Here is a 57,671-nt window from a genome sequence, read left to right on the forward strand (position 1 = left end):
CTGGCCCGCAGTGGACTCAACATCGGCAACGGGGCCATGCGCTGGGGCCGCTACGACGAGGCCAGGCAACTGCTGACGACCGCACTGGCCAGAGCCGAACAACACCGATACCAACGGCTCCACGACATGATCCTGGTGACGCTGGTGCACCTGGACTGGTTCACCGGTGCCTGGGACGGACTGGCCGAGCGAGCCGCCGCCCTGGCAGCGGTGGACGCGGAACCCCTGCTCCAACTGGACGCCCTGCTGATCATGGCTCTGCTTGAGGGGACGGCCGGCGGCGCAGCGGACCCCGGCCCCGAGGCGATGACCGGCGGCGGGGCGGGAACCGTCGAGGAGCGTCTGCGCCAGGTGCTCGACGCGGGGCTGCGGCGCGGCATCGTGGATCTGCCGTTGGAGCCCGCAGCCGCCCTGGCGCGGATCCGGCTCGCCGAGGGGTCGGCCGCCGAGGCGCTGGAGCTGACGGAAGGTCCGGCCGACGTCGTGGCCCGCAAGAACATCTGGCTGTGGGCCACCGAGTTCGCACCGGTACGGACCGGAGCGCTACTCGCGGTCGAACGGCCGGACCAGGCAAGGAAGTTCGTCGCGGACCTCACAGAAGGGCTCGCCGGCAAGAACCTGCCGGTGGCGGACGCGGCTCTGGAGACGTGTCGCGGAATCCTGGCAGAGGGCGAGGGCCGCGGCGTCGAAGCAGCCGCCGCGTTCGGCCGGGCCACCGCCGCCTGGAAGCGCCTGCCCCGACCGTACGAGGCGCTGCTCGCCGCCGAACGCCGGGCTGGCTGCCTGCTGGCAGTGGGGGAGAGGGATACCGGACTGGCCGAACTCGCCCGCGCGCAGGCCGGATTCACGGCTCTGGGAGCCCGGACGGACGCCGACCGGGTGCACGTCGCGCTCCGTGCGGCCGGGGCGCCGGTACGACCGGTGTGGCGCGGTGGGCGGCGCGGCTACGGCGACCAACTCTCTCCGCGCGAGCTGGAAGTGGTCCGGCTGCTGCTCACCGGTCTGACCAACCCGGCCATCGCACGCGCACTTTCCCGTTCCCCGAAGACCGTTGCCGCGCAGCTGAACTCCGCCATGCGCAAATACGGAGTGACCTCGCGCACCGCGCTCGCGGTCAGTGTGACGCAGGCCGGGATCACCCCGTCGGAAGGGCACACGGCCGGCGCGGGCTCCGATCTTTAGGTCATCCGCCCCATCGCGAAGCCATACGGCAACCGTCGATACTCAGTGCGCGCAGGATCCGAGAGCCCGCCTTCACCCGGACATGGCCGGAGAGGCATCCATCCGTCGGACAAGCAGCACACCCCCGAACGTACGCCCGCTGCACCGGGCGTACCCGCCGACGACACGACGGCAGACCCCGCCTGTGCGGACGACTCGTACAGCAATGACGAACCCCTCTGATCTCGGCCCGATCGAGTCCTGAACATGACGAATAGGGTGCCCCCTTGCTGTCCTTCTCGCTGTCCTCAAGACGTGCGCGCGTGCGCGCTCCCCTCTCCTTGCTCATAGCCGGCTGTCTCGGCGCCGGAGTTCTCGCCGCGGTACAGCCGGCCGCCGCCGCGGCCACCCCCAGTTCCCCGGCGTCCTCGTCGGACGCCGACTCCTCCAAGGCCTCCGACCTGCTCAACGCCGTGCCGCAGGACAACGTCCCGCAGAACTACGTCCCGGCCGCCTGCAACAACCCGAGCCTCAAGGCCGGCGTGGCCCAGTGCTTCGCCGATGTGCGCACCGACTCCGACCACATCGTCCGGCCGCAGGCGAGCGCGCCCCCGTCCGCGGCGCTGGGCCCGGCCGACATCCAGGCGGCCTACAGTCTTCCCGCCGGAGGCGAGGGCCGGACGGTGGCGATCGTCGACGCGTACGGCAACTCCCACGCCGAGGCCGACCTGGCCGCGTACCGCACGCACTACGGGCTGCCCGAGTGCACCACCGCCAACGGCTGCTTCCGCAAGGTCGATCAGAGCGGCGGCACGGACTACCCAGCCGACGACGCGGGCTGGGCACTGGAGACCGCGCTGGATCTCGACGCCGTCTCCGCCGCCTGTCCGGCGTGCAACATCCTTCTCGTGCAAGGTGATTCGGCAAGCCTGGACGACCTGGGCACCGCGGTGGACACTGCCGTACGCCTGGGCGCCAAGTACGTCTCAAATTCCTACGGTCTGCCCGGCGAGAGCGCCTCCGAGACCGCGTACGACCACCACTACGACCATCCCGGGGTGGCCGTGGTCGCGTCCACCGGCGACACCGGCCATGTCCAGAACTGGCCCGCCACCAACCCCGACGTGGTGGCCGCCGGCGGCACCCGGCTGACCCGCACGCCGGACACCGGGCGCGGCTGGACGGAGTCCGCCTGGACCTCCGGCGGATCGGGCTGCTCGCTGTACGAGGCCCAGCCCGCCTATCAGAGGGGGCTGTCCACCGGCTGCGACACCCGCGCGACGGCCGACGTCTCCGCGGTCGCCGACCCCGCGACCGGTCTGGCCGTCTACGACACGGTGAGCAAGGACGGCTGGCTGCAGGTCGGCGGCACCAGCCTCTCCGCGCCGCTGATCACGGCGATGTACGCACTGGCGGGCACCCCCGTCGAGGGCACCTACCCGGTGACCTACCCGTACATCAACGCCTCCGGGCTGAGCGATGTCACCGAAGGGTCCAACGACGACTGCGGCACGGTGGTGTGCACCGCCGGCGCCGGCTGGGACGGTCCGACCGGTCTCGGCACGCCGGTCGGTGTGTCCGCGCTGGCCTTCGGCGTCCATGGAACGCTGTCCGGCCACATCACCGACAGCGCGTCCGGCGCCCCGCTCGCCGGTGCGGCACTGGACATCTCCGAAGAGGCGGCAGACGGCCGGGAGTACCACGTCACCACCGACACCGAAGGCGCCTACGACCTTCCGGTCGCGGTGGGCGTCTACCGGATCACCGCCACGGACTTCGGCTACCGGGCGAACACCCGCTCCGCGGTGAGTGTCGCCGAGAACCAGAGCAGCACCGCCGACCTGGCCCTGGTGAAAGTGCCTACCCGCACGCTGTCCGGCACGGTGAAGGACGGCAGCGGGCACGGCTGGCCCCTGTACTCGAAGATCACCATCGACGGCTATCCGCACGGCGCCGTCTACACCGACCCCTACACCGGCAAGTACCGCGTGGAGCTTCCGGAGAACGCCACCTACGACGTCCACGTGGCCCCGGTCTACCCCGGCTACCGGAGCACGGACCTGAGTGTCCCGGTGGGCACGGCCGACGTACGTACCGACGTCGCGCCGGACGTGGACCTGACGGCCTGCGTCGCACCCGGCCACACATACCCGGGCGCGGCCGACTTCGAAGGCTGGACCGGCACCACGCCGGAGCACGGCTGGACGGTCGTCGACAACGGAACGAGCGTCGCCACCTGGGACTTCGCCGACAGCCTGCTGGCCAACTACACGGGCGGAACCGGGAACTGGGCCACCGCCGACCCCTGGGGCCGGGGCGGTGTCCACGAGGACACCGAACTCGTCTCGCCCACCTTCAGCCTGGCAGGCCAGAACTCACCCGTTCTCGGCTTCTACGCCCTCTACGCCGCCAGCAAGGACTCGGTGGCCGACGTCGACCTCAGCCTCGACTCGGGCACGACGTGGACCACGGTGTGGCACCGGGACACGGCCGAGTACCTGGGCCACGTCACGGTTTCCCTGCCCCAGGCGGCGGGCGCGAAGCATGTGAAGGTGCGCTTCCACTACTCCGGCAGCGGCCTGTCGATCTGGCAGCTCGACACCGTCACCGTCGGCTCCTGCGCTGCCGTGAGCGGAGGAATCGTGGCCGGAAAGGTCGTCGACGGCAACACGGGCGGTGCCATCACGCCCGCCACCGTCACCGACACCGCCGACAGCTACACGACGGCGACCACTGTGGCGACCCCCGACGACCTGGCGTTGGCCGACGGCTACTACTGGCTGTTCAGCGCCCCCGCCGGCCGGCACACCTACCGGACGACCGCCGCCCGCTACACCACCTCGGCCGGCACCCTCACCACGCGGCCGGACAAGGTCAACCGGTTCGACCGCACACTCAAGGCGGGCCGCCTGGCGGTGAGTTCGGGCAACCTCTCCGTCAGTGAGACGCTGGGCGGATCAGGCAGCAGGAAGGTCACCTTCACCAACAAGGGACAGGCGCCGCTGCACGTCAACCTCGGTGAGCAGAGCACCGGTTACACCTCACCCGACGGCATCTCCACGACCACGTCGGACTCGTCGGCAGGCGCCCCGACGCTGCGCGTCAAGGGCAACTACTCACCCGGGCCGATGAGTTCCACCTCCTCGGCCGCCAAGAGCACGTCGAGCGACCCGCCTGCCACGGCATCCGCAGTGGCTTCGACCGGGTCCTGGACCGGCATCGCCGACTACCCCGAGCCCGTCATGGACAACGCCGTGGGCACCTACCAGGGCAAGGTCTACTCCGTCGCCGGAGTCTCGGGTCTCTTCGGCGGGGAGTACCTCGACCGCGGCTATGTGCACGACCCGTCCACCGACGCCTGGACACCCATCGCGGACCTCCCCGAGGCCCTCGAGTCGCCCGGCGGGGCGTTCGTCGACGGAACCATGTACGTCGCGGGAGGCTGGACCGCGGACGGTGCCCGCGCCACGCTCTACGCCTATCACCCCACCACCGACACCTGGACCCGCCTCGCCGATCTGCCCCAGGCGGTCGGCATGCCGAACGTGACCACCCTCGACGGCAGCCTGTATGTCATCGGAGGCTGCACCGGAGCCGGCTGCGGAGACAGCGTCAGCACCGTCTACCGCTACACCCCGGCAACCGACACCTGGACCCGCCGCGCCGACTACCCGCTCACCATGGAACGCGGCGCCTGCACCGGTATCACCGGCGAACTGGTCTGTGCCGGCGGCATCATGGTCGTCGGTGGCGGGGTCGCCACCCCCAAGGGGCAGACCTTCCGCTACAGCCCGTCCGCCGACACCTGGACCCGTGCGGCCGACATGCCCTACGCGAGCTGGGGCGCCACCGCCAGCGGGAACGACGGCAAACTCCAGGTCGTCGGCGGCATCGTCGGAACGGTCGCGGTCAACACCGTCACCGAATACGACCCGGTGTCCAACACCTGGTCCAGCCTGCCCAACACCGGATCCGCCCTCCTCAGGGCCGGCGGCGGCTGCGGGATCTACCGCATCGGCGGCATGACCGCGACCCTGGGCACCGCCTCCTCGGCCGAGGTACTGCCCGGCCACGACCAGTGCGACGGCGACGACGTCCCCTGGCTGTCGGCGGACAAGACCTCGTTCGACCTCGCCCCCGGCCGGTCCACCACGGTCACCGTCCGCGCGGACGCCTCCGCCGTGGCCACGGCCGGCACCTACAGCGCCCGACTCACCTACAGCACCGACTCGCCCTACGCCGGAGCATCGGTCAAGTTCAGCCTCAAGGTCACGATCCCGCGGACCTGGAGTCATCTCTCAGGAACGGTCACCGACAAGCACACGGGGGCACCACTCGTCGGAGCCACTGTCCTGGTCTGCCCGCCGGCGCACGCCGGAACCACCGGCTGCGACCACCTCGCGCACACCATACGCACGGACTCCGCGGGCCACTACGACCTGTGGCTGGACGCCCGCCCGGGCCCGCTGCGGATCACTGCCTCCGCGGCCGGCCATCGCCCGGCATCCAAGGAGGTGACCCTGCTGCCGGGCGGCGCCACTACGGCCGACCTGTCGCTGACCGCGACCTGACCTTGATGTGACCGCCGGTACCCAGCGCGAGGTGTGAGGAAGCGATGCCGGAGCGGTGGTGGGTGACCACGGCGTTCGCGAGCTGGGCCGGCTTGGTGGAGAAGTCGGCGAATACGGTTTCCATGCGTGTCCGTGCGTCGTTCTGGGCGAACCGGGGTTACTGGTCGAGGTGTGCGTGGCGCGGCCTTGCGGCCCGCGGCACCTGCAAAACGTACCGGTAGCCACTGACAACGGAACTGGTGTGCCCACGAGTTGAACCGCAGCGAGCACCAACAGGGAGGTGAGGCAAGGTGCTTGGCGAGTTGCAACGGGTGTCGATCTCCGGGCACGGTCTCACCCTCCCTGCTTTCGTACTGGTCAAGTGCCCCCGTGGTCAGAGGACATGGGCAGGCGCAGGCTGCCCGGGCGCTGGGTGAACAGTGCAGCCTTCGGTTCTGGGTGCGTACGTCCCAGTACGGCGGCTGCGCTCAGCGCGGAGGGCGCGACCATTCCGCAACTCGCCCGCGCCTTCGTGGTGTTCGCCTCACCGTTTCGACGAGGCGGGGCGAACATCGTGAGGTCTGTTCCGCATCACAGCTCGTACGTCGTCTCAGCGACGGCAACTTGTTACCGGGGCGTAGCGAGTGGACATCTGCCCCCTCTAGGCTGTGCGCGACCACGGGGCAGTGCACGAAAGGATCTGGCATGGGCATGATCCATCGAAGACTGACGGGTGCGCTCCTGTCCGTCCCGGCCCCCTTGCCCGGTGCGGTGGCGGTGCCCGCCGCGCACGCCTTCGACGTCAACGGGCGGGCACCGGCGGGCGTGTCCGGGACCGGCATCCACCGCACGTACGACGACAAGTCCACGTGCACCTACCTGGCCAACGCCGTGGACACGGGTACCTCTCCGGTCGAACTCGACTCCTGGCACAACGTGTTCAACGGGAAGTGGGACGTGAGCCACAGCAACCCACTGGGTAGCGACAACAACTGCGTCCAGGCGGGCACGTGCGCCGACCTCTGCACCGGCAACCGCAACCAGAACCTCGACAGCTGCCAGAACGGCTTCTACGACACCCTCGGCATGAGTCCGACCGAGTTCGACGGCCACGTCAAGACGCACCTCGGCAGCGTCCTCTACCCGCCTGCCGAGCTGCTCACCAAAAGCGACGGCACGCGGTACCCGGACCCCGATACCGCCGCCAAGTCCAACAACTGGGCGAACTACGGCTCGCTCGCGGGCCGGGCGATGATGGAGATCATCCCCGGCACCTTCGAGCAGGCGGTCGGCCCGGCCTCCTCGTGGTCGGACGTCGTCTACGCCCAGCACCCCAAGGACTTCGCCGTCGCGGGGAACATCAGCCGGGCGGCGGCCTTCCCCGGCGTCCTCGGCGCTCAGTCCGTCGACCCGCGCACCCGCTACAGCGACACCACGCTGCGTCCCTGGTTCGTGGTGTTCGACGCGGAAGCGACGGCCTGGGTCGGTGACGGCGACACCGAGTGGTACCACACCAACCACTGTCTGACGGTCGTCACCGACGCGTACGACGTCCCACCCGCGCTCAGTTCCTCCGCCCCGTCGCCGGCCGATGCCCAGGCGCGGGTCGCCCAACTCGCCGCGGACGGAGCCTCGTACATCTCAAGCGACTGGATCACCGCCCCGGCCGACGGTGTGCTCGGCGAGGTGCTTACCCGTGGCTGACGCCCTGCGCCCTCGCGCGCTGCTGAGGGTCCTGGCCGTCGGGGCCGTGACGCTGGCGCTCGCCGTGTCCGGCCACCTGGCCGGCACGGCACGGGCGGCAGCCGGGACCGATCCCGTGTCGCAGGTCAACCCCTACATCGGCACCGGTGGCAACGGCGACTTCAGCGCAGGGAACACCTTCCCCGGCGCCGACGTGCCGCACGGCATGCTCCAGTGGTCTCCCGACACCACGTCACGTCCGAAGGGCGGCGGCTACAACTACTCCGACTCGGCCGTCTCGGGCTTCAGCCTCACCCATGTCTCCGGCGTCGGCTGTGACGCGGCCGGGGACCTGCCGATCCTGCCCGTGGTCGGCTCGCTCGGCTCGGACCCGGCATCCACGACGGAGTCGTTCTCGCACTCCGACGAGACTGCCTCGCCAGGCTCCTACGCCGTCAGCCTGGGCAACAGCACCAGCGTCGCGCTGACCACCAGCACGCACGCCGGCATCGGCCAGTTCACCTTCCCGTCCTCCACCCGGGCGAGCCTGCTCCTCAAGGTCCAGGACACCCAGACGCCGTACGCCTCCTCCACGCTCGTCCTGAGCGGCGGCAACACCGTGACAGGGTCGATCACCAGCACCGGTTTCTGCGAGGACACCACCCCGATCACGCTCCACTACGCGATCACCTTCGACCACACCTTCACCGCCAGCGGCGCCTTCACCGGCGGCGAGTACCTGACCTTCGACACCACGAGCAGCAGAACCGTGGAGGCCCGGGTCGGCATCTCCTACACCTCGGTGACGGAGGCCGCGGCCAACCGGGACGCCGAAGTGACCGGAAGGACCTTCGCGGCCGTCAAGTCGGCGGCATCCTCGGCATGGAGCGCCGAGTTGTCGAAGATCGCCGTCACCGGCGGAACGTCCGATCAGCAGGACGTCTTCTACACCGCGCTCTACCATGCCTCGCTCTTCCCCGCCGTCATCAGCGACGCCGACGGCTCCTACCGCGGCTTCGACCAAGCGGTGCACACAGTGGGCAGCGGGCACTCGGCGAAGTACGCCGACTTCTCCACCTGGGACACCTACCGCTCGCAGGCCCAACTCACCGCGCTGCTCGACCCGTCGGCCGCCTCCGACATGGCGCAGTCGGTCGTCGACGACTACCAGCAGGGCGGCACGCTCACCAAGTGGGGCATGGAGACCGGCGAGACGCACATCATGGTGGGCGACTCCGCCGTACCGCTGCTCGCCGGCTACTACGCCTTCGGCGCCCGCGACTTCGACACGTCGACAGCCCTGTCCGCCATGGTCGAGGAACAGACGACCAACACCGACGTCACCCCCGGCGTGACCTACCTGGACTCGTTCGGCTACCTGCCCACCAACTCGCTCTACGGCTGCTGCCACGAGTACGCCACCACCTCGACCCAACTCGAGTACGACACCGACGACTTCGCGCTGTCGGTGTTCGCGGGCGCCCTCGGCGACACCGCGACGCAGAAGAGGTTCCAGGACCGGGCGCAGGACTGGGAGAACATCTACAACTCGTCCTCCGGCTACATCCAGCCCCGGCACTCCAACGGCCGCTGGATGGACGGCTTCAACGCCAAGCTGATCACCGGCACGTCGAGCAACGACTTCGCCGAGGGCGACGCCTTCACCTACACGCCGATGATCCCCTTCAACCTCGCCAAATTGGCGTCCCTGGAGGGCGGCCCCTCGTCCCTGGCGGCATACCTGGACAGCGTGCTCGGTGGCTTCCAGGGCCTGGGCAGCGTCATCGGCACCCAGTCCAACATGGGCAACGAGCCGAGTATCGGGCTGCCCTGGGAGTACGACTGGGTGGGCGAGCCGTACAAGACGCAGTCCACGGTGCGGGCGGTCCAGGACCAGCTGTGGACCAACACCGCAGGCGGTCTGCCCGGCAATGACGACCTCGGCGAGATGAGCGCCTGGTACGTGTGGTCGGCCCTCGGCCTTTACCCGGAGATCCCGGGCACCGCCGACCTGGCCATCGGCAGCCCGATGTTCACCTCCGCGGTCGTCACGGCAGGCGGACACACGCTCACGGTCAACGCCCCGGCGGCGGCGGGCGGTTCGCCGTACGTCCAGTCGCTGAGCCTCAACGGCAGTTCCTGGAACAAGGCGTACATACCGGCTTCGTACATCGGCGGCTCGACGGAGCTGGACTTCGCCCTCTCCTCGTCCGCCAACACCGCTTGGGCCGCGGCCAGTTCGGCCGCACCGCCGTCCTACGACGGCACCGCGGGCACCGGGGTGGCCCAGCCCAGCGGGCCGCTCATCGAGACCGCCACCGGCAAGTGCGTCGACGACGCGGGCTCGGGCACCTCGAACGGCACCGCCATCCAGATCTACACCTGCAACGGCACCACCGCGCAGACCTGGAAGGTCGCCCCGGACAACACCCTCCAGGTGCTCAACGAGTGCATGGACGTGACGGACGGTGCGACCGTCTCCGGTACGAAGGTCCAACTGCACACCTGCAACGGCACCCAGGCCGAGCAGTGGCAGACGAACTCGTCCGGCGGGATCGTCAACCCGGTCTCCGGCCTGTGCCTGACCGATGCGAGCAACGGAGCCACGAACAGGACCCAGTTGACCATCGCCACCTGTACGGGCAGCACCGGCCAGCGTTGGACGCCTCCCACGTCCGCGTGACGAACGTTGAAGAAGAGCCGACTTCGGCATGCCGAGCAGCGTGGCGTGAGGTAAGGATGCGCACACCCCGCACCCTTGCCTGGTCAGGAAGTCGTCGACGGGGGTGCCAGGACGGGCCGGTGCCGTCGCCGGTCGACAGGACGCTCACGATGGAGCACCGGCGCGGGCGCGGGGCAACGTGCGACGCGGACATCCTCGTCGGCGCCGGTGTGGATTCCCGTGACGATGAGAGCCTCGTTCGAAAGGGGGACGGCGGGGCCGTCGCTCCAGTCCGTGTCTGAACAGGGATTTCTCCGGTGCTGAGAGCGCCGAAAGCGTTCTCGGGGACGTACGCGTTGTACGCGGCGCTCGCGGGAATCGTGTGGCTGGTACGGCATCGCCCCGGGCGGAAGCCTGCCGGGGCCTGATCCCGGTGCAGGTAGGGCGTCGTCCGCCCGGAGCGACTGTTCGGAACTCCGCAGGCGCGGGTACAACAGCTCCTGGAAGTCGGTGGCGATGCCGCAAGAACATGACAGATCATCAGACGAGTCGGTTCCTGCGGCATCGGGAATGGGTCACTCACTCACAACGGGCTCAGCTGAAGACGAAGGGCCCGGGAGACTGTGCGGCGTTCGACGTACAGGTGACGGAGATGCCGAAGACGACCATCTTCAGTGAGCCCTGGTAGAAGTCCAGGCTGTCGCCGACGGCCACGGTGCCGGGAAGCGGGCCGACCTTGACCGCACCGCCCGCGGGTATGGCCGGGTTTACGGTCCCGCTGAACACCCGGTTGGCGCCGGTGGAGTTGGTCATGGTGAGCGTGGAGTTGATGGAGTTCGCCGACAGGGCGAGCGGTGTGGTGATGGCGGTGGAACTGAGGGTGATGGTGGCTGAAGTGCTGCTGACCTGGGTCGCGGTCAGCGTGGCCGTGCCGCCGCCGAAGATTCCGCAGGAGGCGGTGATGGTGGCGGAGCTTGGGGTGACGGCGGCGGACGCGGAGGGCGCGAAGGCCAGCGTCGTGGCGGCGATGACGCCGGCTGTGAGTGCCGCACCGGTGGCTAAGCGGTTCATGGGGATCGTGTTCCCTTCCCGTTGGTGGGAGTGCCATGTGTGGGATGGCGACCCCGGGCCGGGTGGGTGCGGGCACACTGCGGGGGATCGAATGTGACGGTCCGTCAGAACTTACGATCCCCATTGATACGCCGGTAACACGGGACGACACAGTTGAAATTTGGCCGACTGTGTACGAGGGGCTGCAGATCCGATCAGTGACGTGGGGTGCCCGGTGCGCCAGAGGGGGTGCACGACGGGACAGCTGCCCGCCCGGTGCGAGATTGTGTGTTTCCGCCCCGAAGTGGCCGTCCCGTCACCGCAGTTGGAGGTCCAGCATGTTGTGGTGCGCGACGAGCGCGAAACCCGTGCAACTGCCCGCGTGATGTCGCCGCGGCCAGACATCGTGCATGTGGACCTGTCCCGCGACGCGGACCGCCTGAGGTCCTGACGGCACCTGCACCGGGCGGGGCGTCGGCGCAGGTGCCCGCCCGGCGTTCCGCTCTCTGCCGGGCCCGGTGTTCCCCTCCCGATGCCCGGTGAGGAGCAGGTGTCGTGTCGGAGGGGCCGCGGCGACGAGGGCATCTTGGCGTATCTCCTTCTCCTCACGATCGTCTCGAAGGAGCGGGTGCACGGCGCGGCAGAATGTGGAATGCAGCTCGCAAGAGGCCCGCACACCTGTTTCTCGTCGAGGAACGCGCTGCCCTCGCCGCCGGTCACCAGGTGGTCGCGACCGCCAGCAAGGCCGAAACCGTTCGCGAGCAGCTTCTCGACGCCGGCGACGCGCTGGTGGCCTGCCCTCGGACGTGACCGACCCGCAGAGCATCCAGACGGCCGTCGACGCGGGGGTCGAGAGGTTCGGCCGGATTGGCACCCTGGTCAACAACGCCGGCTCCGGCCTGCTCGCCGCCGTCGAGGAGTCCGGCGACGCCGCGGTCCGCGAGGTGTTCGAGACCAACGTGTTAGGCCCGCTCGCCGTCCAGCGCGCCTTCCTGCCGGTACTGCGCCGTCGGCGCTCCGGCCACGTGATCAACATCAGCTCCATCGTGGGTTTCGCCCCATCGCACCCGGCTCGGGCACCTACGCCTTGACCGAGTTCGCCGTCGCAGGCTTGGGTCTGATGCAGGTTCGGGTGACAGGTTGACCTGCCCACCATTTGAGCTCCAGGCTCGGTGGTCAACTGGCAGCTGGGGTGGTGTCGTTCTCGGAGAGTAGTTCGTACTCGATGGGGGTGCGAACGCCGGTAGCGTGTGGCCGGATTCCTCGGCGTCGAGGTCGAGGTGGGGCCGGCGCATCGCGGCGGACGTTACGAACATCATCTGTCCGAGGCCGAGTTCGACCATGTTCGGGAGTGTCGGCCGGGCGCCCGTGGGAGGGGGCTGGGCAGCCGCTGCTCTGTTCTGTGCGCGATCTGCCCCGCCTTGCGTCAGCGGGCGATGGAGAGCGCGAAGGGCGCGAATCCGCTGGACCGGATCACGTGGGGTACGAACAGGATCGCGGCCTCCGTGGCGCGGGCCGTCCGGATTCCGCCGAGATCGGTGATCCACTCCTTGCGCCAGCCCAGGTCGGTGAGCAGTTCGCGCACGGTCTGCTTGGCCTGTTGGTCCTCGCCGGAGAGGAAGGCGGTAGGTGCCTGGGTGAGCGTGGCGGGTGCGGTCATCACTGTGAAGAGCATGGTGTTGAGTGTTTTGACGACTCGGGTCCCGGGGAGCGACTCCTGGAGTTGTTCGGCGAGGCTTGAGCCGGGATAGAGCAGGTCGGCGGGGAGTCCGTCCGGTCCGTCGACAGTGGCGTTGGAGACATCGACGAGGATCTTGTCCCGCAGTTCCTCGCGCAGCGCGACGAGCCGGTCCAGGGAGCTGCCGCCCGGTGTGGCATTGATGACGATCTGCGCGGTCCGGGCGGCGTCCGCGGCGGTACCCGGCGAGCGGTCCGCCACGGTCACCTCGTGCCCGGCCCGGGTGAGGGCTGTGGCCAGGCTGCCGCCGACGCGACCGTTTCCGAGAACTGCGATCGTGGTCATGGTGATCTGGTCCTTTCGTGCTTGCGGGGCGGGTTGTGCGATCAGCGTGAGAGCGTGGCGGCGGCCTCGGCGTGCACGCCGGGCGCGGCTGCCAGGAAGGTCTCGCTCGCCGGCGTCCAGGGCCGGCCCTCGACGTCGGAGATCCGTCCGCCGGCCTCGGTGACGAGCAGTGCTCCGGGAAGCAGGTCCGCGCGGGCTCCGGCGAACTGCCAGAAGGCGTCGATCCGGCCGGCGGCCACGTTCACCAGGTGCAGGGTGGCGGGCACCGAGGTCCGTACCACGAGCGCGTCGAGGAGCATCTCCGTGATGGAGGAGCCGACGCGCCGTACGACCTTCTCGTCCTCGTCCGGCCTGGCCTGGCTTGTGGCCACGATGCCCAGACCGAGGTCGACGGTGTCGGAGACGTGCAGGGGCCGGTCGTCGAGGTGGGCGCCGGCGCCGGCGAGCGCGGTGTAGGTCTCGCCGGTCAGGGGCAGGTGGACCACGGTGAGGACCGGCCGGTGGTCGCGCACGAGAGTGGCGGTGACGGCCCAATCGGGCAGGGCGTGCAGGTGGTTGACGTTGCCTTCGGCCGGATCCACGACCCACCATTCACCGGCCGGCAGCGCACCGCCCGCGAGCTCATCCTCCACCCAGCGAGCCTGCGGGCGCAGGAGCGTGAGGCGGGGGCGCAGGACATCGAGGACAGTGTCGTCGTTGACGGCGAGCGCCCGCATCAGCTCTTCGCGGGTCTGGTAGCGGACCACGTCGCCGAACCGCTCCCGCAGCGCCGTACCTGCCGTACGTACGGCAATCGTGGTCTGTATGAGCAGGTCGGCGTCGGAGGCGGCGACGTCAGTGGTCTGAAGCGTTTCGGACATGGTGGTGCTCCCGTCTGAACAGGGGGACGAGGTGGATCGGGCCAAGCCGCGCGTTCCGTCGCGCGCTCTCTTGTCTCGAAGGTATGCAGCCCCATCGTTAACTTCAACTGCATGTCAAGCACGGCTAGGATTACTCTCATGCAATTGGACTTGAACCTGCTCGCTGCGTTCGACGCCCTGCTGGAGGAGGGCAGCGTGGCGGGGGCAGCCGCGCGCCTGCACGTCACGGCCCCCGCCATGAGCCGGAGTCTGGGCCGGATCCGGCGCACGACCGGGGACCAGATCCTGGTGCGCACGGGGCGCACGATGACACCGACGCCGTACGCGATCGCCGTGCGGGAGCAGGTGCACGCTCTGCTCCAGCAGGTTCAGGGGGTGCTGGCACCGAGCCGCGAACTCGACCTCGCGACGCTGGAGCGCACCTTCACACTCCGCTGGCACGATTCCCTCGTCGCTCTCAGCGGCCCCGCACTGCTGGCGGCCGTACGGAGGCAGGCGCCAGGTGTGCAACTGCGCTTCGTCGCTGAATCGAGCATCGACACTCCCGGGTTGCGGCGCGGCGAGGTCGACCTGGAGGCGAACGCCAACCGCCCGAGCGCACCGGACATCCGTGCCGAGCACGTGGGCGAGACCCGCCTCGTCGTTGTCGCGAGGCGGGGGCACCCCCTCACCCGCGTCCCGGCCGTCACCGCCGAGCGGTACGCCGCCGCCGAGCACATCGCCGTCTCGCGACGTGGAAACCTCAGCAATGCCGTCGACGACGCTCTCGCGCGACTCGCTCTCACCCGCAGTGTGGTGGCGGCGGCTCCCACGGAAGCGGCCGCGTTGGAGTTCGTGCGCGGCTCTGATCTCCTGGTCACGGCCCCCGAAGCCACCACACGCTCCGCGGTCGAGGGCCTCGGCCTGGTTGTGCTCCCCCTGCCGCTCGAACTGCCGTCGGCAGCGGTGTACCTGTCGTGGCATCAGCGCTACGACACCGACCACGCCCATACCTGGCTGCGCGGGCTGGCGCGTACCGCGCTGACCAGTGCCGCACGATCGTCAGCGTGATGTGCGCCGTCGGGAGGACGACCGTGACGGTTGCGACGGGCGACCTTCGCCAAGACGGACCCTTCCCGGGCGGGTTGAGGGCGTCGTCGGCCAGCCGGCGGCGCACGGCGACGGCGGAGACCGAGTCGGCGATCGCCCGGGCGGCGACCTCGCGGGCCAGTTCCGGGCATGACCGGCGCGCCACGGGCACACCGCTCTCGGCGGGCTGGCGGGCTGGCGGGCTGGCGGGCTGGCGGGCTGGCGGGCCAGGGCCTTGACCTCGGCCACCTGCAACGCGGTGAACGAGGGCGGCCGCCCTGACCGCCGGCGGTCGGACAGACCGGCCAGACCGTGACCTGCGAACCGGCAGCGCCAGCAGCGGACCGTGGCCAGATGCAGTCCCGTCTCACGGGCGATCCGCGCGTTGGAGCGCCCCCTGGCCGCGTGCGATACCGCATGCGCAGGCATCGCAGCCGGTACTCGGACTTGTTGCCGTAGGCCATCTTCTTCAGCCGTTCGCGCTCGGAGGCGCGCAGGACTATCGGGCGGGCGGCGGCAACGGGCAAGGCAGGCAGGCCGATCGGCAGAAGTGGATCAGGCCAGGCCAATGCCTGCCGCACCGAGTTCCGGCCCGCCGTTTCCTGCTGCTGGGGCGTTCCGTGGGCTCCCGCCCGCGCCGAGCAGCGCTCAGCGCGTCGGACGATAGGTCGCGATGATCACTCCGCTGCTGGTCGGCTGGGCGCTCACCAGCTGCAGCTTCTTCAGGGGGGTGTCGTCGGCGAACAGCTTCTTGCGACCCTCGCCGGCCACCACCGGGTGGATCAGCAGTACCAGTTCGTCCAGCAGGTCCTGCTCCAGCAATGAACGCACCAGCGTCGGGCTGCCCGCGACGGTGATGTCCTTGCCCTCGCCCGCCTTGAGCTCCTCGATCGCTGCCGCCAGATCACCGTTGACAAGCGTGCTGTTCGACCAGTCCTCCACGCTGTCCAGCGTGGAGGAGACGACGTACTTGGGCGAGTCATTGATCCACTTGGCGAAGCCGGCGTCCTCGCCGCTGGTCACCGTCGGCCAGTACCCGGCCCACTCGGTGAAGGTCACCCGGCCCAGCAGGATCGTGTCGGCCGTCTCCAGCGTCTTGCCCAGCGCCGCGCCCATCTCCTCGTCGAAAGCGAACTGCCACTCGTTCGGCGACTGGGCGACACCATCGAGCGAGACGAACAGACCCGAAACGACCTTGCGCATGATTCCTCCGTGATGAGTTCGGGGTCCTCTGCCCGGTCCCGGCCGAACAGCGCTCCGGCCGGGGCGGACCGACACCGTCGGCTACGTCAGGAAGGCTATGCGGGCACCGGGGAAGAGGGCTTGTACAGAAGCGACAGCGGCTGCGCCCCCTCCGGTGCAGCCAGCTGAGTGGCTGTCCGGCCGATGAACCGGGTCAAGGACCGCGCCAGGTGCGGCTGATCGAAATAGCCCAGCTCGTGCACGACGTCCTGCGCCGGTACCCCCTCCTGGATCAGAACCGCCGCCTCGCGGGCGCGGTGGATCTGCCGGATGGCACCCTGGGTGAGGCCCGTCGCCGCGACGAAACGCCGCTGGAGGGTCCGTTCGGAGACATCGGGGGTCGTGCCGCCGAGCACCGCGGGCACGATCGGGTCGCAGTCCACGATGCCTTCACGCACCATGCGCCGCACGAACGCCTCCGCATTGTCGTAATCGGGCACGTGCCAGGCGGAACCCTTCAGCCACACCGAGCGCCGCGTCACGTCGGGGATCTCCGCGCTGCCGCCCACGAGCGGGCCGATCGGCACGTGAGGCATCGAGGTGCCGAGAGCGAAGCTGATACCGAAGAACGTGGCGTCCTTGGGAACGGGAGCCGGACAGGCCCTGGGCTCCGGGCCCAGCACGGCCGCCCGCACCTTGCCGTCGTGCTCCCAGAAGACAAGCTCCCAGTGCGACGCCGCGATCGACGTCATCCGGCCAACCTCGATGCTGCGACTGCGCCATACTCTCTCGACGTACGGCAGCTCCGACGTCCGGCTCTCGATCTCCAGACCCAACCGGATCAACCCCCGTTCACCGCTGCCGAGCCACCAGTTTGTCACGTCGTCCGGACGGCCGGAGCGCGCGAGATGCGCGCGGAACGGCGGCGCGGCTCTGCCTGACCGCGGCCAGTGGCCCGATGCCCATAAGGCGCGTGTGTGAGACCCTTCACCGCTTCCGGGCGGGGGAGCATTGCAACGAGGACGCCGGGGATTCACGGACAGGATCCGGCCTGCCGGACGCCCCAGTCATCGACGAGGGCGCAAAGGCTTTGCCCCCCGCTGCCCTGACGGTAGCGATAGCCGCCCCACCAGCACTCCCAACCCCTCACCCGTTTTCGGTACCAGCTCGTCGCTGCCGCCGACTCTGCCGCGGACTCGGGGCCACTCGACTGCAGAACGTCGGTCAGAGCGTGACGACTCTTGGTGATACATCGGATGAATGTGTTGACGTGATAGTGGATCGCGCATAGAACATGTGCGGTTCGACCGCTAAGGACAAGGCGAGTTGCCGCTGGCCACTCTGAGGAGCCGTTCGATGTGCGCGAGATTGATCAGATGTTTGTTGCCTCTCTGGTTCTTACTTGGGCTTGCGGCGGGAACATCGCCCGCGGTGGCTGCGCCCGCACCCATGGTCCCGACGCAGGTATCCGCCCCTGTCTCGTCCACACCGCCCATGGGCTGGAGCAGTTGGAGCGCGCTGCGCGAAGGCAGCGGCCTGACCCAGGACGGGGTCAAGGCTCAGGCGCGGGTCATGCACGACAAGCTGCGGCGTTACGGCTACCGCTACATCAACATCGACGCAGGCTGGTCCGATCACCTGGACGCCTACGGGCGAAACGCCTGGGACACCACTCGCTTTCCGGACGGAATCCCCGCTCTCGCTGCGTATCTGCACCGCCTGGGGCTCAAGTTCGGCATCTACCTCACGCCGGGCATCCCGATCGAGGCGTATCAGAAGAACATGCCGGTCCAGGGCACCTCGTACCACATGCAGGACATCGCGGACCTGACGCAGCCGGGCAACACCCACAACGACTCCTACCGCATCGACTTCAGCAAGCCTGGCGCAGCGGAGTACGTGCAGAGCTACGCCGACCTGTTCGCCTCCTGGGGCGTCGACTACATCAAGATGGACTTCGTCGGCCCCGGCGGCGGCCTCGTCCCCGCCGACAACCGCCCCGAGATGCGGGCGTGGCACCAGGCGATCGTGGCCACCGGCCGTCCGATGCACCTGGAGCTTTCCAACTCGCTCAGTATCGGCGACGCCGCCACCTGGCAGGCCACCAGCAATGGCTGGCGCACCGGCGGCGACATCGAGTGCTATTGCGGCGTCAACGGATCCAGTACGCCGTTGACCAGTTGGCAGCGGACGTCGGCGCGGTTCGACCAGGTCGCGGCCTGGCAACCGTTCGGCGCCTCCGGCGCGTTCAACGACTACGACTCGATCGAGGTCGGCAACGGCAGCGACGGCGGGCTCACCCCCGACGAGCGGCAGACCCAGCTGAGTCTGTGGTCGCTGGCATCTTCCCCATTGCTCCTGGGCACAGACCTGACCAGGCTCGACGCCGCCGATCTGAGGCTGCTGGCGAATCGTGACGTGATCGCCGTGGACCAGGACACCGTCAATGCCTCTCGCGTGAGCAGGAGTGCGACCGCGCAGGTCTTCGCGAAAACGGAGCCGAACGACGACGTGATCCTGGGACTGTTCAACACCGGGTCCGTCGCACAGACCGTCTCCATCGCCGCGGACACGGCCGGCCTGCCCGCGTCCTCCTCGTACCGCCTCGACAACTTGTGGACGCACGAGGTCACCCGGTCCTCCGGCGCCACTGTCGCCGCTTCGGTTCCCGTGCACGGCGCGGCGCTGTTCCGGGTACGTCCGTGGGCCGAAGGCAAGGCGCCGGGGCGCCCGCAGACCGGCCTCACCGTGACCGCCCCCGGCACCCTGGGGACTGGTCAACAGACCACGGCCGATGCGGACTTCACCAACTGGGGCACCGTTGTCGCGACCGGTGTCCATGTGACCCTGCCCGTCCCGGAGGGCTGGACAGCCACCCCCCTCTCGCCCACATCCTTCGCCTCCGTCGCGCCCGGCGCGACCGTCCGTGCCACCTACCGTGTCACGCCACCGGCGTCCATCACCCAGCTCTTCCCGACGGTCCGGCTCGACGCCTTCGCCCACTTCCGCTGGAACACCGGAACCGGGGCACGGGCCACCGGCTCGGCCGCCGGGCACACGTCCGTTCTGCTCGACGCGCCCGTTCAGGCTCCGTTCCACACCTTTTCCTCTTCGCCGGAGCCCGCGAAATTCTCCCAGGTCGGTTCCGCCCTCGGCATTCGCGCGGCCGGCGCCGACGTCTACGGACCGAAGAACGAATACGGCGCGCTCTATGTCCCCGGCGCGGAACACGACGGCTCCGTCACGACGGTTCGTGTCACCTGGCAGCGGTACCAGAACTCCGGGGCCAAGACCGGAATCATGGTGCGCAACGACATCACCGGGGCGAGCAACTCGCCCGGCTTCGTGACTGTGGGAGTGAGCGCGAAGAAGGGCTACTTCATGCAGTGGGACGCCGACGGCGACGGGCGGCTCGACGCCGGCACCGCACCCAACGGCTCCGGCGTCGGCAAGCCCGTCCTGCCCGGTTGGATCCGGCTGGTCCGCTCTGGCACCACCTTCTCCGGCTACTACTCCACCGACGGCACCAGTTGGACCCTCCTGAGTACCGCGAACATTTCCTCCACCGCGCATACCCAGGACGTAGGTCTCTTCGGCACCGCTGCCAACCCGGGTTACCCGAGCGAAGACGATTTCGCCGACTTCACGACCAGCGGTTGACGGCCCGTGTGCGCTGTCGTGGCAGACAGCAGGCTCCGACTTAGCTCCTTGGCCGGCGACCGCGCGCAGGTGACCTCCTACGGGCGCCTATCGACCGTGCACCTTCCGGGACTTCGTGTGCCGAGGTGCCGGCGGGTCGCCAGGCACGAACGAGCCGAAGCAGTCGCATGCTCTGGGTTACGGAGCAGGGCTGCTTCGTCGTCGGCCGGTTGCCGTCGGTGTCGTAGACGGCGCCATCGGTGTGGGTGCGGGTGGTTTTGCGGCCGAGCGCATCGCAGACACAGGCGGTGGTCAGGTTGCCGTTGTCGCCGGAAGCGACCACCGCCCGGACCGGGGCGTGGGTTCTCGTACGCATAGGTAGGGGTGCGTCCGGGGCCCCGCCAGGGAGTAGGCGCCCTGTGCGCTGGAAGAAGGAGGCGTCGTCGGTGCCGGAGGGGAGGTAGATGTCGGCGTCCCACGAGTTGTTGCCCGTGGTGTAGTCGACCTTCCAGCGCATTTCCGTGCGTGGGTCGGTGGAAGTGCCCTCCTCGAACGGCGCGTCGGTGGCGTACACCCACATGCGGTGGATGCCGCCGCTGTAGCGCCGAGGATTCCGCCGCGCCGGTGCCCTTCAGCGGTACGCGGGTGCCCCTGATGCCTGCGTTCAGCACGGTGGGGCGCTCGTGCGGGGGCCGTTGGCGAAAGTGGGCGGTGAGACGGTCGGACCTGTGGTGGTTCGCGTTCGCTGTCGATCCGTGCCCGTCGGTGATCGGGTCGCCCAGCGCGGCGCCGCTGCCCGTGGTCCTGGGGCCGACCGTGTCCACACCGGGCAGGGGGACCAGGAACCGGTGATCCGGGTGGACGCGGTGCTGACCTGCTCCGCTGTGTGGTCACCGCCTGGGGCGAGGAACGAGGTCTGCGGCCGGAGCGGTGACATGTCGCCGGGCCCGAGTCGTGGGGGTGTGTACAGGCTGTCCAGCGGGTTGGTGGGTCCGAGGGCGCCTGTACGGAGATCGGATCGCTCATGGCGTCCTGGCCGGCTGGGACCGTGAGGGACACGGCGCCGTGGAAGGAGCTCGAACGCGTCGTTCCAGCCGCGGAGTTCGGGCTTTTCGGGGCGGCGGATTCCTGGGCGGCGACGGCCGTGGCGTCGATGCCGAGGGGCGCCGTGCCGATCCGGTCGAAGACGCGGATGCGGGGCGCATGGCCGCCGACGCCGACGTGGATCACGTTGTGCCCCGACTGCCGACAGTTCGGTGGTGGTCGCGGACGCGGGGGCCTCCCACGTGCCGGTCCAGCAGGGTTGGCCGGCGGCGGGGCCGGCGGGGTTGTGCTCGCCGGAATCTGCGGGAGAGCCGTCGTCCGTGTTCCCAGGAGAGTGCGGAGGAAATGCCGGATCGTGCCCTTGGGCATGGGGCGCCGTTCTTCCGGTGGGGGTCAGACAGGGGCCGAACGCGGGACGCGCCGTGAGGAACGCGAACGCAGGAAATCGCAATACATCGGAGGAGTCAAGGGCTTAGGGATGGATTGCGGGTGCGTGCACATCATCCAACAGTGTCATTTTGGTGGGGTTATGCGGCGTAGCAGACCATCCAGTTGCGGTCATTGACAGGCGCATGGCGCATGCCTACGTTCCTCGATACACCCGATGTATTAATGACCGTCAGTTCTGGAGGACGATGATGACCTCGCAGCCGGGAAAGCACTCGCCGCTGCCTCGCAGAGTCTTACTCGGCACCGCGCTGGGGGGAGCTGCGGCCGCGGCCCTGCCCGCTGGGACGGCCCACGCCGACGAGCCTGTACGGGTGGAGGGGGTGGCCGACGGTGTGCCGGCGGCCCGCGCCCGCAAAAGCCCCTGGAGACTCCGTGACACCATGCATGCCGACGGTGCCTGGGAAGACTTCCTGCGGGGCCAGGACCTGCTGTGGAGCAGACTGCCCACACTCTGGCACGAGGGGCCGTTCCTGGGGGACGGCCTGCTCGGCAGCATGGTGTACCAGGAGCCGGGCGCCAACCAGCTCCGCTTCACCATCCAGCACGGCCGGGTCCAGGACCATCGGCCCGAGTTCGGCAGCGGCTGGGGCACCTGTCGCCTGCCGGTCGGCCATCTCACACTCGAGCCGGTCGGCACCATCACCTCCGTCGACTGGCGGCTGAGTCTGTGGAACGCCGAGCTCACCGGTACCGTCACCACCACGGCGGGCACTCTCACCCTCTCCGCTCTCATCCACGACGAGGTCTTCGCCGCGCGTGTGACAGCCGGCGGTGACGAACGGGTCACCTGGACGTTCCACCCCGAAGAGGCGCTCAGCCCTCGCCACATCAGCGAAGCTCCGCCCTCGGGCTACACCGCCAACCCGCCCTGGACCAGCCGGACTTCCGCCGACGGCACTGAGCAGGCGCTCCAGCCTCTCACCGGCGGCCAGACCGCCACCGCCTACCGCCGCACCGGCCACGACCTGCTGCTCAGCGTCGGACACAGCTCGCCCTCCGACACCGCCGCCGAAGCCGCTTCGTTGCGCAATCTCCGGCGCGCGGCCTCGTACACCGCCCTCAGGCGACGGCACACCCAGTGGTGGCACGCGTTCTACCGCAAGAGCTTCGTCTCGTTCCCCGACCAGCGCCTGCAGAGCTTCCACTGGATCCAGCTCTACAAGGTCGCCTCCGCCAGCCGCTCCGGCGGCCCCGTCATGGCCACCTCCGGGCCATGGCTCGAGCCCACGCCCTGGCCCGCGGTCTGGTGGAACCTCAACGTCCAGTTGGAGTACTGGCTCATCCACGGCTTCAACCACCCGGAGCTGGACTCGCTCGCCACCACGCTGCGCCAGAACCAGGAACAGCTCGCCGCCAACGTGCCCACCGCCTACCGGGCGGACAGCTCCGGCATCGGCCGCAGCTCCGACATGTTCGCCAACCGGGGTGTGGGACAGCCGGGAAGCGGCGCCGAGACCGGCGACCTCACCTGGGCGCTGCACAACGTATGGCTGTCCTACCGGCACTCCATGGACAAGGCGCTGCTGCGCGACACGATCTATCCCGTGCTGCGCCGGGCGATCAACTACTACCTGCACTTCCTCACCCCGGGCAGCGACGGCAGACTCCACCTGCCCAGCACCCTCTCGCCCGAGTACCCCGTCGTGCCGCCACAGGACACGAACTACGACCTGGCCCTGATCCGATGGGGCTGCCAGACGCTCATCGAGTCCGCCGAACTGCTGGCAGTCGACGACGAGTTGATCCCACGGTGGCAGGAGGTGCTGGCCAGGCTCACGCCGTACCCGGTCGACGACAACGGCTTCATGATCGGCGCCGACACCCCGTACGCGCAGTCCCACCGGCACTACTCGCACCTGCTGATGGTGTACCCGCTCCATCTCGTCAACTGGGACCAGCCCGGCAGCCGCGACCTGATCGCGAAGTCGGTGACCCACTGGCACGCGCTGACCGGCGCCCACCGGGGCTACAGCTACACCGGCGCCGCCTCCATGTACGCGATGACCGGTGACGGAGACACCGCGATCACGTACCTGCGGAAGTTCTTCGATCCCACCACGCGCTACCCCTGCCGTGCCAACACGCACTACACCGAGGCCGGGCCGGTCATCGAGACGCCGCTGTCCGCCTCGCAGTCGCTGCACGACATGTTCTGCCAGAGCTGGGGCGGCGTGATCCGAGTCTTCCCGGCTGTCCCGTCCTCCTGGGCGGACGCCACCCTGCACGACTTCCGGACCCAGGGCGCCTTCCTGGTCAGCGCCGTGCGAAAGGCCGGGGTGACCCGGTTCATCAGGATCAGAAGCCTGGCGGGCGAGCCGCTCAAGCTCCGGCACGGCCTCACCGGGCTCCTCACCGTGCTCCTGGACGACGGCACTCCGGCCCACACCCAGGATCTGGGCGGCGGCACGTTCGCCATCGATCTTCCGCAGGGCCGTGAGGTGCTGGTCCACGCCGGTTCCCGGCCCGATCTCGTCATCGCGCCCGTTGCCGTCAGTGAGCCGGGATTGCCCTGGGGTCTGCCGTAGCGGAGCCGGAGGACGCGGGCGTGTCGTCGAGTGCCGGCCGGCCCACCGGGCCGGCCTCGGACTCGACGACACGCCGGAACCAACGGCTTCACCGGCACGGGCAGCATCAAGGACGGCTTCGGCCACGGCACCCAGACCGCCTCCACCTTCCACGGCCTGCCGGCCCTGGACGCCGACACAGGCCAGGAACGATGGAATCTCACGTCAGTCCACCTGTGCGTCTTGTCGCCGGTGGCCATGGACGGCACCCCGTACATCGGCAGGCGGAAGCACCTGTTGGCCATCGACGCGGCCACCGGCGGTACACGGTGGAAGCGCGCGACCCACTACGCGCAAGGCATGCGACCAGCGGTGGCCGACGGCACGGTGTACACGGCCTGTGCTGACGGATTCCTCTGGACTGTGGACGCGGAAACCGGCCGCAAGCAGTGGAAGCTACGGCTCAGATCGCGCCGCCTATTGACCACGAGCATTGTCAACAGTGGGCGGCGGAGACGTGATCAAGGTCGGCGGCACGTCATGGGCAAGGGGAAGTCGGCCGGAGTCGCGTGGTCGCCCGCTGCCTCGTCCCGTGGACGCCGCTTCGTCGCACGAGCTCTCCTGGGGAGGTTCCAGCTGCACCAGGGCGCCTGACGCGTGATCAGGCATGTGGCGCGCCACCGTCCGCCGCCAGGCGCGTGAGCCACTCACGCAGCAGGCGCTGCTCGGCGTCGCTCAGGACATCGGCACCGTCCGGGAGGGCGGCGCGCAGCGCGCGGGCCGCCGCGCGGGGGCCGGACTCCGAGGCGGGGAGCACCGGCTCGGCGCGCGTGACAGCCGCGACCATGGACTCGCGCAGGACGGTCAGCAGCGCCGGATTGCGGCGGTCCGCAGGGGTGGCGTGCCAGGTGGTGACCGCGCCCTGGCCGGTTGCCTGGATGATCTGGGCGGCCAGCTCCTCGTCGACCCGCAACCACCCTCCGGCCGCCAGCCTGCGCACCCGCCCATGGAGGATCTCCAAGCCCGCGCGGTGTGCTGCGTCCGGCCCTCGGCCGATGGCCCGGTTCATCACCGTGAACAGCTCGGGGCGGGAGACTCCGAACTCGACCACCATGTCCCAGCCCCGGCGCAGCTCCTCCACCGGGTCCTGTGGGGTGGGGTCGAGCTGCGCGCGCTTTCTCTCCAGGAACTGCGCGTAGCCGTGCTCGGCGACGGCCTCGAGGAGCCCCTCCTTGTCGCCGAAGAGGCGGTAGATCGCCGGCGGCTGCATTCCGGCTGCGGCCGCGACCGCGCGGGTGCTCACCGCGTCGGGGCCGCCGCTCTCCAGCAGCTCGACGGCGGCCTCGACGATGCGGCGCCGAGGGCTGTCGGTTGAGTCGCGCGTAGCCATGAATCGATGATACCGAGGATCTGGTTCCATCGGAATTTCCAGTGTTACCGTTGTGGTGATTCCATCGGAAACAGTTTACGGAGAGCTCAATGATCATCGTTACCGGAGCCACCGGAAAGCTCGGCCGCCGCACCGTCGAGCACCTCCTGGAGCGCGTCCCCGCCGACCGCGTCGGCATCAGCGTCCGCGACCCCCACAAGGCCCAGGACCTCGCCGACCGCGGCGTCCGTGTCCGACAGGGCAGCTTCGACGACCCCACCTCGCTCGCACACTCCTTCGAGGGCGCCGATCAGCTGCTCCTCGTCTCCCTCGACCGCACAGGCCAGGAATGCGTCAGCGGCCACCGCGCCGCCATCGACGCCGCCGTGCAGGCCGGCGCCGGCCGCATTCTCTACACCAGCCAGATGGGCGCCGCCCACGACTCCCGCTTCCAGGCGTGCCGGGACCACGCTCAGACCGAGGACCTGCTGCACGCCACCGGCCTGCCCTGGACCGCGCTGCGCAACGGCTTCTACGCCTCCAGCGCCCTGCTGTTCCTGGAGTCCGCCCGCCATGCCGGCGACATCGCCCTCCCTGCCGACGGCCCCGTCGCCTGGACCGCCCACGACGACCTCGCCGAGGCCACTGCGGTGATCCTCGCCGAGGAGGCCCGCTTCGAGGGGCCCACCCCGCCGCTCACAGGCCCGGCCGCGCTCGACTTCGACACCATCGCCGAGATCGCGGCCGAGACCACCGGACGGCCCTTCACCCGCACCGTCGTCCCCGACAACGACTTCCGGGAGCAGGCTCTGGCGCACGGCGCCCCGGCCTCGATCGCCGACCTGATGCTGAGCATCTTCGCCGCGGCCCGGAATGGCGAGTTCACGGCTGTCGACTCGGCGCTGGCCGAGCTGATCGGGCGAAAGCCCGCCACCTTCCGTACCCAGCTGGAGCGTGCCTGGGCCGAATAGACCCGGTGGGGCGCGGACAGCCAGGCCAGGCTCGCCGCCCGCAAAGGCTCGTCCACTGTCGCCGGAGGACGTCGATCACCAGATCGGCGGCCTCGGGCGCAAGCCCAGACTTCGCACCATCCCAGAGGTTTCCCGTGCCCCGTCCCCATGCCCGGCTGAACCGCAAGCTCGGCCCTGCACGGATCGGCCCGATCCTGGGCCTACCCGGCTCGACGGTCCACCGCGTCCTGACCCGCCACGGCCTGGACCGGCTGCGCTGGAGGGGCCGGCCCGCCGGTCGGATCATCCGACCCTGGGAACGATCACGTCCCGGCGAACTGGTCCACGTCGAGATCGGGAAGCTCGGCAACATTCGCGACGGCGGCGGACATCGGATCATGCCCCGCGGGCAGGCCGTCGGCAAGCGGCAGGCCGCAACCGACGCGCGTAGGACCGGCATTCCGGTGATCGGCTGCAGCTTCGTCCGCACAGCCTTCGACGATCACTCCCGGCTCGCGTACAGCGAGGTTCTGACCGGCGAACGCAAAGAGACCGCGGCCTCCTTCTGACAGCGTGCGAATACCTTCTTCGCCGAACACTGCATCACCGTCGAGCGTGTCCTTGCCGACAACGGCTCCTGTTGCAGATCCCGCCTGTTCGGCCAGACTCTCAGCACCGCCCACATCGTCCATAAGCGCACGCGCCCCTCTCACCCGCGGGCGAACGGCGGGGTGGAGCGCCTGAATCGCACCCTGCTTCGACGAAGGGCAGGCGTGCGCCCGTACTCCGGCAACGCCGAACGCGCCACATCCGTCGAGTGCGGTGTGGCACCGCAACCACCCCCGCTTGCCGTCCAGCAGCAGTACACGAGGGTGCGGTCGAAGGGTTGATTCCGGCCATGCGGCCGCGTATAAATAAGCAACTTTCTTTCTTACAGGCTCGACTCTCGAGACGAGGCCCCCGTGACCCGCCGCTATCCAGCAGGCCCGCAGCGGTTGCTGCGCTCGCTCAACGGCCGTGCCGTGCTGGAGGCGATCGACGAGGCGGGCCTGGTCACGACCACTGACCTGGCCGGGCGGATCACGCTGTCCCGGCCCACCGTTGCCGCGGCCGTCGCGCTGCTGCTGGAGCGCGGAGTCATCACCGAGGTCGGCCCGGCGACCGGCCGCAAGGGCCCGGCACCGGCGCAGTACCGGGTCAACGCCGACTGTGCCTTCGCGATCGGTGTGGACGTCGGTCACCGCAAGATCCGTGCTGCGGTCGCCGACGTCACCGGCCGCGTGCGCGGGCGCGCCGAGTCCGAACAGCAGGGGCATCGGGGCGCGGACGGGCTGGTCGCGCAGATCCTGGACATGTGCGTCGACCTGGCCGGGCAGGTGGACCGGTCGCTGGCGGACATCACCCAGGTCGTGGCGGGCCTGCCGGCCGCTGTCGGCCCCGACGGGCGACAGCTGTCGCACGCCGCCGGACTGCCCGACTCCGGGCAGGGGTTCGGCGCCGCGCTCGGCCGGGCGATCCCGGTGTCGCTGGTCCTGGAGAACGACGTGAACCTCGCGGCGCTGGCCGAGCGCACCCACGGCCTCGGTACCGACACCGACGACTTCGTCCTCGTCAGCCTGGGCGTCGGACTCGGCCTCGGTCTGGTCGTGGACGGCCGGGTCCGGCGCGGCGCCACCGGAGTCGCCGGAGAGGCCGGTTACCTGCCCAGCGACCGCATGGTCGCCCCGGTCGGACAGCGCCGGGACCTCGTCCAGGAACACCTGGGCGCCCGCTACATCAGCGACCGGGCGCAGCGCCTCGGACTGCCGGGCGACGGCAGCCCGCGCACCGTCTTCGAACTCGCCCGCACCGGGAACCCGGGCGCGCTGGAGATCGTGGACGACACCGCCCGCAGCGTCGCCTACGTGGTGGCCTGCGTCGTACCCCTCATCGACCCGGCACTCATCGTGCTGGGCGGCGCCATCGGCGCCAACGGCGACCTGCTGCTCAAACCGGTCGCCCGTCACCTGGCCGACTTCAGTACGTTCCGGCCACCTGTCGTCGCGTCGAGCCTCGGCCAGGACGCCGTGCTCACCGGAGCGACCACCATGTCGGCGGAACTGGCCCGCGAGGCCGCCTTCGCCGCAGCCACCACTCCCGTCCCGCAGACAGAGTCACCGCCGTCTCTGTCCTGACCGCAGTGTGAAACACCGCGGCGACGCCGTCTTGCCGGACAGCGCCGCCGCACACGTCACCGGGCATTGCCGTGCCCGATGGACCGACCGATCCGTCACCCAGGAACTGCCATCTCCGAGGAAGGACGATCAGTGTTCAAATCTATCACCGGGGCTACGGCCGTCACGGCGGCCGGCGTGCTGCTGCTGGCCGGCTGTACGTCGACGGGATCCACCTCGTCGCAACCCGGCTCGGCGATATCGCCGGGCGCCTCGCACAAGGCCACCACCGTCACGGTGTGGACCTTCAACCACCTCCCCAACGAAGTAGCTGCTTTCAAGGCCACCCTCGACCGGCTGCACGCCAAGTACCCGTGGCTGACCGTGAAGTTCGTACCCAACAAGGACGACGCCGCCTATGCCAAGGCCGTCGCGGCGGGCGATCCGCCGGACGTGTTCATCAGCTCCACGCCCGACAACGTGGCGAAGTTCTGCTACAACGGCACGGTCAGCGACCTGAGTCCGTACCTGTCCTCGGCGAAGATCGACACCGCCAAGACCTTCCCGCCCGCGACCCTCGTCTACACCCGCTACAAGAGCAAGCAGTGCGCGCTGCCGCTGCTGACCGACGCCTTCGCCCTCTACTACAACAAGAAGATGTTCGCCGCGGCCGGCATCACCAAGCCGCCCACGACCCTCGCCGAACTCACCGCCGACGCCAAGAAGTTGACCGTCAAGAACGCGGACGGCTCCATCAAGACCTACGGCTTCGTCCCCCGCTCCGACTACGACGTCAACCGCTACCTCTTCGTCGGCGCGCACAGCGGCACCGAGTTCTACGGCAAGGACGGCAGGACGACCTTCGCCTCCGACCCAAAGTGGCAGCAACTGCTGGCGTGGGACAAGGACCTGATCGACTACTACGGTACGGCGAACGTGCAGAAGTTCGTGGGCCGCTACCAGCCGCACGCCGACGACGCCGGCAACCCGCTGCTCACCGGCGCCGCGGCCATGGAGTACGACGGCGAGTGGCACGTCGGTGAGATCGCCACGGAGAAGAAGGACTTCGACTACGGCGTCGTCCCGATGCCCGTCCTCGACGGATCGTCCGGCACCTACGGCGCGGGCAGCACCCTCGGCACCGTCGCCTATCTGTCGGCCGGCTCGAAGCACAAGCAGGAGGCGTTCTTCGCACTCCAGCAACTCACCACCGACACCACGTTCCTGAACACCCTCGCCGACACGGTCTACAACATCCCGACCACGTTCGCCGCGCTCAAGGCCTGGGACAAGCGCGACGACCCGCACTGGAAGCCGTTCGTCGACATCTTCGAGAACACGCACTCCTCGTACAAGACGCTCACCGCGGCGGGCATCGAGGACATGGACACCTGGCGCGCGTTCCTGCTCGACTACGAGCAGGGCAGGACGAAGGACGCCGCGAGCGGACTGGCCACGGTCGGCAAGAAGATCGACAGCCTCAACTCCGAGAGCGGGCAGTAGAGATGGCGACCGTCCTCGCCCCCGTCGGCGAGGCCCCGGGCACGGCGCGCACCCGCCCTGCCCGGGGCGGGCGGCGCAGCCCGAGCCGGGCCCGCTGGTGGGTCGTCCTCGCCTTCCTGTCCCCGTTCGCCATCGGGTTCGCCGTCTTCGTGCTCTACCCGGTGGCGGCCACGCTCTATTACTCGCTCACCAACTTCCAGGCCGGCTCCTACCGGCCCGTCCAGTTCGTCGGACTGCGCAATTACCGCGCCCTGTTCACCGAGTCCGACACCTTCTGGGTGGCGGTGCGCAACACGCTGTGGATGGTCGTCGTCATGGTGCCGCTGCGCACCGGCTGGGCCATGCTCACTGCCTGGGTCATCATCCGGGTCAAGCGCGGCCGGACCGTCTACCGGACTCTGTTCTTCCTGCCGTCGATGGTGCCGGTCGTGGCCTCGGCCCTGTCGTTCATCGTGCTCCTCAACCCGGTCGGACCGCTCAACAGGCTGCTGGGCCGGGTGGGTGTCGACGGCCCCGGCTGGTTCTCCGACCCCGCCTGGTCCAAGCCCAGCCTCGTCCTGATGGCACTGTGGGCCAGCGGCAACGTGATGGTGATCTTCTCCGCCGCCATGCTCGACGTACCCCGCGAGCTGTACGAGGCCGCCGAACTCGACGGCGCCGGCCCCCTGCAGAAGTTCCGCAGCGTCACCCTCCCGGCGATCTCCCCGGTGATCTTCTTCGCCCTGCTCACCGGGATGATCTACACCTTCCAGTACTTCACCGAGGCGTTCGTCGCCTCCAGTTCGGCCAACGCCACCTCCTCCAGCAACGACCTCATCGGCTACCCCGCCAACTCGCTGCTCTTCTACTCCACCGAGCTGTACCGACAGGGCTTCTCCTACTTCAAGACGGGTTACGCCTCGGCCATGGCCTGGCTGCTGTTCCTCGTCATCTTCGCGGCGACCGTGGTGTTCATCCGCGTCTCACGCCGCTTCGTGCACCACGCGGGAGGCGGCCGATGAGCACCCTCGACCTGACCGAACGTCACCCCCGCACCGGGCGGCGCCTGTTGTACCTGCTGGCCGAGCACGCGCCGGCCGTGGCGATCGCCCTCTGCTTCCTCCTGCCGCTCACCATCGGCATACTCACCGCGTTCATGACCCAACACCAGGCGGGCACCGGCTCGTTGTGGCCCTCGCCCTGGGAGTTCGGCAACTTCCACGAGGTCTTCAAGGCCATGCCGTTCGGCCGCGACCTCCTCAACACCATGCTCTACGCCGGCCTGTCCACGATCGGCGTCGTCATCTCCTCGGTGCCGGTCGCCTATGCGCTGGCCCGGCTGCGCTGGCGCGGCCGGGAGGGCGTCTTCCTCGTCGTCCTCGCCGCGATGATGATCCCGGCCCAGGTCACCAGCCTGCCCCTGTACGTCATGTACGCGCACATCGGCTGGGTGGGCACGCTGAAGCCGCTGATTGTCCCGTCCTTCTTCGGCGACGCGTTCAGCATCTTCCTGCTGCGCCAGTTCTTCCTCACCATCCCCGACGAGTTCACCGAGGCGGCCCGGGTCGACGGCGCGGGCGAACTGCGCATCCTGTGGCGGGTGTTGATCCCCATGGCCAAACCGGCGATCGCCGCCGTGGGTCTCTTCGCGTTCCTCTACGCGTGGAACGACTTCTACAACCCCCTGCTCTACACGGGGAACAGCGACACCGGCCAGACCCTCGCGGTGGCCCTCAGCCAGCTCGCCAAGAACGGCCACCAGAACGCGTACGAGCTTCAGATGGCGGCCTCGCTGATGTTCCTGCTGCCCGTTCTGGTGCTGTTCTTCCTGGCCCAGAAGGTCTTCGTCGAGGGCATCGCACTGACCGGCGTCAAAGGCTGACAACCGTCGCCGCAACCACAGTTGGCCAAGGAGCACTCTGTTGAGAATCACCGTTGTCGGCGGTGGCAGCACCTACACACCCGAACTGATCGAGGGCTTCGCCCGGCGCGTCCAGGTGCTGCCGGTCGATGAACTCGTCCTGCACGACATCGACTCCGAACGCCTTGCGGTGATCGGCGCCCTGTCCCGCCGTATCCTCGCCCGGTACGGCTTTCCCGGCCGCCTGACCACCACTACGGACCTGGCCGCCGCGGTGGACGGAGCCGCCGCCGTGCTCGTCCAGCTCCGAGTGGGAGGGCAGGCGGCCCGGCTGGTCGACGAGACCCTGCCGAACCGGTTCGGCCTGCTGGGCCAGGAGACCACCGGCCCCGGCGGCTTCGCCAAGGCCCTGCGTACCGTACCGGTGGTCCTCGACATCGCCGCCGAGGTACGCCGCCGGGCCGAACCCGGCGCCTGGGTCGTCGACTTCACCAACCCCGTCGGCATCGTCACCCGCGCACTGCTGGACGCGGGCCATCGCGCGGTCGGCCTGTGCAACGTGGCGATCAAGTTCCAGCGGCAGCTCGCCACCCGGTTCGACACCGACCCCGACCGTGTACGCCTCGGCCACGCCGGCCTCAACCACCTGTCCTGGATCCGCTCGGTCACCGTCGACGGAGTGGACCGACTGCCGGAACTCCTGACCGGCGACGCGCTCGACGACCTCGCCGCCCAAGTCCGCGTCCCCGCCGGGGCGTTGCGCGACCTGGGCGCGATCCCCTCCTACTACCTGCACTACTTCTACTGCACGGCCGACGAGGTGAAGGCCCAGCAGGCCGGAGCACATCGCGCCGACCAAGTCATCGCCATCGAAAAGGAGTTGCTCACCCTCTATGCCGATCCCGGGCTGGACCGACAACCAGAACTGCTCCAGCGGCGCGGCGGTGCCCACTACAGCGAGGCCGCGGCGGCACTGGTCACCAGCCTGCTCACCGGTGACGGCGCCCACCACTACGTGAACGTACGCAACAACAAAGTCCTCGCCGGCCTGCCGGACGAGGCGGTGGTCGAGGTCCCGGCACATGTCGACGCGTCCGGTCCCCATCCGGTCCCCGTACCGCCCCTGCCCCCCCGAGATGCTCGGACTCGTCCAGGCAGTCACCGCGTACGAGACACTCACCCTCGAGGCGGCCTTGACAGGGGACCGTACGGTGGCCCGGCGCGCTCTCATGGCCCACCCGCTCGTCCGCGAATGGGCCCGGGCGGACGCACTGCTGAACGCGCTGCTGGAGGCCAACCGACCCCATCTGCCCCGGTACTTCGCGAACGAGGCCGCTGATGCCTGACCTCGTGGTGGGCGTTGACGGAGGGAACTCCAAGACCGACCTCGTCCTCGCGGACACCGAAGGACGGCTCCTGTCCTGGGTACGCGGCGCAGGCACCCGTCCGCACACCGAGGGAATGGAGATCACCACCGAACGACTCGCTCGCCTGGGCCGGCACGCGCTGACAGCGGCCGGCCTGCCCGACACGACCCCGGTCTCCGTCGGAGCGTACTTCCTCGCCAACGTGGACCGGCGCACCGACGAACGCCTGGCGCTGGCGCAGTTGACCCGACTGGACGTGGCCGACCGGACCCTCGTACGCAACGACACACTCGCCGTCCTCCAGGCCGGCGCACCCGACGGCTGGGGGGTGGCGGTCGTCTCCGGCGCCGGCATCAACGCGGCAGCGATCCATCCGGGCGGCCGCTCGGCCCGCTTTCTCTCCCTCGGGGACATCACCGGGGACTGGGGCGGCGGACTTGCCGTGGCCAGGGCGGGCCTGGGAGCCGCCGTCCGTGCGGGCGACGGACGGGGGCCGGCGACCCGGCTGCGGCAGGAACTGCCGGGCCACTTCGGCCTGCGCAGCGTGGAGTCCGTGGCGCTGGCCGTCGGCAGCGGCGACCTGCCGATGACCGCACTGCACGGTCTGGCGCCGCTGGTTTTCGCGACGGCTGCCGGCGGCGACACCGTGGCCCGGGGCATCGTGGAACGCCTCGGCGACGAAATCGTCGCCATGGTCACCGCTCTGCTCCGCCGCCTCCGCCTCCTGCGTACCCCGACACCGGTGGTACTCGCAGGCGGCACACTGCAGAACGACCAGATCCTGCTGCGCGACCACATCAGCGGCTGCCTGGCCACCGAAGCTCCGCTGGCCCGGCCCCGGGTCCTCGATGTACCGCCGGTCGCGGGCGCGTTGAAGGAGGCGCTCCTGACCGCGGGCGCTCCGGCCGCGGCACAACGCCGCCTCCGCGAGGCCGTCGCCGACCGGAAGCCACCGTCGTTGCTCGCGACGCCACCGTAGCGACGGGTGGACGACGCCCCCATCGCTGGTCTGCGCCAACTCGGCTTTGCCGCGCGGGTGGTGGGCCAGAAACCGCGGGATGCGGCGCCTGCGCCCGTCCCGCGTTCGACAGTCCGGGCACACCCCCGCCGGTTCATCGGCCCCGTCCGGCGGCGCCGCCTCCGCCGCCGGACACCGACCCTTTCCGCCGCCTCGACGCGGATCGCACCGCTACCTCCGGCCACGGCCTGGGGCTGTCCGTCGCCGAGGCACACCACGCCGCGCTGACGGTGCGACCCGGCCCCGAGGGCGGGGACTGATTCTCGCCGTGCGCTTCCCCTGAGCGTCGCAGGGGATCTCTCGATGCCGTGATCGTGGGGCCCGGGCGAACTCCGTTACGCCGTCGAGCGGACCTTCGCCCTGCTCCACCAGCTGAAACGCCGGGCTGCTGCAGTGCGTTGGTACTTTCCGCAACCAGGGCGAGGCGGGGGAGACGACCGTGGGAGCAGAGCCGTCGAGTCTTCCGGGTCGCGCTGCTTGTGACATCCGCATCAGCGCAGGAGCCAACGGCCTGACCTTGCTGTTTCTTCCGCCTCTCCACCTTGTGGTTCAGCTGGTTCCTCGTCACGTGGCTCGGGAGGCCGGACTCCTACCCCGCCCCGTTCTGCCCGGGCAACGGCCCACCCTGGTGGCCGAGCTTCATCCCGGCGTGATCGACATGCGCTACGAGAACCCGCTGTGTACATGGCCGAGAAAGCGGGCGCGGGCTCTCAGGGCGTCCAGACGCGGTCCGCGTAGTCGAGGAAGTTGCGGCCGAGGATCTTCTCGATGCGGCCGGAGCGGTAGCCGCGCTTCTCCAGGAGGCGGGTCAGGTCGCGGAACTGGTCGACACCGCGCAGGTCCACGACGAAGGGGTAGGTGTCGGCGCGTTCGCCCGCCGCGCCGACGCCGGCCGCCCGGCGGGCGGCGACGTGTTCGCCGAGGGTCGTGCGATAGGCGTCGAGGTCGTCCACGGCGGTGACGCTGCCGTCGGTGCCGATGCCGACGTGGTCCTCGCCGCAGACGTCGACCGCGTGCACGATGTGATCGACGACGTCGGCGGCGGTGGCGTGGCCGGTCGGATTGAGGAAGGGCATGAAGTAGATGCCGACGAACCCACCCCGGTCGGCGACCAGGCGGAGTTCCTCGTCCGTCTTGTTGCGCGGGAGGTCGGCCAGTGCACGGCAGCCTGTGTGGTTGATCGACACGGGCTGCCGGGAGTGCCGGGCCGCGTCCAGGCAGGTGTTCTCCCCGCTGTGGGAGAGGTCGACCATCAGGTGGTGGTCGTTGAGGGCCTCGACGACCTGGCGGCCGAATGGGGTCAGGCCCCGGTTGGCGGTGGCCATGGAGCCGTCGCCGAGGTGGTTGGCCTGGTTGTAGGTGAGCTGGACGACCCGCACGCCGGCCTCCGCGAACCCGGCGACGCGGCTCTCGACGAGGGCGGGGTCCTCGCCGACGGCGACGGCGTTCTGGAAGCCGTAGATGACACCGATCCGCCGCTCGCGGTGGGCGCGCCGGATGTCGGCGGCCGTACGGACCTTGAGCAGGTCGGCCGGATGTGCGTCGAGGATCCCGTCCCAGACCGTGATCTCGTCCACCGTGTGCTCGTACGGCGGCAGGTCGCCCATGGTGTAGCCGAGGGTGATGTTGACGGCGGTCAGGCCGGAGGAGCGGGCTTCCGCGATCGCCCGGGCGTCGACCGCGAGTTGACCGCTGTCGGGATTGAGCTGCGTGGCGGCGGCCCGGGCGGCGGGGGTGTTGGGGTTGTCGAGCTGCCCCAGCGCGTTGACGATCAACGGGAGCGCGGCGGTGGTCACTTGGTGTCCTTCTCGAAGTCGGCGCGGTCGAAGCGGCGGCCGCTTTTCACAGTGAGGGTGATGGTGCGCAGATTGGCGATGTCCCGGAGCGGGTCCTCGTCCAGGACGGCGAAGTTCGCGAGCTTTCCGGCTTCGACACTGCCCATGTCCGCCTCGGTGCCGGCCGCCCTGGCGCCGATCAGCGTCGCCGCGCGCAGGACGTCGGCGGCGGACATGCCGCAACGGTCGACGAGGAAGGCGAGTTCGCCGAAGAGGGCGGGGAACGGGTCGTCGGGGCCGGTCTCGAAATCCGTGCCGGTGCAGACGCCGACTCCGGCGCGGTGTGCCTGGGCGGTGACCGCGGCGGCCAACTCGGTGTTGCGGCGGGCCCGTTCGGCCGATTCGGCGGTGTCGCCCCGGAGTTCGTCGCTGGTCCACATGGACGCGGTGGCGTCGAGGACGGTGCCGCGGCGCCGCATCTCGGCGAAGAGTGCGGCCAGTTGCGGGTCGTCGCCGGCTGCGAAGCGGTCGTATTCCACAGGGGGTTTGGTCTTGTAGCTGCTCAGCGGCTCGGTGGGGTTTTCGAAGGCGAGCAGGGTGACGTGGGAGACGCTGTCCACGCCCGCGGCGACGACCTCGCCGGGCGCGGCCGGGAAGACGGTGGCGTGCGCCCAGACGGCGATGCCCTGGCGGTGCGCCTCGGCTGTGATGGCGGCGACGGTCGCGGCGTCCAGGTCGGCGTAGACCTTGATCGCGGAGGCGTGGGTGCCGCGGGCCAGGGCGACGGCGATGGTGAGGTCGGTCTCGGGAGTGATGGCCTGCATCCAGGGGACGGCACCCGGCGTCGCGCCCCGGGAGACCTGGTGGGTGCGCGGGTCGTCGAAGAAGGAGGGCCCGGCCATGAGCGCCGCGTAGCGGATGTCGGGGCCGGGGATCTCGCCGACCAGGGTGGCACGGGCGAGGTCGCCGATCTGCCGCAGGTCGTCGGCCATGTCGCGGACGGCGGTGACTCCGCTGTGCACCAGGCGCCGGAGCACTGCCTCGGCGACGGGCCGGTCGGGCGGGGTGGCCAGGTGCTGGTGGGTGTCGATCAGGCCGGGGACGACGAACCTGCCGTCGAGGTCGACGCGGGGCGCGTCGGCGGCGAGCCGGGGCAACGGGTTGCCGCCGCCGACGACGGCGTGGATCCGGGCGCCGTCCGTGACGATCGTGGTGTCCGCACGGGGCTGGTCGCCGGTGCCGTCGAAGAGGGTGGCGCCGCAGTAGACCGTGACGGTTCCGGCGAGCGGTGCGGCCCAGGAGGTCGGGGCACCCGGGGGCAGATCGGTCATGGTCACCTTCAGTCCGCGAGATCCTGTGTTGTTACGCCCTGCGTAACATATGTATCGTGTGATGAAAACGCAGATACTGTACTCCGCGACTGGCGGATCACCGCAAGGACCCGAACCGGACAGGCCACCGCGCCCGGACGCGCCGGTCCGGGGCCGCACCGTGGACGAAAGGGAAGAACCGCCGCCATGCCCGTCGCACCCCGTACCCCGGAGCCGCCCAGGTCGGCCGTGGACAAGGCGCTCGACCTGGTCGAGGCCGTCTCGCGCGCACCGCACCCGGTGCGGCTGACCGATCTGGCCGCCGAGGTGGGCCTGCACCGCGCCACCGCCTACCGGATCCTGCTGGACCTGGTCCGGCGGGGCTGGGTGCTGCGGGCCGGTGACCGCTATCTGCCCGGTGCCGCCGTGCTCCGGATGTCGGCCTCGGCCGCGGGCAACTCGCTGACCGCGCTGGCCCGCCCGGTGCTGGAACGGCTGTCCGCCGCGACCTCGATGATGGTCAACCTCCAGGTCCTGGAGGAGGGCGGCGCCCGGGTGATCGACGTGGTCAGGCCCGAACGGCTGGCCATGATCAGCCACTTGCGGGGCGAACTGCTGCCGGTACGGCGGTTCGCCGGGCCGCTGGCCCTGGTCGCCGCACTCGAACCGGACGCGAGAGCACGGTGGTTGAACGGACTCGGCGACGAAGCCGCCGACGTGGCACGCGAGTTGGCCGAGGTGGAACGGACCGGTGTCGCCGTGGAGCGCGGTCGTAACGACAAGCTGGTGGCCTCGGTCAGCCGGGCGGTGGTGCCCGACCCCGGTGCTCCGGTGTGCGCACTGACGGTCGTGGGACCGGACGCCGAGTTCGACAGGCCGCAACTGGCCTCCGTGGAGCGGGAATTGCGCGCGGCGGCGGACGCACTGGGAATGGCCCTGACCGCCGGCACGGCGGAGGCCGGCCGGTGAGCGGCCTGCTGGTGCTGGACCGTCGACAGACGGCCGCCGCGTTGCGGCCCGACGCCGTCCTCGACGCGGTGGGCCGGGCCCTGGTCTCCGTCGCACGCGACGAGGTCTCCGTACCGCCGCGGATCGCCGCCCTGACCCCGACCGGCCTGCTGGGCGCGATGCCCGGCTACGTCCCCGGGCTCGGGCTGGCCGCGAAGCTGGTGACCGTGACCGCCGATCCACGGCACCCCGGACGCGGTTTCCACCGGGGGCTGGTGGCACTGTTCGACGAACACGACGGGCGCGCGCTGGCGCTCGTGGACGGCGAGTCGCTGACCGAGATCCGCACGGCGGCCGTCGCCACCCGGAGCGCCATGGCCCTGGCCGTCCGCCCCGGTCGCGGCCGGGTGGCGGTGCTGGGGACAGGCGCCCAGGCCCGCGCCCAGCTGGCGCTGCTCGCGACGGTGTGGCCGGAGACCGAGGTGACGGTGGCAGGCCGTGATCCGGTACGGGCCGGTTCGGCGGCCGCGCTGTGTCCCGGTGCGCGGGTCGCCGCCGGAGTCGAGGAGGCGGTACGCGGCGCCGACGTGGTGTTCTGCTGTACCGGCGCCACCGCGCCCGTCGTCCGGCGCGAGTGGCTCGCTCCCGGCGTCCATGTCTCGTCCGTCGGCGGCTCCCAGGGACCCGAACTGGACCCCGACACCGTCCGGGACGCGGTCCTGTTCGCCGAGTGGACCGGCGCAGCCACCGCGCCACCACCGGCGGGCGCCCACGAATTCCAGAAGCTCGCCCCCGGCCGGCCGGTGACCCTCCTGGGGTCCGTCCTCGACGGCGGCCATCCCGGCCGCGGCGGCGACACCGACGCCCTCACCGTCTTCAAGTCCACCGGCCACGCCGCCCTCGACGTCGCGGCGGTCCGGGTGGCCTACAACGCGGCGCTCGAACAGGGCTGGGGAGTACGCGTGGACCTGTGAGGGACGGAGACCCCGCTCAAGGAACAGCGGGGCCATGGTCTCCCCACGGCCGGGCCGTCGCCGGTTCTCTCTCATCGGTCACACCGCAACTTCAAGTCGCCCTGGTACAGGTGAAGTTAATGCGAATGCGGATCTTCATCCATTGCACGTCATGTGCCGTTCGGGCGGACGTCAACCACCCCGGCCATGATCGGACGTCTGTGGGCCCGAGCCGCGCGCATCCTGTCACAGGGCGAGTGATGCGGGCCCCGGGTGCGTACGGACGGGACCTCCGGTACGCGCCGACGTGATCGCAGCCGGCATGTGTCCGTGCTGCCGACGTGGGCCCCGCCGGTACGGGCGGCCCGGCGTTCGCGCCGGTCCGTGCCGTGGCCGCCCACGGTGAGTGGAGTACGAGGAAGATGGAGACCGGATGACCCAGGAGCCCGAGTCCGGCCCGGACGGCTACGAGGAGCAGCTGGAGCGACGTCTCGCCCGGGCCAGAGTCGAACTGGCGGCAGCCGAGCGGGACGTGGCACGCGCGGAGGCCGACATGGCCGACTTCTACCCGGCCACGGTCTCCAAGGACGGCTCCGTCGAGGTCACCGTCGGACCCCGGGGCGAACTGAGCGACCTGCGGTTCCTGGGTGACAAGTTCCGTCAGATGTCGAGCGCGGAACTGGGCGCGGCGATCATCGAGGCGGTCGAAACGGGCCGCGCGCAGGCACGACGCGAGGCGGCCCGCCACTTACGGCCGCTCGACGCCCCCGGCCCGCAAGTGCCCGAACTCGCCGGACTCGACATCGACTGGGCCCGGTTCGTGGGCCCGTCCACCCCCACCCGCAGCAGCTCCGCCAGGCCCGCCGCACGCACTCCACTGCACGACGAGATCGCCGACGACGGAGACACCCGATGACCGGCCCGTCCTACACATCGAACCCGGCGGCCATCATCGGCGGCAGCCGTGTCATCGAGGACCTCGGCAGGTTTGCCGACGAGGTCGGCACGTCCGCCCATGCCGCCCTGGCCGACACCAGCTGGACCGGCAACGACAGCTACGGGCAGCAGCTCAGGAAGGAGTTCGTCCAGACCCGCGACTCCGTCCTCGCCACCATCGACGCCATCGCCGCGGGCATCTCGGCCGTGGGCGACGGCACCCTGGACAACCTGCGCTCGATCCGCGGCACGCAGGGCGGGATCATCGACGCCATCCACGAACAACAAGGGCGGACCGGGAGCCGGCCGTAACGTGGCCATCGTCGTCTCTCCCAAGCTCAACTGGCTGTTCTTCATCCTCATCGGGGAAAAGTTCCTGGAGGCCAACGAGGACCACGCCTACGACACCAGCCGGTCGTTCGACCAGCTCCACCAGCACGTCGGCGCGCTCAAGTCACGGGCGAAACAAGCAGTACTGGCCGTGGGGGAGGGTCTCCCCAAGGGAACCGCCGACCAGTTCATCGGGGCGATCAACCAAGTCCTGCCCTATCTCGACAAGTTCGAGGCCGACCTGGACAAGGTGGCCAAGAACCAGGTCAACATCGCCATGCAGATCCGCGAGGCGAAGTGGAACATCATCGCCGAACTCATCCGCCTGTTCATCGAACTCGCGATCCTCGCGGTGATGTCCTTCTTCACCGGCGGCGCCAGCGCCGGCGAGGCAGCGGTGGCACGTGCCCGCAGCCGCGTGTTCATCCTGGAGGTCCTGCTCGAACTCTCGCGCCGCACGCACCTGTTGCCCAGCTTCCTGGAGGCCGCCGAGGAGGCCTTCATGACGCTCGCGGTCCGGCTGGCCATGATGACGGGCGCCCCCAAGGGGCAACGGCCGAAGTCGATCGACTGGGGCGACATCGGTCTCAGCGCCGCGTTCGGCGCCGTCGCCGGGTTCCTCGCGCCGATCTTCACGAAGACGATGAAGAACGTCACGAACAACCTCAACAACCTCGGTGACCTGGGGAAGAAGTTCGACGACATCAACCTGGGCGGGCAGAAGGGGCCGAAGCCGAACACCACCGACCTGAACCTGAAGAACAGGCCGAAGGCCGGCCCCGCGCCGGGACCCGGGACCCACTTCCCCAAGACGACCCCCACTGCCACCCCGCATGTGACGCCGACACCCCACGGCGACGAGAGCTTCTCCGCCAAGGCGCTCGACCAGAGCGGTGAGTTCATCGCGGACGGCGCTTCGGAGACGCTGGCGGAGTCCCTCGTGATGGGTGCGTTCTTCGGGGACTTCACACCGAGCTGGCAGACGTTCGTCGGGTCGGGCCTGAGCGAGCGCTTCGAGGCGGGAGCCGAGCACGCGGTCACCAACAGTGCCGACTGGCTCAAGAACTTCGGCAACCCGCCGACGATCTCCACAACGGTCTCCAACACCGACACCGACACCGGAGACGCCGACACCGTCGCTCCGAACACTGGCCCGGGCGGAAGCGGCGGCACCAAGTCCGGTGCGGCAAGCGGTCCGTACACGCCCGTGGACACGGACACCGACGCCGGCAACCACATCGACACGGACACCGGCACACCCACGAAGGCGCCTCCGGTCCATGTCGTCGACCCACCGCCCCACACGCCCGTCCCGGTCGTTCCGCCTGTCGTGGGGTCTCCAACGCCTCTCGTTCCGCCTGCGGTTGGGGCGTCCGCGCCGCCGACAGGTCCCGTGACGGTCCCACCGTCCGCCCCGCCCGCCATCCCGACCGCCACCGGCGGCAGTGCCTCTCCCGTACCGCCTGTCGCGACGCACGGCAGCAACAGCAACGACAATGGAACCGAACCCCCGCCGCAGACACACGACTTGAACACCCCCGAGGTGGAGTCGGACCCGCTCCCACCCCCGGCCCTGGATCAGAACAACCCTGTTGTCGACCCGCCCGCCGCGGAGTTGCCGCCGCCCCCGGTGACGTCGACCCCCGCGGCGCCCACCGCAGGGACGACCGTCCCTGCCGCGGCCACCCACAACGGCCCTCCTGAGCACGGGAGTTCGATCAACGGCACGGGCACCGGCACCGGCAAGGGAAAGACCGTGGCTCCGCCAACAACGGACACCACGGGCCCTGGCACCGTCACCCACTCCGCCCCGCTCGTAGGCGCGGCCCACGACGCCCATGCCGACGCCGTACGGTCGTCGCAGCACACGGTCGACACCGCCGAACGGCTGCGCGTGCGGGTCGAGGCCGGTGAGGGAACGAGCCGCGACGTCACCGCGCTGCACGACGCGGACGACAGGGTGCGGCAGGCCCAGGAGGACCTCTCGCGGACGGAGACGCTCCTGGGTGAACCGGGCGAGGTACCGCGTTCCCACGCCTCCGCCGCCCTGGACCTCGGCTCCGACTCGTCGGCGCAGCCCTCCGCCATCGTCCCCGTGGTGGACCGCTCCGACGCCCAACGGCACTGGATCGCCTCGCAGTTGACCGAGGGCGACCTGCCCCACGACTTCTCCGCCGTCGGCCTCCCGACCGCCGATGTCGACGTGGACGTAGCCGCCCTGTCCTCCACCGGAACAGCCCTGACCGTCGAGCAGCAGACCCAGGCGGTCATGGGGAGCGGCAAACTGTCCTTGCTGGAGACCGGACTCACACCCTTGCAGCAGGCAAAGGCGCTGATGCTGCAACCCGGTCCATGGTCCGGGCACCTCGACACCGCCGCCGCCACGGCCAGCCGGCGCCTGTGGGACGACGCGTTCACTGACTTCGCACTGAACACGCCCGGGTCGGCTCCGGACACCGCACACCAGTCGTGGGACACCGCCACCGCGCTCGTGCTGCCCCTGGAACTCCACCCGGTGCTCGCGGACTCGCGTCACGCGATCGAGCCGTACCGGAGCGCGGTACGCCAGGTCGCCGACGTGCTGGCCGCGGGCGGGACACGTGCGGAGGCGACCTCGCTCGCCGACGGTCTCCGCAGGGGCCTCGGGCTGCCGCAGCGGCTGCGCGGCGGTGCCCCCAAGTCCGGGGAGTCATCCGACGATCCGCAGCCCGTGGTCACCGTGAGCAGCGGGACCCCCCTCGTCGCGACGACGTCCACCACGACCGACTCGACGACCACAATCACGGAGGTGCCGTTCGACGGGCTGTTCAAGTCCCCTGGCGACAGGTCGACTTCGGTACCTCCCCGCGGCCCGGACAACCCCCCGGAGAAGCCCCGCCGGCCGGGTCCGCCCCGCAAGGGCGCCCCGCCGAACCGCCGTACCCCTACGCTCGACCCCATCGATGAGGACGCCGAGGCCAAGTTCACCGCGCTGCCCGTCAAGAAGCCCGCCACGCCGGGGCCGACCTGGGTGGTGCACGACCTGGACTCCCGTCGGCCGCCGCGCGTCGACCTCGACCTCCCCCCTGCGCCGTACAGCGGTGGCGGACCCGCGTCGTTCACCGACGGTGCAAAACTGCCCGTCTACATGGGCGGCATCGGCGAGTTGCTGCGCGGGCTGCCACGCAATCTGCTGCGCCGCTCCTACACCCTCGGCCAGGGGGACCGTGTCCTGCGCGGCGCCGACCGCGTCGTCGAGCAGCTCGACCTCAGCCTCCGGCAGCCGCCCGGCGTCCGCCCCCGTCCCGCGCGTCCCGGCGGCAACCGCGCCGGCGACGGGCTCCTGGACGACGTACGACACGCTCTCGGCCACAACCCGAGCGGCTTCTTCGGCGACGGGCAGCAGTTCAACTACCGCACGGTGGACGGCAAGTCGCGGGTTCTCACGGTCACGGCCCGCCCGTACGGGCAGTGGGAGAGGTTCACCTTCGGCTACGCCAACCCCGTGAAGATCGACACGATGCAGCGCAACACCGCCCTCACCGGCCGGGTCGCCGTGAACAGCACGTCGGCGTCCCTCGCGCCCACCGCACCGCTCGGACCGGTGAAGACACTGTTCGCGCCCTGGGGACGGGTCTTCGCGCAGTTCTCGTGGACCAAGCGGGTCGAGTACAACATGCAGAACCTCGTCGTGAACCAGAACGAGACCCGTACGACCGACGGCTCGCACGCCCATCTCGACGACGTCTGGTACGAGTTCAAGGTCACCGATCCGGCCGGACGCCCCGTGGACCGGACCGGCAAGGCGATCAGGTCCGCGTCCGGCACGCGTGGTCAGGTCGCCTTCGGATTCGCCGTCAGGGACGGGCTGTTCGTGCGCATCGCCGACAGTCTCACCCGGCCCAAGCCGCCCGCCGACCGGCTGCCGCCGCGGATGCGGCTCGACCGCGGCTCCCACTACCGCATGATGAACACGGAGAGCTTCGGCCCCGTCGCACACATCCGGGACTGGGCGCTCCAGCAGATCGGCACGGACACCGACAGCATGGCCGGCAAGCAGATCAACTCGTTCTTCTCCACCGACGGGTTCCACCGCATGAGCCGGGTCATGGCGGCCGGGACGGTCACCTCGCCGCCGCTGTTCAAGGACGACGCGGGGCGCGAACCGCTCGGTGTCTTCTCGGTCCGGGTGGAGCCCGGCGAGGCCGTCCTCATCAGCGAGACCACCGCCGCCGAACTCCGGGACATCTCCCAGACGACGGTCCGCAACGAGCGGACCACCGGCAGGTCCTCGGGCGTCGACATCGGCGGTGCCCTCGGACCCGCCTTCCAGCTTCTCGGCATCGACCAGGGCAAGTTCGACCTGCGGCTGCTCGCCGGTCTCAACTTCCGCTACGGCGCCTCCCGCAACCGCGCCTCCGTCACCGGCGGAACCGGCGCCGTGAAGTCCGCCGGTCAGGCCAAGGGCGACCCCACGGGCCTCTACCTGGTCCAGAAGACCGTCACGGTCACCGCACCGCCCGACACCAAGGCACCGCTGCCCGACCGCAGGCGCGACGACGCGAGCTCGACACCCGGCAAGCTGCGCAAGAACACCCCGCGGACCTGGAGCGAGGCACCACGCACCCGTACGTTCCAGACGTGGGCCGTGGAACGGCTCACCCGCACCGAGGCCCGCCGCCTCGCCGGAGAGGCGAGCCCCGCGCCCGGCACCCCGCCCAGGGTGCCGCCGTACCTCACCCAGGACTCGCCGCCCACCCTCGGCATGAGCAGGGTCGAGGAGTTCACGTTCGCCGACGGCTCCTACGTACGGGACATCGACGGCGAGGACCGCACGTTCCTCGACCACTTCGGCGAACAGGTCCTCGACGAGGTCGCGCGCGCCTACCCGGACCTCGTCGCGCCGCTGTCCGAACTCGATCCCGCCAATCCCCGCTGGCGCAGCGCCGACCACTTCCAGATGGCGGTCTCCAACACCCTGGAGGTGCTCAACACCCTCGCCTTCCACAGCATGGCGGGCAACCTGGAGACGATGATGACCACGGGGCTGCGGATCTCCCTGGTCGACTCCCGCCGCGCCACCCGCGCACACCGTTACGTGTGGATCGACGCCGCCCTGACCGACCGGCGTTTCGAGGGCACGCAGAAGGACCTGAGGCTGCGGTTCAGCGCACCCGGCAGCGAGAACCTCGGCGGACGGCAGAACAGCGCGCGCGGGGCTCACATCGGCGCGGAAGGGCTGCTGTCGCTGCGGGACGGGGCGACCGACGAGGCGGGCGGCCCGCTGCACGCCGGCACCGGTTCCCTCGGCGTGCGCTGGGGCGGCCGTAGCGACTCGGAGAGCGGCTACGGGGCCGCCGCCACGCACGAGGCCATGTCGATCGGCACCAAGGGCACCCACCTGTACAGCTACGAGGTCACCCTCACCGCGCGGCGCGGCGGCTTCCGCCGGTTCCGTGGCCTGCTGCGCGGTGTCCTCTTCCTCAACCTGCTCGGAACGCGGCCGTTCGTCCTCACCGAGCGGGAGAAGAACCTCATCGGCCCGACCGGTGCGCCGGCGCCGGGCCCGGCCCGCCCCGGGCCGGGCGCCAAGGGGCCCTCCGTCGGACGGGTGCTGCTCGGCGTGCCCGTCGAGCACACGCCCGCCCGCGACACCTCACGTCCCCACCACCCCCTGCACGGAGTGCCCCTCGCGACCACCGGGCAGGCCGCACGGGACCTGGCGCTGGCCACCCGCGGCCTGTTCGAGCGGGCCGGCCGCCGGGGCCGCGAGGAGTACCGGCGCCACCCGTACCTCACCCTCGCGGTCGTCGCGGATCCCGCCCTCGGCCGGGCCGCCGAGGACGTCCTCCGGGAGTCGTCGGGCAACTCCTGGATGCTGACCCACCAGGGCGCCCCAGTCCACGACGCGGCACTGCGCGTGTTCCAGAGCCAGTTCCTCACCGCGAACTTCGACCAGTCGTCCGCCCCGACCGGCTGGCGCGCCTCCGGGCTGTGGGCCAAGGCCCCCTACCTGGACCGTTCCTCGGTCCTCGCCCACCGCAGCCGCCTGCGCCCCGGCAGCCTCACCGCCGTGACGGGCGCCATCCCGATCGAGGCCGAGACGACCATCGGCGGCGCCACCCAGGCCTCGGGACGCCACACCAGCACCAGCACGCTGTTCTTCGGCGGCCAGCTCGTCTACCTCCACTCGCACGACACCGGCACCGGGACCACCGGCAACTACGGCCTCGTCGCCAGCCCCTACCGCCTCGACAAGTCCCGCTTCCGTGCCGTCACCCGGACCGCGCTCGCCGAGATCAACCGCAAGGACCAGGGCCGGCAGGTACTCGTCACCGCCGACGTCGACCACGAGATCGCGGCCACCTCCACCCTCGTCGGTGAACGCGCGACGGGCATACGGCGATTGCCCCGCTGGCTCGCCGGCGCGTCCGGGCGGCGGGTCCTCGTCAACGACGGCTGGGTCGGGCACGTTCCGGAGAAGAGCGCCTACCGGATGGGACTGCTCCGGGACCGCTGGGGCGACGTACCGCTCTACACCCGGCGCCGGTGGTCGCCCCAACCCTGGCTCCTGGAGCATCCGTTCGGCAGTTTCCCGCTCACCGCGCTCGACACCGCCGCCGTACTCAACGACTTCGACCGGCAGTTGAGGCCGCTCGGCCTGACGGCCGGCGACCGGGACACGGTGCACCGGCTGATGTCGGAACGCGTCGTGCGCGCCCTCGGCAAGGAGATGACCGGCGGCAGCTCCTCCGTGCCCGCCCGCGTGGGCCGTTGGGGCTCGTCCACCGCCAACCTGTGGATCGGCAGCCGCAAGGTACGGGCGCGTGCCGAACTGATCCCGGTGAAGGTGCCCGTCGGCAGACCCGCACCGGACGGCAGCGGCTTCGGCGGCCTCGGCCACAGTGTGGAGTTCGAGGAGCACCGGCACGCCGTGGAGACCACGCAGGAGGGCCGCGGCCGTGCCTCCGGTGCCAGCGTCGGCACCACCGTCGCCCAGGGCGCGCACACGGGCAACGACACCGTGCGGATGGCCGGACCGACGTACGCGGAGGTCGGCTCCACCCAGCAGACCGCCGCCCAGAACCAGTCCGAGGGCAGCGTCCGGATCGCCACCGCCACGACGACCCAGGGACACGCCGAGTACGTCACCCGCTACCGGATGCGCCTCACCCTGGAGGTCACCGACACCCGCGACCCGCAGACCGGCACCGGCGCCTCCGCCTGGGTCAAGCGTGCCGCGCATCGCACCTGGCGCGGTGTCTCCGGCCGGCGCCTGCTGCGCGTCAGCTCCGAGGGCGACGTCGGAGAACTCGTCGAGCACTACCCGCTCAGCCTCATGCGCCCCGACCCCGTCGACCCCACCGCCGAACGGGACGACCCGCTGGCCCCGCCCGCACTCGACGCCCCCGGACCCTCCCGCCGCGTCACGCCGCCCGCCACGACCGGCCCCGGCGGCTGGCTCGACACGCTCCACCCCGACGACAGCATGAAGCCGTTCACCATGCCGCCGGACGGGTTCAAGGTCCGCCGGATCGTCGGCGTCGACCAGCTCCACACCCACAACTTCCTTGTTCTCGCCTCCGCCTACGACACGACCTTCCCGCTCACCGACACACTCGACGACGACCTGATCGCCCGCGCCCAGGACACCCCGCTCACCCGCGCCGGCACCGGACCCGCCCAGAACCTGGAGGACGGCACCGGCAACGGCGCACTCAGCGCCTTCTACGACCGCACCCTCGACCCCGGCGGCTATGAGGTGGCAGGCCTGACCGAACGCGGCTTCTTCGGCGGCGCCGACGCCGACCTCCGGCTGTACTCCCGGCCGAGGTTCCGCCGGGCCCGGCTGCTCGCCGTCACCGACGGCATGAAGCACGAAGCCCCCAAGCGCCATGTCCAGGGCGGTGGCGCGACCGCCGGGCGCGTCGGACAGACCGAATCGTCGATCGGCGGCGGTCCCGCCACCTCGTCCTCCGCCACCGGCACCAACCAGATGGGCGCCTCGGGACCGGGCGACGTCTCGACCGAGTCCGACACCCTCGCCTCGGCCGGCGACCGCCTTGCGTCGGTGAACGTCAAGCCGAACACCACCCGCACGTTCCTGTTCGCCATCCCCACGACCTGGCTGAGCGTCGCCGCGGTCCACCATCACGTCAAGGACTCCGCGCCGGTGCGGGCGATGCGCAGCCCGTTCGGCAACCCGCAGCGCGCCCCGCAGGCACGCGAGACCGAGACCACCGTCCTGGCCTGGGTCCGCGAGGACGTCGCCCGTGAACTGGGCCTCATCGAGGACGACGGATTCCCGCCGAGGGCGGCCAAGGCGTGGGACGCGGTCACCAAGGCCGACAAGGAGTGGACGGCCGCCGACAAGAAGTACTGGGAGCTGCGCCGCGACGAGGGCCCGCGTCGCGAGACCGCGCTCACGGACGCCGAGGACCTGCTGACCACCCTCACCGCCCGCGACCCCGAGACCCTGCCCCAGGTGATCGCCGCACGGGGCGAACTCGCCCGCCTGGAAGAGGAGAACGACGGCGCGGAACCCGCCCACGACGGCTGGGCGCAACTCCACGACGCGGAACGCGACGCCGCGCACGACCGCGTGACGGCCCTGTTGCGTGCGGCCGACGACGAGGTCACCGCCGCCCGTGCGGCCCGCGACACGGCACGCGACCAACTGGACGTCTTCACCGCGGAGTTGGGCGAGCGACGTGCCTTCGCCGAGGCGCTCGCCGACGAGTACGCGCGCGTCCGGGAAGCCGCCGATCGACTGACCCGCTGGCACCAGCTCGCGGCCACACCGGCTGGACGCGCCCAGCTAGGCACGACCCAGGAACCGGACGAGGTTGCCTTCCAGGCTCCACCGGCACCGGGCACCGCGAAGGCACCGGTGACGGAGAAGAAGACCACTGACAAGAAGGAGGGCGACAAGAAGGAGGACGGGGACAAGAAGGACAGCGGGGAGCAGGACGAGGCGGCGGGCAACGCCGAACTGCGCCCCGCGTTCAGCCGCCCGCCGTGGGAGACGGACGGCACCCCGGACCCGTCGCTGCGCCGCTTCGACGCGGCCCAGGACCACCGCACCCTGACCGCCATCGATCCCGACGGCCGGAGCTGGGTCTACGACCTGCACGAACCGGACGGCGACGGCAACGGGTTCTTCGCGGCAATCCTCGGTGTCGCGGACCGCGGCGGGCCGACGGCGGTGTCGGAACCCCGACGTGCCGCACTGGCCGGCCGCGTCGCCCGGAGCATCGACATGCCCCCGGACGTGACGCTCGACCCGCAAGCCGTGTTCCGTACGGCCGAACTGACCAGCAGGCTCGGCGAGCACTTCCGGCGCGACCTCGCCCTGTCCGCCGCCGTCGAGGAGAGCGGCGGACGGCTGCCCGACGCCCTGCTCACCGCACTCACCCCCGCCCAGCGTCAGAGTCTCGTACGGCTGCACGTGCAGCGAGCCCGCCGTTGGGACGATGCGACGGCGAACCTTGCCGCGGACCTGACGGCGCGTTCCCTCGGGGTGGACCTCACGGTCGTGGGAGAGGACGGCAGCTACCGGTTCTTCCCGGGCTCCGCCGATCCGACGGCGGGACCGCTCCGGCAGGTGACCGTCTACCGGCGGGGTGACAGCTACCTGTCGGCCCGTCCGCGGTCAGCGACACCGGTGCCGGCGCCACCCGTTCGGGGCGCGGAGCCGCCGGGGGACAAGGACGCCAAGGACGCCGACGCCGCGAAGGGCAAGGGCGGCGACGGCGGTGACGGCAAGGCAGCCAAGAGCGACCAGGACACGAAGGGCAAGGAGACGAAACCCAAGGAAAAGCCTGACTTGGCCGCACAGGGCGAGTCCGTCCGTGACAAACAGTCGCCGCCCGCCCGGACTGTCCTCGTGAAAGGGCGGCAGATGACCGTCCAGAACGTGACTCCCGACGGCAACTGCCTGTTCACCGCCATCATCGCCGGCATCGGTGCCCAGCACCCCGGCCACACCGCGCGGGGCACGGCCGTACACACGATGACGGTCGCCGACCTGCGGAACGACACCGCCGACTGGTACGCGACGTCCGCTGCCGCCGACCAGCACGCCACGCGCGACCCGTTGGAAACGATCGTCCACGACAGGTACCCGGATCTGCGCGGCCTGCGGCCCCTGCTCGCGCTGCTGGGCCTGCGGACACACCTCCCGCTGACCCCCACGCAACAGGCGCGCATCCAGGCCCAGTTGAAGACCGAGGGCCTGGAGGACGGTGCGGCGCCCGAGACGATCGCCCGACGGCGCGCGCTGACCGACCAGGCGTACGGAAACAACGTGCGCCAACTGGTATTGCGAACGCTGCACGGCCCGGCCACGTCGAGGTCGCGGGCGCTGTGGCGGGAGATCCGCAGCCACCTGCCGACCGTCGTGCCCGCCACGCCGGCGCAGACCGTCACACTGGGGGAGCGGGGGCTGGTCGACCGGGCGATCCGCTCGCCCGAACTGTGGCACACCCCCTTCTACGACGACGTACCCCTGCTGCTCACCCAATCGCTGGGCATCGACCTCGTCGTCGTCCAGCCCGACGGCCAAGGCGGATCCGTCCTGCACCGCCTCTCCGAGGACGCCAACGGGCCGACCGTGTACGTCGCTTACAACGGCATCGACCACTACGAGACGTTGCTGCCGACGGCGCCGCAGCCCGGTCCGAGCGGTGACCTCACCGCCGGTTTCGGCGACCCTGTGATGCCGAAGCGGGTGAAGGACGAGGAGCGCGACGACGAGGGCGACGTACGGGCGAACCCGCTGTGGATCCCCCTCGAAGAGGTGGACCCCGACCTGCTGATCACCGGCAACCATGATGCGGTGTGGCTGTACACGGTGACCGACGACGGCCGTGTGCTGCTCGGCAGCGAGGCGCCTTCGCAGGTGATGGCCCAGGACCAGTTCGACGCGCTGCTCGTCGGCGTCCGCACCCGACGCCCCGACATGACGGTGGAGTCGCTGCGGGCGGAGATCGACGGCCTCGGACACACCGGCATCGCGGCCGTCTTCGGGGAGGGCGGCCGTGCGCGGCCCGGCGCGAGCCGGGTGTCGGGCGAGTTCCGCTGGAACGAGAGCCTGCGGACGTGGACCGTGAACGACAAGTCCGGCCGCTACATGAGCAAGTCGGTACGGCCGGACATCGACCCGGCGGTCGCGGCCGACTGGCTCGACAACGTCGCCGCACTCTTCACCGACCGCCTCGGCGTCCAAGTCGCCCCGGAGCAGGTGAAGTCGAGCGCCACGAAGGCCCCCGAGTCGAAGCCCGGGGACACCGCAAACCGGTCCGCTTCCGCACCTTTGATGCTGCGCCAACCCGCGGACGGGGGCGACTGGTTGCCGTCCGCGCTGGTCGACGCCCTGAGGAAGAGGGGGGCCGACTCGTTCGGCCGACCGGGACTCGGCGGTCTTCTCGGGGGACCGGACCCGTCCGACGCACTGCACCGCTGGACCGAGTTCCGGCTCGCCGCTCCGGACGCTGCGGCGAGGGCGCCCCGCCTGGCCGCCGCCGACTGGGCGGCCCCGGCGCACACGACAGTGTCGCTCGACGACCTCGCCGCGATGGGCGTGACCCCGACACCCGACCAGGCCGCGTTCGCGGCCCTGACCGGCGCACTCCCGCTCGGCGACCTCACCCTGACCCTCGCACAGCGCTACCGGCTGCTGCGCCGCTGGGCGGGCCGCGACGACCTTCTCACCGAGATCGCCGCGGGCACGGCAGCCCGTGACCTGGGAATCGTCCTGACACTGGTGACGGACGACGGGACGGTACGCCGCTTCGAGCCGTGAGGGCCGGCCCCGCCCCGAGGCGGGCGTTACCTGGATGATCAATAGCAAGGGATGCCTGCGGAGGGTGTGGGGCGGACGGCGGCTGAAACCGCCGCGAGACGGTCAGGCGTCAGGATCGACTTCGGGGTGCGTGAACCGCAGTGACTTGCCAAGAGACCGGGCGTAGGCGATCTCGGCTCGGGTGCTGTCTCCGATGTGGTCGCCCACTGCGAGCAGCTCATCAGCGAGCCGGATCTTCGCCCGGTGCAGATCGTAGAGTCGGACCTTCAGCGCCTCGGCCTCGGCAGGATCCGACCGGTGGTCCGACGACGCCGTGCCGGCAGCTGTCCGCGATGGCTTGATTACAGTTGCCCACTCGGCTGAGCTTGAGCCCGAATCCACTGAAGGCGTCGCTCGCTGTGCGCGGGCGCCAGACTACGAGAGGCGCGTCGGAGGTGAGGAGGTTCGGCCTCCGGCCGACCTCCAGTGGCCAGTACCGAGCTCGGAATTCCGGGAGGCAAACCTGGACCGACTGCAACGGCACGGGAAGTGCGTCCTTGCCACCGCAGGGAACCAACCCCCTGGGTGGGACCAACAACCCTTCGACTACGTGGCGTCGGGCCACACCCGACCGACCCGGGTTCAGCATCCCGGTCAAGGCCGGTGTGGTGCGGTCAGGGCTTTGTGGGTCGACGCCAGGATCTTCTCCGACAGCTCTGTTCCCGCCGTGGCCCGGGCAAGCAGGATCGCGCCGACCAGAGTGGCCACCACGGGAAGGCCGTCGTTGGCGTCGGTGGACATCCACGCGGCGAATTCCTCGACTCCGGCTGCGTACGTTTCACGCACCTCCCCAGCTGTGGACTCGCGAGTCGTGTCCCCCGCGAATCCCGCGGTGCGACGACCGGTGCCGGGCTGGTCACGTTGCTCGGTCGAGAGGTAGAAGTCGATGAGGGCGCCGCGCGCGGTGTCGTGATCTCCGTGGGTCGTGTCGAACTCCGCCAGGAGCAGGTCGAGGTCCCCGAAAGCGGCTTGAGCGGCCTCGGCCACACCAGGGCCTCCTTGGAGGGAAACTGCTTGTAGAAGCCACCCGTGGTCAGCCCGATCGACTTCCTGAGATCGGCGACGCTGATGCCGTTCACGCCGCGCTCATCCGCGCGCCCTTGTACGCGAAGAGATCCTGGTTCGTCCGTTCACGCGGGCGGACTCTCGGTCCTCTCGTCCATGGACGGCCGATCCGTCCACCGCACGACGAGAGGATGGGGCGCGACGGATGCTGTCACTGTGGTGGAGGTCGCGGGCTCGGCACTTGTCGGCACCCTCGCCGTGTTCTTCCGCCACCGGGTGCTGCACGCTCGGGCGACCCGCCAGGCACTTGGCCGAGGTGGCGCGGACGGCGGGGCAGGGTGGGCAGGTGTTCCTGACCGAGCGGCGGCGTGGGCGGTACATGCGGCTCACCGTGAGCCGCCGTGGGGGTAAGGGGGACGAGGCCGCGTGACGACTTCGGACCGCTTGCCGCGCGGGCACGGAACACGGAACGGTCGTAGACCCTATCGGGGGGCTACGACCCTCCCGTGCGCGTTGGTTGTGGGGGAGTCCGGACTCAGTGTTCGGCAGCCCCCTCGGGGCGGGCGTGGCGCGGCAGGAGGAAGGAGAGCAGGAAGGTCAGGGCGAGCATCCCGTCGACGATCCAGAGCAGCGTCTGCATGACGGAACCGAAACCGCTGCGGAAGGCCGACGAGGCGGTGGCCTCCAGGGCGGCGGGTATCCGGGCGCCTGCCCCGGAGGTGGTCACCGCGGACCGGGTGTCCTTCTCCAGGAGCGCGCAGGACGCCGGGGTCGCGGCGGGGTCCTTGGCGGTGGCGCGGTCCGAGGCGCAGCGGCGCAGGTCGGCCACGACGTGGTCCTGCGTCGCCGGAGGGACGTGTGCCGCGGTCAGTTGACCCCGCAGGTCGTCCGAGCGGTGGTCGACCGCGCCGGCTATCCCGCCACCCAGCAGACCGAAGAACACGGTGCCGAGGATGGCCACGCCGAAGGCGCCACCGAGCTGCTGCACCGCGGTCATCGTGCCGGACGCGGAGCCGGTCTCGTGCTGTTCGACGCTGGCGAGGACGATGTCGAAGAAGGGCGCCATGAGCAGGCCCATGCCGATGCCGGTGACGAGCAGCGACGGGAGGAGCTGCCAGGGGCCGACGCCGGATCCCACCTGGTCGAGGGTCAGCCAGACACCGAACACGCCGAGCGCCATGACGACCGTGCCCGCCTGGAGCACGGCGCGTCCGAAGCGGACGACACCTTGGGCGATCCCGAAACCGACGATCATGCCGCCGGACCAGGGCACCATCACCAGGCCCGCCTTGAGCGGGGAGTAGCCGAGGCCGATCTGGGTGTAGAGGTTGAACACCAGCATGAAGCCCTGCATGGTCGAGAAGAAGACCAGCCCGAGGACCATGCCGCCGCTGAAGCCACGCTTGCGGAAGAGGCTCGGGACGACGAGCGGGTCCTGGCCGTTCCTGCTGCGGTACGACTCGTACCGGGCGAACACGGCGAAGACGGCGATCGACGCGGCCATCATCACGAACGTCCACACGGGCCAGTCGTACTCACGCCCCTGGACCAGCGGGAAGATGAGCAGCAGTGCGGCCAGCGAGACCAGGAGCATGCCGGGGATGTCGAGGCGTGGCTTGGCCTCGGAGCGTCCCTGCGGCAGGTAGCGCAGGGCACCGAGGATCGCTGCCGCCCCGAGCGGCAGGTTGATCAGGAAGATCATGCGCCAGCCGGTGCCGAAGTAGTCCGCGTCCACGAGCCAGCCCGCCAGGATCGGCCCGCACACCGCGGACAGCCCCATGACCGGACCGAACATGCCGAACGCCTTCTGCGACTCCTTCGGAGGGAACATCTCCTTGATCATGCCGAGGCCCTGCGGCAGCATCACCGCGCCGAACAGGCCCTGCACGATCCGCGCGCCGATCAGCATCTGGGGCGACACGGATATCGCGCAGAGCAGCGAACCCAGCGTGAATCCGGCGGCTCCGACCAGGAACATCCGGCGGCGGCCGTGGATGTCGCCGAGTCGTCCCCCGGTGACGAGCCCGACCGCCATCGACAAGGTGTAGGCGGCGGCCAGCCACTGCAGCGTGGAGGCGCCGCCGCCGAGGTCGGCCCGCATGGAGGGGCCGGCGATGTTCGTGACGACCGCGTCGAGGAGGTCCATCACCTCGGCCGCCAGGATCACGAAGAGCGCGGCCCAGCGCCACCGGTAGGGCGCTGGCGAGTCGATGGGCGTCTCGGTGGACGCGACACCGGTGGTGGACATCGGAACTCCTCGGAAAGGGTCCGCGCGCAGTGAGGATCTGCGGGCGCGGCGGGACGGATGGATGCGACTGCCCGGTTCCCTGGTGGGGGCGGGGGAGACGCGACCGGACGTCGGAGAACACTGTTCACTCTAACAGAACAGTGCTCACCAAGAGAACGGCGTTCATCAAGATATAGCGCAACCTGGTGGCGCGGACAAGATATATCGCGTCTCTCCGGGTGAACGCTGCTCACCCGGAGAGAACAGCGCTCTCCCGGCGCCTAGACTGTCCCCATGACTGACGCGGACGCCGACACCCCCGCACCGCCCCCGCCCTCCCCCTGGGAGCGCGAGCGCCCGGCACCTGCACGTGTCACCCCGGTCCGCACCCCCCTGTCACGCGAACGGGTCGTCGACGCCGCCTTCACCGTGCTCGACCGTCAGGGCCTCGACGGCCTGTCGATGCGTCAGGTCGCGGCCGAACTCGGGGTCACGGTCTCCGCTCTTTACGCCCACGTCAGCTCCAAGGACGACGTCCTGGAGCTCATGTACACCCGGCTCTTCGACGACTTCAAGCCGCCCGAGGCCGACCCGGAGCGCTGGCAGGAGGAGGTGCGCGACTACGCCCTCGAAGGGCGGCGGCGCCTTCTGGCGCACCGGGACATGGCCAGGATCTCCATGGCCCACGTCCCCTTCACCGCCGAACTCCTGCCGCATGTCGAGGCGCTGCTCGGGGTGTTCCGTACCGCAGGACTGCCCGACCGTATCGCGGCCGAGGCCAGTGACCTCATCTCGACGTACATCGACGGGTTCGTCCTGGAGGAGGGCATGTGGCAGGACCGGGCCGCCCAGCAGAGCGCGGACACCTCATCGCCCGCCCGCCCCGACTGGCGTGAGATGGCAGACGAGATGCAGAACTACTTCGCGTCCCTTCCGGCCGCGGACTTCCCCCATCTGCGTGCCCTGGCCGGGGTCATGGTGACGGACTCCTCCGACGAGCGGTTCGACATCGGCCTGGAGATCATCCTGCGCGGCCTCGCGAGCTATCTGCCGGCCGACCCGGCCTGACCGGACAGGCCGCGAATCCGGGTCGGTTGTGCCAGCTCTCGTCGTCCGGTACCGAGGGCACGGGAGCACGACCGCGGCACCGTGGGGGTGTGCGCGACGCCTGTCGTGACCGGTGACTGACAGGCCACATCCGGCCTCTGCTGCGGCTGTTCCGGCCGGGGCGGGCCGTCATCGATCGCCGCCGCCCACCGCAGGCGCCGGCCATGGCCGGGACCTCGTCGAGCAAGGGCGGCGATGGGGTGGTCGCATGAGGCTCGGGAGATCCATCGACCTTCGTGAGTCACGGCTCCGAGGTCTCGGACTCCAGCGCGACCCGGGTCGCTGTGCCGTAGACACCCGACTCGTCCTGGAGTACGACTCGGGTGAGCTGGTAACTACGGACTGCGCTCTCGACCTCGCGGTCGAAGTCGCCGTCGGCGGCGCCGCCGTAGAGACCGACCTGTCGGAGGCGGAGCTGGAGTTCGACCACCTCGGGTCCCTTGTCGCCGAAGCGGAGGACGAGAACCTGCCCGTTTGACGCGCTCGGTGAGGGGGCGGTCGGAGCGCCGGAGGGGGTCCCGGTCGGGACGGTGGAGCCGGTCGCTGTGACCGGGCTTGTGATCGCGGTCGGGGTCGCACCCCGAGAGGAGACCGGGGTCTCGGACGACTGTGCCGGGGACGCCGTCCCGGACGGCGCCGCGGGTGAGGAGGCGTTCCCAGATCGCTGATTCTGCGGAAGGTGCGCACGTGGGCCGCCGGACGCGGAACCGTCCCGCGAGGGACTCTGGTACAGGAAGAGCCCTCCGACCAGTCCTCCCGTCACCAGGACGGCCAAAACGGCTCCGGCCCCTGCGAGCAACACTGCTCGGTGCCTTCGGTGCGGCGGGTCACTGCCGGCCGAGGGCTGCGGGGAGGTTTCGTCGAGGGGTAACGAGGTGGCGGAGCCCGGTCCGAACTCGACCGTGGCGGCGGTCGCGCTACCCAAGTCCTCTAAGGAGCTTGGTTGTTGATGCTTCTCGGCATCCTCCGAAGAGACGGCCGGTTGGCCCGCAGTTGCGTTCGCCGCATCGGGCGCGGAGCCGGCAGGGCGCTCGGGGGTGTCGCCGACCTCCACGAACGGCCGGATGCGCAGCGGGTCGAAGTCCTCTGCGGCCGCTGCCTCCGCCGTACGCGTCTCACGGTGGGCGTCGGACGCGCGGCGCGGGCAGGAGCAGGTGGGAGTGCCGTCCTCCGCACGAGGCAC

At 70.2% G+C, this 57,671-nt stretch carries 34 protein-coding genes and 4 pseudogenes (1 of these 38 cut by a window edge); 24 read left to right on the forward strand and 14 right to left on the reverse strand.

The genetic code is table 11. The features are described 5' to 3' along the window. The 4 genes from AB0I51_RS12355 to AB0I51_RS12370 all read left to right on the forward strand — a co-directional run. Positions 1-1,182 carry the 3' portion of an AAA family ATPase gene (locus AB0I51_RS12355; protein WP_362974059.1) on the forward strand. The gene continues 1,812 nt to the left of window position 1, outside the view, so only the last 1,182 of its 2,994 coding nucleotides appear in the window; the start codon falls outside the window, past its left edge; its stop codon occupies positions 1,180-1,182. 302 nt (positions 1,183-1,484) lie between these two features. Continuing rightward, positions 1,485-5,732 carry a carboxypeptidase regulatory-like domain-containing protein gene (locus tag AB0I51_RS12360; protein WP_362974061.1) on the forward strand — a complete coding sequence of 1,416 codons (4,248 nt, stop codon included), beginning with the start codon at positions 1,485-1,487 and terminating at the stop codon, positions 5,730-5,732. A gap of 690 nt (positions 5,733-6,422) precedes the next feature. After that, positions 6,423-7,415, forward strand: a complete 993-nt coding sequence (locus AB0I51_RS12365) for a hypothetical protein (protein WP_362974063.1) — start codon at positions 6,423-6,425, stop codon at positions 7,413-7,415. Beyond that, positions 7,408-10,077, forward strand: a complete 2,670-nt coding sequence (locus AB0I51_RS12370; RefSeq protein WP_362974065.1) for a lectin — start codon at positions 7,408-7,410, stop codon at positions 10,075-10,077. Before AB0I51_RS12365 ends, AB0I51_RS12370 begins: the two co-directional genes overlap by 8 nt. A 573-nt stretch (positions 10,078-10,650) precedes the next feature. On the opposite strand, the gene AB0I51_RS12375 is transcribed toward AB0I51_RS12370, so the two are convergent. Continuing rightward, positions 10,651-11,127, reverse strand: coding sequence for a hypothetical protein (locus AB0I51_RS12375; protein ID WP_362974067.1), 477 nt, complete (start codon positions 11,125-11,127; stop codon positions 10,651-10,653). Positions 11,128-11,751: 624 nt separating this feature from the next. Between AB0I51_RS12375 and AB0I51_RS12380 the strand changes: the two genes are divergently transcribed. Both AB0I51_RS12380 and AB0I51_RS12385 read left to right on the forward strand, forming a co-directional pair. Continuing rightward, on the forward strand, positions 11,752-11,916 hold the full coding sequence (locus AB0I51_RS12380) for a hypothetical protein (protein WP_362974069.1): 165 nt from the start codon (positions 11,752-11,754) through the stop codon (positions 11,914-11,916). Then, on the forward strand, positions 11,913-12,197 hold the full coding sequence (locus AB0I51_RS12385) for an SDR family NAD(P)-dependent oxidoreductase (RefSeq protein WP_362974071.1): 285 nt from the start codon (positions 11,913-11,915) through the stop codon (positions 12,195-12,197). Before AB0I51_RS12380 ends, AB0I51_RS12385 begins: the two co-directional genes overlap by 4 nt. Before the next feature lie 335 nt (positions 12,198-12,532). On the opposite strand, the gene AB0I51_RS12390 is transcribed toward AB0I51_RS12385, so the two are convergent. Together AB0I51_RS12390 and AB0I51_RS12395 are read right to left on the reverse strand one after the other, a co-directional pair. Further along, positions 12,533-13,129 carry an NAD(P)-binding domain-containing protein gene (locus AB0I51_RS12390; RefSeq protein WP_362974073.1) on the reverse strand — a complete coding sequence of 199 codons (597 nt, stop codon included), beginning with the start codon at positions 13,127-13,129 and terminating at the stop codon, positions 12,533-12,535. 41 nt (positions 13,130-13,170) lie between these two features. After that, positions 13,171-13,989 (reverse strand): inositol monophosphatase family protein, encoded by an 819-nt coding sequence (locus tag AB0I51_RS12395; protein ID WP_362974075.1) that lies wholly within the window; start codon positions 13,987-13,989, stop codon positions 13,171-13,173. Positions 13,990-14,127: 138 nt separating this feature from the next. Between AB0I51_RS12395 and AB0I51_RS12400 the strand changes: the two genes are divergently transcribed. Next, entirely contained in the window at positions 14,128-15,039 is a 912-nt protein-coding gene (locus AB0I51_RS12400; RefSeq protein ID WP_362974077.1) for a LysR family transcriptional regulator, read from the forward strand. Here the strand turns inward: AB0I51_RS12400 and AB0I51_RS12405 are convergent. The 3 genes from AB0I51_RS12405 to AB0I51_RS12415 all read right to left on the reverse strand — a co-directional run bounded on the left by AB0I51_RS12405 (position 15,031) and on the right by AB0I51_RS12415 (position 17,075). Then, positions 15,031-15,486, reverse strand: a complete 456-nt coding sequence (locus AB0I51_RS12405) for a helix-turn-helix domain-containing protein (RefSeq protein WP_362974079.1) — start codon at positions 15,484-15,486, stop codon at positions 15,031-15,033. The two genes, AB0I51_RS12400 and AB0I51_RS12405, sit on opposite strands and share 9 nt — an antisense overlap. Positions 15,487-15,705: 219 nt before the next feature. Beyond that, positions 15,706-16,260 (reverse strand): dihydrofolate reductase family protein, encoded by a 555-nt coding sequence (locus tag AB0I51_RS12410; protein ID WP_362974081.1) that lies wholly within the window; start codon positions 16,258-16,260, stop codon positions 15,706-15,708. A 95-nt stretch (positions 16,261-16,355) separates the two neighbouring features. Further along, on the reverse strand, positions 16,356-17,075 hold the full coding sequence (locus AB0I51_RS12415; RefSeq protein WP_362974209.1) for a helix-turn-helix domain-containing protein: 720 nt from the start codon (positions 17,073-17,075) through the stop codon (positions 16,356-16,358). Between the two features lie 658 nt (positions 17,076-17,733). On the opposite strand from AB0I51_RS12415, the gene AB0I51_RS12420 reads away from it, so the two are divergent. The 3 genes from AB0I51_RS12420 to AB0I51_RS12430 all read left to right on the forward strand — a co-directional run bounded on the left by AB0I51_RS12420 (position 17,734) and on the right by AB0I51_RS12430 (position 24,530). Beyond that, the gene (locus tag AB0I51_RS12420; protein ID WP_362974083.1) at positions 17,734-19,899 is read left to right on the forward strand and encodes an NEW3 domain-containing protein; all 2,166 of its coding nucleotides are present in this window, start codon (positions 17,734-17,736) and stop codon (positions 19,897-19,899) included. 1,661 nt (positions 19,900-21,560) lie between these two features. Then, positions 21,561-23,897, forward strand: coding sequence for a Tat pathway signal sequence domain protein (locus tag AB0I51_RS12425; RefSeq protein WP_362974211.1), 2,337 nt, complete (start codon positions 21,561-21,563; stop codon positions 23,895-23,897). A gap of 30 nt (positions 23,898-23,927) precedes the next feature. After that, on the forward strand, positions 23,928-24,530 hold the full coding sequence (locus AB0I51_RS12430; protein ID WP_362974085.1) for a PQQ-binding-like beta-propeller repeat protein: 603 nt from the start codon (positions 23,928-23,930) through the stop codon (positions 24,528-24,530). A 7-nt stretch (positions 24,531-24,537) separates the two neighbouring features. Here the strand turns inward: AB0I51_RS12430 and AB0I51_RS12435 are convergent, their stop codons facing one another. Next, entirely contained in the window at positions 24,538-25,266 is a 729-nt protein-coding gene (locus tag AB0I51_RS12435; RefSeq protein ID WP_362974087.1) for a TetR/AcrR family transcriptional regulator, read from the reverse strand. Positions 25,267-25,355: 89 nt separating this feature from the next. Here AB0I51_RS12435 and AB0I51_RS12440 point away from each other — a divergent pair, with 89 nt between their 5' ends. From AB0I51_RS12440 to AB0I51_RS12475, 8 genes and pseudogenes are all read left to right on the forward strand, one after another. Next, entirely contained in the window at positions 25,356-26,216 is an 861-nt protein-coding gene (locus AB0I51_RS12440) for an SDR family oxidoreductase (protein ID WP_362974089.1), read from the forward strand. Positions 26,217-26,368: 152 nt separating this feature from the next. Then, positions 26,369-27,010: pseudogene (locus AB0I51_RS12445) on the forward strand (IS481 family transposase); the annotation flags it as partial. Between the two features lie 147 nt (positions 27,011-27,157). After that, positions 27,158-28,369, forward strand: coding sequence for an ROK family transcriptional regulator (locus AB0I51_RS12450; protein ID WP_362974091.1), 1,212 nt, complete (start codon positions 27,158-27,160; stop codon positions 28,367-28,369). Positions 28,370-28,501: 132 nt separating this feature from the next. After that, a complete protein-coding gene (locus AB0I51_RS12455; protein ID WP_362974093.1) occupies positions 28,502-29,851 on the forward strand; it encodes an extracellular solute-binding protein in 1,350 nt (449 codons plus the stop codon). A 2-nt stretch (positions 29,852-29,853) separates the two neighbouring features. Next, positions 29,854-30,852: a sugar ABC transporter permease gene (locus AB0I51_RS12460; RefSeq protein WP_362974095.1), complete on the forward strand. Its 999-nt coding sequence runs from the start codon at positions 29,854-29,856 to the stop codon at positions 30,850-30,852. Further along, entirely contained in the window at positions 30,849-31,712 is an 864-nt protein-coding gene (locus AB0I51_RS12465; protein WP_362974097.1) for a carbohydrate ABC transporter permease, read from the forward strand. The genes AB0I51_RS12460 and AB0I51_RS12465 overlap by 4 nt, the downstream gene beginning before the upstream one ends. Positions 31,713-31,752: 40 nt before the next feature. Further along, positions 31,753-33,037, forward strand: a pseudogene (locus AB0I51_RS12470) (6-phospho-beta-glucosidase). After that, positions 33,030-34,037 carry a BadF/BadG/BcrA/BcrD ATPase family protein gene (locus AB0I51_RS12475; protein WP_362974099.1) on the forward strand — a complete coding sequence of 336 codons (1,008 nt, stop codon included), beginning with the start codon at positions 33,030-33,032 and terminating at the stop codon, positions 34,035-34,037. The pseudogene AB0I51_RS12470 and the gene AB0I51_RS12475 overlap by 8 nt, the downstream one beginning before the upstream one ends. A gap of 749 nt (positions 34,038-34,786) precedes the next feature. Here AB0I51_RS12475 and AB0I51_RS12480 read toward each other — a convergent pair. Continuing rightward, positions 34,787-35,872, reverse strand: a complete 1,086-nt coding sequence (locus tag AB0I51_RS12480) for a membrane dipeptidase (protein ID WP_362974101.1) — start codon at positions 35,870-35,872, stop codon at positions 34,787-34,789. Further along, entirely contained in the window at positions 35,869-37,182 is a 1,314-nt protein-coding gene (locus AB0I51_RS12485; protein ID WP_362974103.1) for an amidohydrolase family protein, read from the reverse strand. Before AB0I51_RS12485 ends, AB0I51_RS12480 begins: the two co-directional genes overlap by 4 nt. Before the next feature lie 186 nt (positions 37,183-37,368). Between AB0I51_RS12485 and AB0I51_RS12490 the strand changes: the two genes are divergently transcribed. The 5 genes from AB0I51_RS12490 to AB0I51_RS12510 all read left to right on the forward strand — a co-directional run bounded on the left by AB0I51_RS12490 (position 37,369) and on the right by AB0I51_RS12510 (position 52,110). Further along, complete coding sequence (locus AB0I51_RS12490; RefSeq protein ID WP_362974105.1) at positions 37,369-38,130, forward strand: helix-turn-helix domain-containing protein; 762 nt, start codon at positions 37,369-37,371, stop codon at positions 38,128-38,130. After that, positions 38,127-39,083, forward strand: a complete 957-nt coding sequence (locus tag AB0I51_RS12495; RefSeq protein WP_362974107.1) for an ornithine cyclodeaminase family protein — start codon at positions 38,127-38,129, stop codon at positions 39,081-39,083. The genes AB0I51_RS12490 and AB0I51_RS12495 overlap by 4 nt, the downstream gene beginning before the upstream one ends. Before the next feature lie 412 nt (positions 39,084-39,495). Next, on the forward strand, positions 39,496-39,978 hold the full coding sequence (locus tag AB0I51_RS12500) for a YbaB/EbfC family DNA-binding protein (RefSeq protein ID WP_362974109.1): 483 nt from the start codon (positions 39,496-39,498) through the stop codon (positions 39,976-39,978). Then, entirely contained in the window at positions 39,975-40,310 is a 336-nt protein-coding gene (locus AB0I51_RS12505; protein ID WP_362974110.1) for a hypothetical protein, read from the forward strand. Before AB0I51_RS12500 ends, AB0I51_RS12505 begins: the two co-directional genes overlap by 4 nt. Position 40,311: 1 nt before the next feature. After that, positions 40,312-52,110 carry a hypothetical protein gene (locus AB0I51_RS12510; RefSeq protein WP_362974112.1) on the forward strand — a complete coding sequence of 3,933 codons (11,799 nt, stop codon included), beginning with the start codon at positions 40,312-40,314 and terminating at the stop codon, positions 52,108-52,110. A gap of 102 nt (positions 52,111-52,212) precedes the next feature. Here the strand turns inward: AB0I51_RS12510 and AB0I51_RS12515 are convergent. The 4 genes and pseudogenes from AB0I51_RS12515 to AB0I51_RS12530 all read right to left on the reverse strand — a co-directional run. Then, positions 52,213-52,404, reverse strand: a pseudogene (locus AB0I51_RS12515) (hypothetical protein); the annotation flags it as partial. Between the two features lie 339 nt (positions 52,405-52,743). Further along, the gene (locus AB0I51_RS12520; RefSeq protein ID WP_362974217.1) at positions 52,744-53,136 is read right to left on the reverse strand and encodes a TetR/AcrR family transcriptional regulator; all 393 of its coding nucleotides are present in this window, start codon (positions 53,134-53,136) and stop codon (positions 52,744-52,746) included. Positions 53,137-53,183: 47 nt separating this feature from the next. Next, a pseudogene (locus AB0I51_RS12525) lies at positions 53,184-53,228 on the reverse strand (hypothetical protein); the annotation flags it as partial. 461 nt (positions 53,229-53,689) lie between these two features. Beyond that, positions 53,690-55,402, reverse strand: coding sequence for an MFS transporter (locus AB0I51_RS12530; RefSeq protein ID WP_362974114.1), 1,713 nt, complete (start codon positions 55,400-55,402; stop codon positions 53,690-53,692). Between the two features lie 273 nt (positions 55,403-55,675). On the opposite strand from AB0I51_RS12530, the gene AB0I51_RS12535 reads away from it, so the two are divergent. Further along, a complete protein-coding gene (locus AB0I51_RS12535) occupies positions 55,676-56,449 on the forward strand; it encodes a TetR/AcrR family transcriptional regulator (protein WP_362974116.1) in 774 nt (257 codons plus the stop codon). A 280-nt stretch (positions 56,450-56,729) separates the two neighbouring features. On the opposite strand, the gene AB0I51_RS12540 is transcribed toward AB0I51_RS12535, so the two are convergent. Next, complete coding sequence (locus AB0I51_RS12540; RefSeq protein WP_362974118.1) at positions 56,730-56,918, reverse strand: peptidoglycan-binding domain-containing protein; 189 nt, start codon at positions 56,916-56,918, stop codon at positions 56,730-56,732. Positions 56,919-57,671: the final 753 nt, after the last annotated feature.

This window comes from Streptomyces sp. NPDC050549 (assembly GCF_040655035.1).
In the GTDB taxonomy this organism is placed as follows: domain Bacteria; phylum Actinomycetota; class Actinomycetes; order Streptomycetales; family Streptomycetaceae; genus Streptomyces.

What these genes read in the sequence shown, in the direction of transcription:
- AB0I51_RS12485 (WP_362974103.1), bottom strand. Translation starts at nt 37,182, where the DNA reads ATGACCGATCTGCCCCCGGGTGCCCCGACCTCCTGGGCCGCACCGCTC.
- AB0I51_RS12405 (WP_362974079.1), bottom strand. Translation starts at nt 15,486, where the DNA reads ATGCCTGCGCATGCGGTATCGCACGCGGCCAGGGGGCGCTCCAACGCG.
- AB0I51_RS12535 (WP_362974116.1), top strand. Translation starts at nt 55,676, where the DNA reads ATGACTGACGCGGACGCCGACACCCCCGCACCGCCCCCGCCCTCCCCC.
- AB0I51_RS12475 (WP_362974099.1), top strand. Translation starts at nt 33,030, where the DNA reads ATGCCTGACCTCGTGGTGGGCGTTGACGGAGGGAACTCCAAGACCGAC.
- AB0I51_RS12395 (WP_362974075.1), bottom strand. Translation starts at nt 13,989, where the DNA reads ATGTCCGAAACGCTTCAGACCACTGACGTCGCCGCCTCCGACGCCGAC.
- AB0I51_RS12375 (WP_362974067.1), bottom strand. Translation starts at nt 11,127, where the DNA reads ATGAACCGCTTAGCCACCGGTGCGGCACTCACAGCCGGCGTCATCGCC.
- AB0I51_RS12490 (WP_362974105.1), top strand. Translation starts at nt 37,369, where the DNA reads ATGCCCGTCGCACCCCGTACCCCGGAGCCGCCCAGGTCGGCCGTGGAC.
- AB0I51_RS12380 (WP_362974069.1), top strand. Translation starts at nt 11,752, where the DNA reads ATGTGGAATGCAGCTCGCAAGAGGCCCGCACACCTGTTTCTCGTCGAG.
- AB0I51_RS12505 (WP_362974110.1), top strand. Translation starts at nt 39,975, where the DNA reads ATGACCGGCCCGTCCTACACATCGAACCCGGCGGCCATCATCGGCGGC.
- AB0I51_RS12435 (WP_362974087.1), bottom strand. Translation starts at nt 25,266, where the DNA reads ATGGCTACGCGCGACTCAACCGACAGCCCTCGGCGCCGCATCGTCGAG.
- AB0I51_RS12390 (WP_362974073.1), bottom strand. Translation starts at nt 13,129, where the DNA reads ATGACCACGATCGCAGTTCTCGGAAACGGTCGCGTCGGCGGCAGCCTG.
- AB0I51_RS12365 (WP_362974063.1), top strand. Translation starts at nt 6,423, where the DNA reads ATGATCCATCGAAGACTGACGGGTGCGCTCCTGTCCGTCCCGGCCCCC.
- AB0I51_RS12410 (WP_362974081.1), bottom strand. Translation starts at nt 16,260, where the DNA reads ATGCGCAAGGTCGTTTCGGGTCTGTTCGTCTCGCTCGATGGTGTCGCC.
- AB0I51_RS12420 (WP_362974083.1), top strand. Translation starts at nt 17,734, where the DNA reads ATGGGCTGGAGCAGTTGGAGCGCGCTGCGCGAAGGCAGCGGCCTGACC.
- AB0I51_RS12460 (WP_362974095.1), top strand. Translation starts at nt 29,854, where the DNA reads ATGGCGACCGTCCTCGCCCCCGTCGGCGAGGCCCCGGGCACGGCGCGC.
- AB0I51_RS12530 (WP_362974114.1), bottom strand. Translation starts at nt 55,402, where the DNA reads ATGTCCACCACCGGTGTCGCGTCCACCGAGACGCCCATCGACTCGCCA.
- AB0I51_RS12425 (WP_362974211.1), top strand. Translation starts at nt 21,561, where the DNA reads ATGACCTCGCAGCCGGGAAAGCACTCGCCGCTGCCTCGCAGAGTCTTA.
- AB0I51_RS12400 (WP_362974077.1), top strand. Translation starts at nt 14,128, where the DNA reads ATGCAATTGGACTTGAACCTGCTCGCTGCGTTCGACGCCCTGCTGGAG.
- AB0I51_RS12465 (WP_362974097.1), top strand. Translation starts at nt 30,849, where the DNA reads ATGAGCACCCTCGACCTGACCGAACGTCACCCCCGCACCGGGCGGCGC.
- AB0I51_RS12440 (WP_362974089.1), top strand. Translation starts at nt 25,356, where the DNA reads ATGATCATCGTTACCGGAGCCACCGGAAAGCTCGGCCGCCGCACCGTC.
- AB0I51_RS12500 (WP_362974109.1), top strand. Translation starts at nt 39,496, where the DNA reads ATGACCCAGGAGCCCGAGTCCGGCCCGGACGGCTACGAGGAGCAGCTG.